The sequence below is a fragment of the Pseudomonas sp. Pseusp49 genome (assembly GCF_059491875.1).
In genome coordinates this window covers 4,139,809-4,196,936 of sequence record NZ_CP168514.1, presented here as the reverse complement: position 1 = coordinate 4,196,936, position 57,128 = coordinate 4,139,809, and the positions used below count along the sequence as shown (strand labels likewise).

Sequence of the window (57,128 nt, the reverse complement as noted above, 5' to 3'; positions counted from 1 at the left end):
AATGGCAAAAAAAGCTGGTGCAACTCGCCGCCCCGGCCGACATGATGCTCGACCTGCACACCGATGACGAGGCCCTGCCGTACCTCTACGTGCACCGCAGTTTCTGGCCCTGCGGTCGCGAACTGGCGGCGGCGATGAAGATGGACGTGGCGATCATCTGGGATGACGGCGGCGACGGTTCCTTCGAAGAAACCATCATCGCCCCGTGGCTGCGCGACGGCGTCACAGCAGGGCGCATGGCCGCGACCCTCGAGCTGCGCGGGCAGGGCGACGTCAACGACCGATTCGCCGAGTCGGATGCCGAAGGGCTGTACCACTGGCTGTGCGCGTTCGGCGTCATCGATGAGTCCGTGGCGCCTGCAGACTGGCCCGTCGAAGCCGTGGAAATGGGCCACATGGAAACCATCATCGCCCCGCAACCCGGCGTGCTGATCTTCGAAAAAGAGCTGGGAGATTTCGTCGAAGAAGGGCAGCGCTTTGCCCGAATCCTCAGGACCCCGGGCGACCCGACTTCCGAAGTGGTGCTGCATGCAGAACAAGCGGGACGCCTGGTCACGCGCTATCGCGACCGACTGATCGCCCAAGGCATGGGCGTGGCGAAATTCACCGGCAGCCGGGTGTCACGTCACTGGAGCGGCGGCTTACTCGACCCGAACTAAGCCTCACACTCGAAGTAGCAGTGTCATGACATTTGTGGCGAGGGGGCTCGCCCCCGTTGGGCTGCGAAGCGGCCCCCGCTTTTCACCCGTCAAACGGTGCAATCAGGTTTTGCGACGGCTTCGCCGCCGAGCGGGGGCAAGCCCCCTCACCACAAGGGCGGTGTTAGCTACAGAGTCAGCGTCCACCAACGATTCAGTGCGATCTATGTGTTGTCGCACTATTTGAGCCTGCCAACATTTGTGGCGAGGGGGCTTGCCCCCGTTGGGCTGCGAAGCGGCCCCCGCTTTTCTCCAGTCAGATGGTGCAGTCAGGTTTTACGACGGCTTCGCCGCCGAGCGGGGCGGTGCGGCGATCCGACAAGCCCCCTCACCACAAGGGTCCGCGTTAGCCACAGATTCAGTGTCTATTCACGCGGATCAATCTGATCCAACACCCGATTCGCCGTAATCTCCGCCAGCATCACACTATTGGAAATCCCCAACAGGGCATTGCGCGACCCACCGTCCAGATGATCCACCAACTGATGCACCATCACATCGACCGAGGCCAGCGTCTCGACCAGATACACCATCAGCGTTTCGGTATCGGCTTCAGGGTCGACGGTAAACAGAGTGCCAGGCGTGCGCGGTGTGGCCTTGATGTCGGCGGTGGAGGGGACGTGGAAGGCGGATTCGGCGGCCTCGTTGGGCCTGCTTGAATCGGGTTCGCAGGGGGATGTCGGATCGGTGTCCGGCGGGTTGGGGGTGACCTTGAACATGGCAACTCTCCGTCTACGAGTTAAAGCTGCACCATTCGGTTCCAAGCGAAGGGTGGCAGCTGTACGCAGGTTGGAACCCGGGGTAAACGGAACCCGGCAGACCCGAAGGTCTCCCACGCACAGCCGCCATAACGGAGTACACGCTCAAAAGCATGCAAGCATTGTTATGAAGGGCGTCATGCGCCGTTTACTCATCAGGGTTCCAAGCCTGATCGCTGAATTGGCAGCGACGCGGGCACGATAGAACCTGGACCTAGGGCGCACAAGCCGGCGGATTCTGGCGTACCCGTAGGCAACGACGCAAGGTCTTGTAGCCCGCCGGAAATACCCTACAACCTTTTTAAACAAGCGCTCGTGGGCAATCTCGAGCGATCCCCACGCAAGCAAAAAACATCCCCAGCCAACTGAAGACCGGCTTTCGTGTATCGCTGTGTATCAGCGCACGAAATCCGACTACAACCCTACAAAACCCACTCATCACGGATACAGCCCGGATACACCACTGGGGCCAAATAGACCTGCCAAAGCGAGAAGCACAACGCAGCTCGCAACCAGGTTCATCAACCCTTGTGGTACGACCAATAGTGGTCCCGCCACGTCATTGATCCGGAGTATCAACATGTCTCGTATCCAGTCGAACAAAACCCGTATTGGCCTGATCGCTGTCGCGCTGGTCGGCGGTATCAACTTCGCGTCCTCCGCGTTTTCCGCCGAAGCCTTGCCGCAGGGCTATCAACTGGCCTCCGCCGAGAAGACCAGCGAAGGCAAGTGTGGCGAAGGCAAGTGCGGCGCCAGCGAAGCCAGCGCCAAAAAGACCCAGGCCGAAGGCAAGTGCGGTGAAGGCAAGTGCGGCGATGCGTCCTTCGCCCGCACCGACGCCGACCATGACGGACGCGTGTCGCTCAAGGAACTGCTGGCCGTAGCACCCAAGGGCACAGAGGAATTCAAGGCGATGGACGCCAACGGCGACGGCTTCCTGTCCGAGGGTGAGGTGTACAAGTTCCGCACCAACCAGTACACCTCCAACGGCAAGAAAGTACCGACCGAGTTGTTTACCAAGTTGAGCCAGGCTAAAGAGTGATCAGCCGCTAACAAAAAACCCTTCCTGCGTTGATGCGCAGGAGGGTTTTTTTGTGTGGGCAGTACTGGATTGGTCGTCAGACGGGAAATTGCACTGCACTTGACCACCCGTTTACATTTGACCTGACCAGTTATTTGTATTCGTTCTGACGATCGATTGCGTCGGATTTAACCAGCAGGCTTTGTAGCTCATGACCGGCAGAGAACGGCCCAACATGGACGATAGAGTACGGAAAATAAATCTCACCTCCTCAAGAACGCGAGGAGCTGGGTTACGCGTCCGGTTCCTTAGGCCACAGGTGTCGCGGCGCACCGACTAGGCAACCAGCGGCCGAACCATCACGGCAAATTTCGCCCGCTACCGAGACACGGACGCTAGGTAGCCATCATTCAGGTTTGGAAAGAAGCAGTCTACTCCCGCCCTCTACCGCAATTTGAATAAGCTCTGCGGAATCACGGGTTCTCGCCCCCTCGCTGTTGGCCTGAAGAAAGCCCACTGCTTGATTAAGCATGAATTGACCCGCTTCGTTTTCAGTCAGCTCTCTAGCTTCTATGCGGGCCAGCGCTTCCTTGCCGAAGACCTTTATCTGGTCGTTCGTGCACTTTCCAACCGCAGCCAGATCCTCGGGACGATCCAAGGTTGGTATGTGCAGCTTCTCTGAGCACGCCATCACAATCAGTACTTTGACACCCGCAAGATCTTCTTGAAGTCGCTGTTTGGTGGCACGTACCGCCTCCGAATCAGCAGGTAAAGGTGTCGCTTGTGAGGAGATGGGGTGGTTGGGCTCCTTCTTATCCGCTACGCAGCCTCCAAGAGATCCAACCACAACCGCAAACCCTGCCAACAAAATACGTTTCATCTACTACTCCATGTGATTTTTCCCCAGCGTACCTAATCGCCTTCATACGCCGCCACCTTACAGGTTTGACCTTACGGAAGACTCTTCCAGATAGGGTGGCGACTTATGCACGCGATTTCACCAAGGGGCTGCACCGTGACCAGAGACGAAGAATGCGGCTGGTTCCTCAGCATTTACACAATCAAGAATGGGGAAAGATTATTTCCACTACTTTGGTTGTTCGCCTCCGGGCAAAAGGAGTTCAGTCAGTTGCGTCCAGGAAATCAGGGGCGATTCAGTGACAGGGTCAAGCTCTGGTATTGGCAGAGCGATATTGCTAACGCTTGCGGCAGAGGGGCGGCGTCGGTTTGCTATGACTTACGCCCGGATGCAAAACCTGGTGGCTACGACGAAGAAATCGATCTCCACACGGATGCGTTGATCATCAAGAGAGGTGGTAAGGCCAACTTCGCTCGTGCGGACGCGGGTTTGACAGCAGGTGTCCCAATTTTTGTAACCAAGCAGTAGAGAACTTTGGTCGTTCAGACATAATGGTGAATAACGCTGGCGTCTTCACTGGCCTGAATACGATCCTGGAGGGGACCGAGACAGGAATCGAACTAGACGGTTCAACCTCAGTAAACACGGAAAGATTATTAACTAAAAAAGCTAAATAGGTACTCGTTTAGGGACTCAAAAAAACCAAAGTCCTACCGCCAGCTCATAATTGCTATAGCACATGAGCTTAGCATAGGCGCTGCGTTTGGGAACTGTTCCATCATGACGCTCAGGCTACACATGTATTCCTCATCCAGTTGATTTGGCATCTGCTCGCCATACAATGAAGCGAGCTTACTTTTCGAAACCGATATAGGCATCGCAGACCTACTTCGCTCCAGCCGAACTGAAAGTCCTCGCCGAGTGCGAACGTCAGCGGTAAAAGCCCGTAAGGATTTGCCTTGCTCGCCGCGCCACGGACGTATGAGGCGGTGGGCTGGCTAAAGCCGTGTAACTGCGGCATACAGTCATCTCCGCTGACGATCGTATCGAACGGGCAAGTTCCAAGCCGTTGACAATCTCAAGGTGAGGCCCACCTCAGAACTCTGAGTCGCCTCATAAGGATTTGATCGCGAACTTACGACGGTTGGGTTATACAGCGGCATGCAAGGGAAGTGGTGGGAGATATACCAATGAACATACCTTGGTGAACGGCAAGAGGTTCGCTCATGGGGAACGCGGCAGTTTTATCAAATGGTTGCCGTGCTCGTGAAAACCGACATCTCCCACAAGCAACACTGCTAAAATGAACCAATCAAGTCTTCGCGCTAGTGAAGCTTTTCACTATAAGGCTCGTCACTCGTACAAGTCAGGACTTGCCCAAATTATAGAAACGATGCCGCTGTCATCTAGACTGCCAATTTTTATGTCCACACCAGAAATAGAACTTATTTTACTAGCATAACTCACAGCTCGAACGAAATGATCATCATCAATAAAATCACGAAGAACATAAAAATAGTGAATTCTCGTAACCCCACCAAAATCACTATATTTAATCAAGCGCGCCTGCATCTCTCTCAAAGATATTTTAATTTTTTGCACAAAGTTGTGATAACTGTATGCTTTCACCTCAACTGCAACGGTTTCATCACCTCTGACAGCCATCAGGTCAAATTGAATCACATCCCCTCTACGCCCTAGCATAGTCACATCGTAACCCTCACTAGAATAATACTCAGCAACTGCGCTTTCAGCTGCATTATAAAACTCCATTGAAGGATGGCGCTGATAAGTATTAATAATTAACTCTCGATCCTCATCTCCCATATCAATTTCGCCAAGCTTTTCCGTTGCAGCACGAATGACCGCTTTTACCTCCTCCGCAACCCCGCAAATTCTGCCATACTCCGCTCGACTGATTGCCCGATTGTGGGCAACTTTATTTCTAAGGTCGTAGAGCACCTTCCATTTTTCTTGTAATTTATGGCCTGGAAAATCAACTAGCGAAGAGAAATATTTTTCCCAGTTCGACTTTGGAAGGTATTTCAGTATCCGTTCCTGATCTCCCTCATCAAATTTTGTCTTAAGAAGAATTCTATCTAATTCGTCAAGCGATACGTCCCGCTTCTTTTCAAACAGAACATCGCTTAAATGAATGAAATCTAATTTGTGCAGATCATTAACATAAGGCTGTTCGCCTTTGAAGTTTTCTATTTTTTGCCAGAGCGTCGGTAGCACCGCATCCTTAGCCCATTTAACTCCGACCGTAACAAGCATAAATTTCGCGATGAGGCGTCTCATGAGGTTTTCCACCTCATTTATTACTGGATAGGATTTCTCCGCAAAAACTTTTCCGGCCCCATCCCAAAGTGTGTTAACGGCTGTGTCACCAGGCCGAATCCTCTCAATTATACTCTTCAAGCGCTCACACATTTCCGCAAACTCTTCAGCAAGCTCCTCTTTCTCGCACTCAATAATAAAATGAAAATACCTTTCATTGCTTGACTTAACCTTGTCATTCGCAACTTTAAACTTAGCAGCAACTAGTGGCTTCGCCCTTGTCGCGCGCTTGTAAGTTATTTTATTCCCAAGGATAGTGAGTAATGAGTCAACTTTCAAGAACTCGACAAACGCCTTGCTGCTCCCGCAAAAATCTTCTTCGCCAGGAATTGTAACTAAAAACTCTGTTTTCAATTGACACCATGTTGACTATGATTATGGCTTTCGGCGGTCGAATAATGCAACTTCAGTAACTCATTACTCCACGCCTCTATGTTTTTTGAGGTAATGATTAAATCCGTACTGCAAAAATCTTGAAACTCAAAAACCAAAATAATTCCCTGGATAACTAGTATCGATTGCAAATATACGTTGCTTATCTGTACATACGGCGCTCAAGCTCAGTTCTGACGTCACCTCCGCAGAAAGATTTTGAAACTGAGTCAAGCAAGGAAAGCACCTGGGTTTCAATTTCGTAGAAATCTTTCTTTGGCATAAACTGCAGATTAAATCCAATCCCTTCCAAGGCCCGGATCATTTCTGCTTGGTGATCCTTGTAAATAAACGGTCCTCTCGTAGCCTTATATGAATTAAAGTTAGAGTCAGAAATAACCTTATTAACCCGATCGATAAAATCAAAGTAAGTCTCAGACAAAGACATATCCCCATCTCTTGAGTTAGAATAAATAAGGCCGTAGATCTTATGAGGGTCAAATGAAGATATTGAAAGCAAATCCCTCTTCCTGACCTCCTCAACAAAAAAGCTCTGAAATAGCGATAGATGTGATATGTGGTTTGTAAAGTGCGATGACTTTAGTGTAGATAAATAACTGAGCAATGCGACAAAAATTGCACCAACCGTAGCAACAAGGACAATAAGATCTAATGTCGACTTAGCAATAGTAAACGCTGAGCTATATTTCTCATACAGACTTACAAAGCACTTATTGGAAAAACAAAATGGCAGCAAGTAAATCTGATCAGCAAAAAAAATCGTTACGAAAACCGTCAAAAAAATACCAAACCCTATGATCGCGATCGAGGCAAGCAAAACAATTAAGTACTTAAAATATGGATGCTGATTTAAAAAGGCATCTCTCGCCCCTCTACAGGACGAAGCCATAAAACTATACATGCTTATCAATTATATCCTCACTTTCAGGTTTCAACCTTCTTAATTTAGACCTTAACTGCTTGGATGTTATGTCATATACACGATTTAAAACTATCAGTCGCTCCATAACCCTATGAAATCTTGACTTGTACCAGTGAGTATGCCTTTTCGCATCAAAGTCTTTTTCCAAGCGCGCAACCATATCTTTGGCCCTATTAACATCACGTCTTGACGGCAAAGGCTTGATTGAATTAAGCCGCGCAAGAAGCGGTTCATGTTGATTATGGCCAACCCGAAGGAGCTTATTAACCCTCCCCATACAGCGATTATAGTCATGCCTGTAGCCGTGAGAAGTTCGATAGCCGGGTTGGACTGCGAGAGACTCTAAGTTACGAACTGCGGCCCTAATCCTGCCCACCTCATCAGCAGGAAGTCGCGGCGTATTGAAGCTAACTCTCAACCCATGGACGGTCAATGGTTCCGTTGAGGTCCTGAATACTTTAGTCTTACCCTCATTTATAGGAAGATCTTTAGCAGTTAACATATCGCTAATAATTTTAAGCGCATACGTAAAATCGGTATTTAGCGATTTTGACGATACAGTAATATCATCTACCAACCTAGTGTATATAAACCCCTTCCTATTGAGTCGTTCGACAACATCCCCTTCAACATCATACAAACACAAAGAGGCAATGTAACTTGATGTCAAACCACCCTGAACAAGATGTGAATTATGGCAGCACAAGTCGGTAAGAATCCTAGATACTTCTTCGTTATATTTGAGAAACTTACTAAATATAGAAAATACTATATCCTGATGAATATTATCAAAAAAACTCGAAACATCAACTTTCAATAAGCTTTTCGCGCCGCAGTGCCTTCCCGCGCAAGAGACATAATCCTTACTGTCGTAGGCATCATTGTTTTTTTGGTTTGGCACTGAGCCATATATGAAGTGCGGCCAACGAATCACGTAGTGATTGGAGAAGATTGCAATATTTATTCTTTTTTGGAGCTTTCTTAAGAACCTGTGAGGATTATAAATCGGGCGACTTATCCCACCTGCTTTTTTAACATGTTCTTTTTTGGTGTACCGATCCTCTGGACTCAATGCCATAACAGAAGCAAGAAACTCATCTGATACCCGCAGAAGCTTGCACAAATTTTCGCGACTACTGATAGAATTTTTTGAGATTTTCAGTGGGTTCGCAAGCACGATAGCCAATCCATTGGAAATAAATGTGAGCCGTACCAACCCATAACATAGGGTAAAGAGAAAGATGTTGCGTTCATCGAAACCATCCGCTGAAAACCACCATCTTTCTCATGGTAGGCCCACCGTGAAGCACTCCAGCGGGACGCGGGGGTCGGAGACTGCCGGGGCCCTCTCCTCATCAGTTCAATACTTTCGCATTGAACGCTCATTGCTGAGCAAACCAGCGGATGTTGTGTCTCGATTGCGGCAAATAGGCGATACGCCCATGCAATTTGAAAATACACCATTTTCTTGGGTAAGCAACAGATTTGTGATCTCGAAAGGCCACCTACTGAAATGGATCCCAAGCTCAGCAGTCTCTGCCCTCCCTAGCGGTCGACTTTTGTTCGCGACTAGGAGACCTATGGATCAGGTCGTCACGGATGCAATTAGTGGCCGAGAGCTGCTGTTAGCTCATTCTGACTTGTAGCTTTACTCCTACGTTATGCGACGATTCGCTCGCACCGCAGGGTAGAGCTTTGCGGTGTCGTGTGAGTCTGTCGCAGGTGCTCTATTATCTGCGACATGAAATGCGATAGCTGTGGCTCTGAGCCGGATTGGGTGCGACTTCGATACGCTCGCCATTTCTCAGGGCTGGGATCTGCAATCGAAGTCAGTCACGCTGGCGATTTTATGCCTGCCACGAATGTCCGGACATGGCCGAGTTCTGCCGGTGGGAAAGGGCTGAAATCGGCCAAAAACAGCCATCCACGACTAACCACAATCGAGTAAAAGCTTACACAAGTGTCCAGATCAATGATTCAGAGTGGCAGCTTTTGGCCAATGTTTGGCTGAGATGACAGACCGAAATGGGTTAGCTATTTTTCGAGAATGGCCTTCTGCCATTGTTATCCTCTAAGATGACTCTTCAACGCGATTATTTAGATCGCTCAAGAGGATTCCAGGTATGGATGCCGCTGCACGGCTGGAGGGCCTTCGCGCCAGTTCCGGTTTCGCTTCGCTAGGCCGTTACACGTCAGCTTTCGATATGTTCAAAGTGATGGGGGTGAGCACCAAAGAGCTGATCCATTCGAACATTCTTGCTGCCTTCATGAATGCCAATGGGGCCCATGGTTTGGGCTCATCGTTCAGGGATGCGTACGTGGCGTCGCTCGCCAAGCTGCCATGCAGTGGACAGGCACTTCCGGTTCAGGTGCTGGATAGCCTCGAAGGAACCAAGGCAAAGGTTGCCAGGGAGCTGGCTCACATAGATGTGCTGCTCGACTTCCCAGACAAGCGACTCGTCATCGCTATCGAGAACAAGATTTGGGCGATTGATCAACGCGATCAGGTCGGGCGCTATCAGAAAGCGCTTTGCGAGCTCTACCCGCATCACGAGCACCGGGCTCTGGTCTACTTGACTCCGTCGGGTAGGCAGTCACCCACCCAGGATCTGCAATCCAGTGTGCCGGTTTATCATCAATCCTATGGTGAGCTAGCCGCGCTTTTTCGTCAGTACCAATCCCACGCCACTTCATCCGCCGCCTATTTCGTCGATCAGTTTTGTACGCACGTGGAAAAAACAATGTCAGGGAACTCCGAGTTGAACAATCTTTGCTGGGAGATTTTCCAGCAGAACGAAGACGCTTACGCTCACCTTGTGAAGCAGTACGAATACTGTAAGACGCGCAAGATGACCGAGCTGTTTGATCGCTTGCGGGAGCGTTTGGTCAACGATCGACTGTTCGAAGACATCGCTGGCGGGCTCGAGGTTAGGGCTTCTTCGAGGAAAGACAAGCAACAGTACGACTTGGATGTTCGCCAACGCAGTTGGCCCGAGGGCGTATGGATCAAAATCTACAAACACAACTGGTTTGGAGTGTTCCCATTCTTCCGAGGTGAGGATCGTGAGGCGCTGAGTGTTCGGCTACCGACGTTCACTCAGCCTGCGCACGCTGTTCCTGATTGGGCAGACCTGTACTTCGCCTCCACGCGCTTTTTGGTCAAGGAAGATCGGTGTGTGCTGGAGCAAGGAGATAGAGTGATGGACATCCATCTCGATGAAGCGCTGACTCGCGTATATGACTGCCTGGTCGAAATCAATCAAGCGCTTGATCGCCAGAGAGCGGTAGAGGCGTATGAGGGGGGCAATCTTCTGGTCACAGGTCAAGTGCCTGCTTCAAAGGCATGACCGCGTAAGCAAGCAACCGGACAAACTGTTCATTGACCTAAGATCAGGGAATTCATGGCGCTGTTTATTCAAAAACCCATTTTTTGGAATACCGATCAGTACTTGGCGCCTTCTGGAGTTCGCGCATCTAGCGGCTTCCCCGAGGCGACAGGTTATGGTCATGAAGAGTGGAACAACTCCTCAAAAATGCGCCTGTCACGCGGCAGTAACCGTTTTCGAGTGTTCCACACTGAGGGGCTTGGTGCTGCACCGACTGACGCTAATGCGGGCCAAACGTTTGTCTTTCTGACCGCGTCGCACGATGGTGTTCAGCAGTTGGTAGGGATCGCTGGGAATGCCTTTTGCTTGCATGGTGAGCATCATAAGAAGCAGCGTGAAGACATTGCGCGGGAGCTGTCACTCCATGAGCTCTGGGAAGATGCCTGGTGCGTTGCGAACGTGCAAAAACAGTACGGCGGCAATCAAAAGAAGTTTTTGAAAGAGTGGGAAAAAGACCTGCATTGGATTCCAAACTGGATCTGTCCGGAAGAGTTTTTCTGGTGGTTTGACAAGCCGATCACCCTGGATCCGCGCACCATCACCGGTAAGGAAAAGTTGCTAGGGATGTACAGCAGCTACACCGATCTGGACCTGCCAACGGCGGGTCGAATAATGGATGCCATCCCGGCTGGGAAACATAATGAAAAATGGGTTCGCTTGGTTGATGCGATTCAATGTGCGCCTTCCGAGCCATTGGCTGCTGAAGACTTATCGGATGGAAAGGAGCCAGTCACGGAAGTACTGACTACAGCGAACGCGCGGCGTGGGCAGGGAAAGTTTCGTGAGGATCTGATGGAAGTTTGGGGAAGTGCTTGCGCGGTCACGGGTTTGGCGTGCAGGGAGATTCTTCGTGCCTCTCATGTGAGGCCTTGGAAAAGGTCCAATGACAGGCAGCGCTTGGATCGCCATAACGGACTTCTTCTGTCAGCGAATTTGGATGCCTTGTTCGACAAGGGGCTGATTACGTTTAACAACAAGGGGCACATGCAGGTTTCGAAACGTCTGGATGAGCGACACAGGCAGGCTTTGGATTTGCCTCAGCCACTTCGGTTTGTTCCGAAAAAGCTGGTGGCTTATCTGAAGTATCATGAGGAAAATGTATTTCAAGACAATAAGCGCTGACTGAGTCGGTGGTTCTGGCGAGGAAGATTATTCTGGTTCGTGCCGCCTGCGGCGGACAGGCTGTCCTGATCCGGGCCAGGCGTTCCGCCTGTCACGGCCCTGAGGGCTACCATCCTTCACGCCTTCGGCTGTGCAGGTATGCGCGCGCTGATTGCGGAGGTAATCGATCAGTGCCAGGTCAGCACTGGTGTGGTGGAGGTGGAGCCAGTGGTTGGCGTCGTGTAGGTCTCGCCGTATCGACCAGGGCATTGGGTAGAAAGCTATTGAGTTGATCTCCTTCCTGTAGACATTGGAAAAGCCAGCTATCGACCCTCAGCAGACTTCGTCAAATCATTCAATCGGTGAGACACAGCCTCCGATGGGACACCGTATCAAAAAAGCTTTCGCTCCAAGCCTCAATATGAGGCCCGAGGCGGTCTCGGGATCTCGGGGCGATTCAGCTCCGCATCCTCTTGTGGAAGGCCTGACTCTCTCCCTCGGCGCAGAAAATATTTTATACCGCGGTACGGGTAAGCAGATGCAAGGATTCTTGACGGTTATTCCCTTCGGTCACCTGATGTCCGAGTAATATCGGCATGCTGCAGGACTTGGGACAATGATTCTTTTCAATTCAAGGTTCAGAAGAGAAATGGATAACTCTGGATACAGGCCTCCGACTAAGCACACCAAGGTCAATTCCGCAATAATTCGTTGCTTAAGAGACACAGGTGATGGGGATTACGTTGCCGCTCGGCTAGCTGCTAGACATCGACTCGTTCCTCAGTTTTTGTGGTCAGCGGAGCAGGCCCTAGAGAAATACCTGAAAGGCATCCTCACCCTTCACCGTGTCAGCGCTCTAACTATCGGGCACGACATATCGAAAGCCTTGACGCTAATAGAAAAAGAACTTGGGTTTGAAATTCCTCTTACTCTGCGGCAGAAGGAAGTATTTGAAGCAATCGCTGAGTGGGATTCGGATAGATATTTTCTGAATCACGTTGGCGTGATGGGCCATGAGCTGCATTATTTGGATCAGTTGGTCTGGCGGATTCGGCAGTACTGCCAGCCTTTAGATGTTATGCACTATGCAGATGAGCCGTCCCGCGTCGTGCTGGAGCAGAACGTTAAAGCGATACAGGGGCGGGAACTAACTGCTCCCCGAGAAGGCGACCTAGTTGGAGGGCGTCTGGAACAGATGCTAGTGGACAAGAACGACCCTGCCAGATCGGCTCTGGTCTGGAAAAATCTAATGTTTAGCACGAGCACTCGCAAGAAGGTAAGTCGTAGAAATCATATGCATATGAGCAATGCGCCTCTGTGGCTTGACCCTGATCTGATCGATGACGTCGCTAAGCTTTTAAAAGTGCCTAAACCACTTCAAGAGGAGTACCGGCAGCTAGCGAAAAGAAGAGCACTGGGGCAAGACTAATTCAGTGTTAACGAGAAACTCAATGGCTCCTTTTTCATGAACATACGATGATCGCTTCTGGCCGTTTCTGCCTTTCGCGACAGGCAGAAATCGGCCAGAAGCGGTCGGTCGAGAGTGAGCGCCAAGATGTATTCATGAGCGCGCTGTTGCGCATGCTCAGGGAATACTAACGGCGGCATGAAGCTCAAGATTGTTCCTGAAAGGCACCACAGCTATGATTGCTGGCTATTTGCTACGATCAGATCAAGGGGGGGGCGATGGCGGTCTGGGAGCCAATTAACGGCGTGTTTATGGCTACGACACCATTTCTTGCAAGCCTAGGATGGCTGGAAAAATGGGCTAATTCGCCGCTAAGTACGGCTATTATCGGTGGCATGATTGGCGCGGGTTTCGGGGCCTGGGCCGCAGGATGGATCGCCAAGAGGGACAAACGATACGATTCCGTTAACGAGGAAATTCGGGCTTGCAACTTAGCAATGCTGCTGGCTCAACAAGCATTCGGTCTTGCCCTATCGCTAAAGATTGATGCGGTAAAACCCATAACAGATGCCTATAACAAAGCTCGTAGTGAGTATCTGGATCCGAAGGTTGGTGCTGCGTCGGAGACGCAAAACCTACAGAAAGTCAGCCCGATAAACCCGCCGCTCGACGCGTTGCGCACCGCGGCCTTAGAACGCCTCACTCTGCCCGGCTCCGCCACTCGGGCGGTATTGCAGGTAGTCGAATCGATGAATTGCCTGAACCAGGCGCTGACAATTCGCAATGAGCTAACAGATATGTTTTTGCACAAGCAATACCCGCCAGGTATGGATTTCCACCACATGTATTTCGGGGTACCGAAGGATGGTTCCTGCCACGCCGGTTACATGGACTGTATGAAGAGCATGGCTAGGTACACTGATGAAGCGCTGTTTTTCAGCATGACGCTATGCCAGATGTTGGATGAGCAAGGGGTACAGCTGCGGAAAGAGCGTAAAAAGCTAGCTCGAGGCAAAGTGTCCATCAATCGTTTCCGTTTGGCTACCAGCATTCCTGAGGGGATCATCCCGGACGCCAAGAACTACGCGACGTGGTTTGCTGGCTATCAAGTGCAGGCCAATAGTAAAAAATGGTGGCAGTGGGGGAAAAAGTAAAACGGTCCCCGACACTCGAACACGCTGTCATTTCCCCTGCCACCAGCTTACTGAACATCTCTGCCTTATGCCGACTGCCACCCTGTGATCTAGCGAGCACGGACCTTTTTATGCGAAACACTGAATGCGTATGGTCATCGGATAGATGAATGCCGCTTAGGCGATAGTTGACCGTCAGCTTTGGTTCGTTTTCTGCCAGTCATGTCCATGAAGCGCGGTGGTCAATTCCATGCAACTGCCTGCTCATCTCGAACGCAATCGGATGAGCAAATCTAAGCAATCCCCCCATCAAGCCTTAACCCAACGCTGCCGACTCCAACTACTCAACCCATCAACCGCAAACACCAGCACCAACATCGCCAAAATCACCGTACTCGCCTGAGCCTCCTGAAACAGGCTAAGACTCACATAAAGCATCTGCCCCAACCCCCCAGCCCCGACAAACCCCAGCACGCTGGCCATGCGAATATTGTTCTCCCAGCGGTACAAAATGTACGCCAGCAGCTGCGGAAACAGGTTAGGCAGGGTGCCGTAGCAAAAGGCCCAGACCACATTACCGCCCTGCAAACGAATGGCTTCGGCGGGTTGTGGCGGGGTGTTTTCCAGTGCTTCGGCGAACAGGCGGCCGAGTACGCCGGTGGTGTGCATGGCCAGTGCGAGGGTGCCGGCGTTCGGGCCGAGGCCGGCGGCCAGTACCATCAGTGCGGCCCACACCAGTTCGGGAATGGCGCGCAGGCCATTGAGCACAAGTCGCGACGCGCTTTGCAACAGCCAGCCGAAGCGCCCGGCCGCCGGCAGCGCCAGCAGCAGGCCAAACACCGCTGCGAGCAGGGTGCCGAGGGCGGACATCGCCATGGTTTCCACGGCGCCACGGCCGATGGCTTGCAGGTGGCCGGCGCTTAGGTCGGGGCTGAGAAAGCGCAGCACGTAGGCGCCCATCTGCTTCAGGTTACCGCTGCCCGTCAGTTCGCCGAGGTCGATGCCCAGATAGCGGAACGAGGCGACGACCGCGGCGCTGATGCACAGGATCAGCAGCAGGTTGATCAGGCGATTCATGCGAACCTCCAGCGCAGCAGGCGGCTGATCTGGTCGGCGAACAGCACCAGGACGAAGAAGGTCAGCAGCATGCTCGCCACTTCACCGCCGGCGAACATGCGCAGTGACAGGTCGATCTGCTGGCCCAGTCCGCCGGCGCCGACGAAGCCCATCACCACGGACGCGCGGATCGCGCATTCCCAGCGGTACACGGTGTACGACAGCAGCTCCGCCGCGACATTGGGCAGGATGCCGTAGCAGAACGCCGCCAACCGGCCACTGCCGGCTTGCAGCAGTGAATGGGCGGGGCGCTGGTCGACCGACTCGAAGATTTCCGCGTAGACCTTGCCCAGCATGCCGCTGTAGGTGATGGCGATGGCCAGTACCCCGGCGGTCGGGCCAAGGCCGACGGCGCGCACGAACAGCAAGGCCCAGACGATTTCCGGCACGCTGCGCAGGAAGATCAGCAAGCCGCGCACCGGCCAGCGCAACAACCGGCCCAGGGCGCTCGGGCGACCACCGCGCGAGGCGGCCGACAGCGACAGGGCGCGGCTGGCGAGCAGGCTGGCGGGCACGGCCAACAGCAAGGCCAGGGCCATGCCGGCGGTGGCGATGGCCAGGGTTTGCAAGGTGGCTTGCCACAGCAGCTGGAGGAACTCTTCGCCATGGGCCGGTGGCCAGAAGGCCGCAACGAAACGGCCCATTTCACTCTGGCTGTCGGCCTTGAGTAGCACGCCCAGGTCCAGTTCGCTGAAGTGGATGCCGGGCCACAGCAGGGCCAGCGCCAGCAGGCTGAGCAACAGGCGGGGCAGGGTGGCCGGGTCTCGTGTATCGCGCGTCAGCATCGGGGAATCTGCAGGCTCAAGGGCGCCACCGGAGCGGGCGGGGATTGCAGTTGCTCGTTGGCGTAGAGCCGGTCGAGCAAGTCGTGGTCGATGTCGGCAGAGGGAAGATCGAAGAGGATCTGGCCGTCGCGCAAACCGATGATGCGCGAGAAGTTGCTCAACGCCAGATCCACCGCATGCAGGCTGGCGACCAGGGTCACCTTGTGTTCCCGGGCGTGGCGGCAGAGGATCGACAGGGTGTGCCCGGCCAGCACCGGGTCCATCGCCGACACCGGCTCATCGGCCAGCAGCACGTCGGGGGCCTGGTACAGCACGCGGGCAATGCCCACGCGCTGCAGTTGCCCACCGGACAATTGCTGGCACTGGGCGAACAGCTTGTCGCCCAGGTCGAGTTTGACCAGGGCCGCGCGTGCGCCGGGCACATCCACCGGATGCAGCAGGCTCAGCAGGCTTTTGGCAAAACCCCACTGACCCAGTTTGCCGGCCAGCACCGCCGTGACCACGCGCTGGCGCGGTGGCAGTGGCGGCGCCTGATGCACCAGGCCGATGCGCGCGCGCAGGCGTTGGCGCTGTCGGGCGCCGAGCTGCCAGGCTTGCTCGCCGAGCACTTCGACCGTGCCGCTGCCGGGGCGCAGGGCTGTGGCCAGCAGGTTCAGCAGGCTCGACTTGCCGGCGCCGGAGGGGCCGATGATCGCCACCTGCTCACCGGCGCCGATGTGCAGGTCGACCTCATGCAGCGCCCGCACGCCCGTGTCGTGGGTGAGGCTGACCCGGTTCAGATGCAAGGTCATTTCAGCAGGTCGGCAGCGCGCGCGGCTTCCTCGATGCCCTTGTAGTTCTCAGGCTTGGTCTCGATGAAGCGGCTGGCGGCCTGCAGGTCGAGGATCGCCTTTTGTTCCGGGTTGGCCGGGTCGAGCGCGAGGAAGGCGGCCTTGATTTTCTCGGCCAGGGCCGGGTCGAGGGTGCCGCGCACGGTCCAGTTGTAGTCGAAGTAGGCCGGCGTGGTGGCGAAGACCTTGACCTTGTCGGTGTCGACCTTGCCGGCCTTGACCAGTTTTTCCCAGACGCTGGCGTTGAGTACGCCGGCGTCCACTTTGCCCGCCTGAACCCAGGCGACCGTGGCGTCGTGGGCGCCGGAGTAACCGACGCGGCTGAAATAGGTTTCCGGCTTGATGCCGTCCTGCAGCATGAAATAACGCGGCATCAGGCTGCCGGACGTCGACGAGACCGAGCCGAAGGCGAACGATTTGCCCTTGAGGTCGGCCAGGGATTTGACCGCTGGATCGGCGGTGATGAATTTGCTGGTGAACTGGGCATCCTGCTCACGCTGTACCAAGGGAATGGCATTGCCGGTTTTCAAACGTGCCTGCACGAAGGTGAAACCGCCCAGCCAGGCCATGTCGATACGGTCCGTGGCCAGCGCCTCGACCACCGCCGGGTAGTCGGACACCGGTACGAACTCGACCTTCATGCCCAGTTGCTTCTCGAGGTATTCGCCCAGTGGCTTGAACTTGCGCAGCAATTCGGTGGGGGCTTCGTCGGGAATGGCGCTGACCTTGAGGGTCTCGGCAGCCTGTGCCAGCAGGGTGGAAAGGGACAGGGTCAGGCCGACGGCCAAGGCCAGGGTACGTTTGAGCATGGAAGTTCTCCGGTTCAATAGCGGAAAAATGTCGATGCGCCCCGCACAAGCTGATTGCTGCACGACGCTTCGTGAGGGTAGACGAAAACGGCGCGATTATAGGGAGTCTTGGGTGAGAGACCAAAGGTAAAAGATCGCAGCCTTCGGCAGCTCCTACAGGGGGGCGTTCCAATGAAAATGGTGCGATTGTGGGGAGGGTCAAAAGATCGCAGCCTGCGGCAGCTCCTACATGGGAATGCGTACCCTGTAGGAGCTGCCGCAGGCTGCGATCTTTTGACCTTTACATCCTTGCCAACGCCTGCGCCAGATCTGCGCGCAAGTCTTCGACATCCTCAACCCCCACCGACAACCGCACCAACCCATCGCCAATCCCCAACTCTGCCCGGGTATCGGGCGGGATGGTGGCGTGGGTCATGATCGCCGGGTGTTCGATCAGGCTTTCCACGCCGCCCAGGCTCTCGGCCAGGGCGAAGATCTGCACGTTTTCGAGGAAGCGTTTGGCGCCGGCCAGGTCGCTGTTGAGGTCGAGGGAGATCATCCCGCCGAAACCGCGCATTTGCCGCTGGGCCAGTTCGTGCTGCGGGTGCGAGGGCAGGCCGGGGTAGTAGACCCGTGAGACTTGCGGTTGACGCTCCAGCCACTGCGCCAGTTCCAGTGCGTTGCTGCAATGACGCTCCATGCGCAGGGCCAGGGTCTTCACCCCGCGCAGGGTGAGGAAGGCGTCGAACGGCCCGGCGATGGCGCCGACGGCGTTTTGCAGGAAGCCCAAACGCTCGGCCAGTTCGGCGTTCTGCCCGACCACGGCGATGCCGCCGATCACGTCGGAGTGGCCGTTGAGGTATTTGGTGGTCGAGTGCAGCACGATGTCGAAACCCAGTTCCAGCGGGCGCTGGATCCACGGGCTGGCGAAGGTGTTGTCGGCCACGCAGATGATGCCGCGCGCGCGGCAGGTGCGGGCGATGGCGGCGAGGTCGGTGAGGCGCAGCAGCGGATTGCTCGGGGTCTCGACCATGACCATGCGGGTGTCGTCCTGCAAGGACGCCTCGAACGCCGCCAGGTCGGTCAGGTCGACGAAGCTGAAGCGGTGCCCGGCGCTGCGCTGGCGCACCTTGTCGAACAGGCGGAAGGTGCCGCCGTACAGGTCGTTGCCGGAGACGACGTGCGAACCGGCGTCGAGCAGTTCGAGCACCGTGGAAATGGTCGCCAGCCCCGAGGCGAAGGCAAAGCCTCGGGTGCCGCCTTCGAGGTCGGCCACGCAGCGCTCCAGGGCCCAGCGCGTCGGGTTGTGCGAGCGCCCGTAGTCGAGCCCCTTGTGTACGCCGGGGCTCTGCTGCAGGTAGGTGGAGTTGGCGTAGATCGGCGGCATCAAGGCCCCGGTGGAAGGGTCCGGCGATTGCCCGGCATGGATCACCCGGGTGGCGAAGCCCTGAGGCGGGGCGTTTTTGTCCTGTTGACTCATGGCAGGGATCTCCGCAAATGGTTGAGCATGTCGGTTCGGGTAATCAGGCCGTGGAAACCCGAGGCATCCTGGATGATCGCCACCAGCCCACGGCCCAGCTCTGCCTCCAGTTCCGCCAGGGTGGCAGCGGGGGACAGGGTCTGCAGTTTGTCGGTCATGGCGCTGGCCACGGTTTTACGGAAGTGCGCAACGTCCTCATGCACCCCCAGCAGGATGTCGGACTCATCGATCACACCGACCAGTTGCTGACCCTTCACCAGCACCGGCAGTTGCGACACGTCCGCCAGACGCATGCGCTGGAATGCGGTGAGCAGGGTGTCGTCGGGGCCGACGCTGATCACCCGGCCATCCTCGAATCGCCGCGCGATCAGGTCGCGCAGGTCGCCGTAGTGCTTGCGTTGCAGCAGGCCCTGATCGTTCATCCACTGGTCGTTGTAGACCTTCGACAGGTAACGCGTACCGGTGTCGCAGACGAAGCTCACCACCCGTTTCGGCTGGGTCTGTTCGCGGCAGTAACGCAGCGCCGCCGCCAGCAGGGTACCGGTGGACGAGCCGCCGAGAATGCCTTCGGCGCGCAGCAACTGGCGGGCATGGTCGAAGCTTTCCTCGTCGCTGATCGAATAGGCGTGGCGCACGCTGGACAGGTCGGCAATCGACGGGATGAAGTCTTCGCCGATGCCTTCCACCGCCCAGGAACCAGGGGTGGGGAGGGTGCCACCGCGGCTGTATTCGGCCATCACCGAACCGACCGGGTCGGCCAGGACCATTTCCAGGTCCGGCTGCACGCGTTTGAAGAAACGGGTCAGCCCGGTGAGGGTGCCGGCCGATCCGACGCCGACGACGATGGCGTCCACATCATGCTGGGTTTGCGCCCAGATCTCCGGCGCGGTGCTGCATTCGTGGGCCAGCGGGTTGGCCGGGTTGTTGAACTGGTCGGCGAAGAACGCATCGGGAATTTCCGCCGCCAGCCGCGCGGCAACGTCCTGGTAGTACTCGGGATGGCCCTTGCCGACGTCGGAGCGGGTGATGTGCACCTCGGCGCCCATGGCCTTGAGGTGCAAGACCTTCTCGGTGGACATCTTGTCCGGCACCACCAGCACCACCCGGTAGCCCTTGGCGCGGCCGACCAGGGCCAGGCCCAGGCCGGTGTTGCCGGCGGTGGCTTCGACGATGGTGCCGCCGGGGCGCAGGCGACCGTCGCGTTCGGCGGTGTCGATCATGGCCAGACCAATACGGTCCTTGATCGAACCGCCGGGGTTCTGTGATTCGAGCTTGAGAAACAGCGTGCAGGGACCGGTATCGAACCGGCTGACGCGTACCAGCGGGGTATTGCCAATCAGTTCGAGTACGGCAGGACGGGAATAGTCGGGCATGTCATCACTCCTTGCGTGAATCCGCACTGGATGGACAGCAATCCGCGCCGGGTCTTCGCGCCGGTCGCGGGCAATGCATCGCTTGGACCATAGGCCGGGATCGGGTGGACCGCAACCTCGCACGGCCAGCCGGTCACCTCGACGCTTTTTCCTCGCCAGCAACCACAAAAAACATAATTTCGCTATTTCCCGGCTCCGAACAGAATGCGGCCAACACCCTGATACCGATAGCCGCAGCAGAAGAACAACAGTGATCAGAATCGAGGCGGCAGCCATGACCGACCTGAATCAAACCACCTTTCAGAAGTGCACAGCCATGACAGTTGATAAAACCGTAATTGATACGCTTGTTGTTGGCGCCGGCCAGGCCGGCGTGGCCATGAGTGAACACCTGAGCAAACTCGGTGTGCCCCACCTCGTGCTGGAGCGCAACCGTATCGCCGAAGCCTGGCGCACCGGTCGCTGGGATTCGCTGGTGGCCAACGGTCCTGCCTGGCACGACCGCTTCCCTGGCCTGGAATTCGATGGCCTGGACCCGGACGCCTTCGCCGGCAAAGAGCAGGTGGCCGAGTACTTCGAAGCCTACGCCCGCAAGTTCAACGCGCCGATCCGCACCGGTGTTGAAGTCAAGAGCGTACAACGTAATGCCGACCGTCCGGGTTTCACCGTTGAAACCTCTGACGGCGTGATCGAGGCCCGCCACGTCGTGGTCGCCACCGGCCCGTTCCAGCGTCCGGCCATTCCGCCGATTGCCCCGCCAATGGCCGGCATCAGCCAGATTCACTCCGCCCAGTACTACAACCCGCAGCAGCTGGCCGAAGGCGCGGTGCTGGTGGTGGGCGCCGGTTCTTCGGGCGTGCAGATCGCCGATGAACTGCAACGTTCCGGCAAACAGGTCTACCTCTCGGTCGGCGCCCACGACCGTCCGCCGCGCGCCTACCGCAACCGCGATTTCTGCTGGTGGCTGGGGGTGCTGGGCGAGTGGGATGCCGAGGCCATGCAACCGGGCAAGGAACACGTGACCATCGCCGTGAGCGGTGCCCGTGGCGGCCACACCGTGGACTTCCGTCGCCTGGCGCATCAGGGCATGACCCTGGTCGGCCTGACTCAATCGTTCAATGGCGCTGTGGTGAGTTTCGAAAACAACCTCGCCGACAACATCCGCCGTGGCGATGAAAACTACCTCGCGCTGCTCGACAAGGCTGACGCCTATATCGAGCGCAACGGCCTCGACCTGCCGCTGGAACCGGAAGCCCGGGCCATGCTGGCCGATCCGGATTGCGTGACAAACCCAATCCTGGAACTGGACCTGGCAAAGGCCGGCGTGACCACGATCATCTGGGCCACCGGTTACTCCACCGACTACAGCTGGCTGAAGGTCGATGCCTTCAAGGAAAACGGCAAGCCACAGCACCAGCGCGGCGTGTCGGCCGAGCCGGGGGTGTATTTCGTCGGGTTGCCGTGGCAGTCCCGTCGTGGCTCCGCGTTCATCTGGGGCGTTTGGCACGACGCCAAGCACATCGCTGATCACATCGTTAAACAGCACACCTATTTCAACTATCGGGATGCGACCCAGCGTCAAGCCGACGCCGCCCGCGCACCTGTTCAGAAAGCCAGCCTCATGGGAGTTCGTTAATGCCTACTCATACCCGCATCCGCATGTTCAACACCAAAGACACCTACCCGAATCAGACGCTGGACAACGATCTGTGCCAGGCCGTGCGCGCCGGCAATACCGTGTATGTGCGTGGTCAGGTCGGCACCGATTTCAACGGCCAACTGGTGGGCCTCGGTGATCCGCGCGCCCAGGCCGAACAGGCCATGCGCAACGTCAAGCAATTGCTGGAAGAGGCGGGCAGCGACCTGAGCCACATCGTCAAGACCACCACCTACCTGATCGACCCGCGCTATCGCGAGCCGGTGTACCAGGAGGTCGGCAAGTGGCTCAAGGGTGTGTTCCCGATTTCCACCGGGCTGGTGGTCAGTGCCCTCGGCCAGCCGCAGTGGCTGATGGAAATCGACGTGATTGCCGTTATCCCTGAATAAGGAATTCGCCATGACTTTTTCCATCGTGGGTCGCTGCGCCGAGACCGGCCAGCTGGGCATTGCCATCAGTTCTTCGAGCATCGCCGTCGGCGCGCGCTGCCCCTGGCTGCGGGCCGGGGTCGGTGCGGTGTCGAGCCAGAACATCACGCTGCCGGCCCTCGGCCCGCAGATCCTCGATGAACTGGCCAACGGCTCGGCGCCGCCCCAGGCGCTGGACCACTCGTTGACCCGTAACGGCTACAGCCAGTACCGCCAGGTGGCGGTGGTGGATGCCCACGGTCGTACGGCGGTGTTCAGCGGCAATCATGCGCTGGGCATCAACAACGCGGTGGCCGGTGACCAATGCGTGGCGGCCGGCAATCTGCTGGCCAACAGTGGGGTGATCGAGGCGATGGTCGCGGCCTTCGAAAACAGCGAAGGCTGCCTCGCCACCCGCCTGATGAACGCCTTGCAGGCCGGGCAGGACGCCGGCGGCGAAGCGGGCGCGGTGCACTCGGCGGCGTTGTCGGTGGTCGGTGACCTGACCTGGCCGATTGTCGACCTGCGGGTGGATTGGGCCGATGAAAACCCGATTGGCGAGCTGGGCAAACTGTGGACGGCCTACGAGCCGCAATTGCAGGACTACCTGACCCGCGCCCTCAATCCGACCCTGGCCCCCGCGTATGGAGTGCCCGGCGATGAGTGAGTTGCGCAGCCGCGCCATGCTCGCGCGGTTGATCGGGTTCGCCACGGTCAGCCGCGATTCGAACCTCGAGCTGATCGAGTTCGTGCGTGACTACCTGCACGAGCTGGGCGTGGATTGCGAACTGATCTACAACGCCGAGCGGACCAAGGCCAATCTGTTGGCCACGGTCGGCCCGAGCGTGGCCGGCGGCATCGTGCTGTCCGGTCACACCGATGTGGTGCCGGTGGACGGCCAGGCCTGGACGGTCGAACCGTTCAGCCTGAGCGAGGCGGGCGGCAAGCTGTACGGTCGCGGCACCGCGGACATGAAAGGCTATCTGGCCTCGGTGCTGGCCGCCGTGCCGGTGTTTCTCGCCAGCCCTTTGAAGCGCCCGGTGCATTTGGCGTTTTCCTATGACGAAGAGGTCGGCTGCCTTGGCGTGCGCGGTTTGCTGGAGGTGTTGCCCCAACGCATTCCGGCTCCGGCGTTGTGTTTGATCGGTGAGCCGACCGAGCTCAAGCCGGTGCTTGGCCACAAGGGCAAGCTGGCGATGCGTTGCCACGTACGTGGTGCGGCCTGTCATTCGGCCTACGCGCCTTATGGGGTCAATGCCATCGAGCAGGCCGCGCGCCTGATCGGTCGGCTGGGCGACATCGGCGCCACCCTGGCCCGGCCGCCGTTGCACGACAAGCGCTTCGACCCGGCGTTCTCGACCGTGCAGGTCGGCGTGATCCAGGGCGGTACGGCGCTGAACATCGTGCCAGCGGACTGCCGTTTCGATTTCGAGATCCGCGCCTTGCCGGACTTCGCTCCGCAAGTGGTGGTCGATGAGCTGCAGGACTACGCCGAGCAGACGTTGCTGCCGGCCATGCAGGCCGTGGACAGCGATACCGCGATCCGCTTTGAAAAAATCTCGGCCTATCCGGGCCTGGCGACACCCGCCGACAGCGCCGCCGCCCGGCTGATTGCCGAGCTGTGCGGCAGCGATGATTTCGGCACCGTGGCCTTCGGCACCGAAGGCGGGCTGTTCAATCAGGCCGGGATTGCGACCGTGGTTTGCGGTCCCGGCAGCATGGACCAGGGGCACAAGCCCGATGAATTTGTCAGCGTCGACCAGATGGCGGCCTGTGACCGCCTGATGGATCGCCTGGCGGCTTATCTGAGTGAGCAATAACAACAATGGGTCAACAGGGCTGATTCCGGTCAATCACCTGTAGGAGCCGGCTTGCCGGCGATAGCGATTTGGCAGGCGACATCGGTTTTGACCGATCCGCCGCCATCGCCGGCAAGCCGGCTCCTACAGGTGACGAATCGGCATTGGTCAGTGTGCGAACCCATACTTTCGAGGAAGCGATCCATGTCCAGATCCTTGCGTTGCAGTGTTCCGTTTGCCCTGGCGTTGTTGAGTGCCAGTGTGTGGGCGGCCCCCCAGGACCTCACCGTGATTTCCTTCGGTGGTGCTACCAAACAGGCCCAGGATAAAGCCTACTTCCAGCCGTTCAATGCCAGCGGCGCGGGCAACATCATCGCCGGTGAGTACAACGGCGAGCTGTCGAAGATCAAGGCCATGGTCTCGGCCGGTCACACCAGCTGGGACGTGGTGGAAGTCGAAAGCCCCGAGTTGTTGCGCGGTTGCGAGGAGGGCCTGTTCGAGAAGCTCGACGCCGGGCGCTTCGGTGATTCGGCGAACTTCGTGCCCGGTGCGCTGACCGAATGCGGGGTGGCCACTTACGTCTGGTCGATGGTCATGGCCTATGACCAGAGCAAGCAGGCCAAGGCGCCGCAATCCTGGGCGGACTTCTGGAACGTCGCCGACTTCCCGGGCAAGCGCGGCCTGCGCAAGAGCGCCAAGTACACCCTGGAAATCGCCTTGCTGGCCGACGGCGTCAAGGCGGATGACATTTACAAGGTCTTGAAAACCCCGCAAGGCGTGACCCGGGCCTTCGCCAAGCTCGACCAGATCAAGCAAAACATCCAGTGGTGGGAGGCGGGTGCGCAACCGGCACAATGGCTGGTGGCCGGCGACGTGGTGATGAGCGCGGCCTACAACGGCCGGATCGCCTCGGCGCAAAAGGAGGGCATGAAGCTGAGCATCGTCTGGCCGCAAAGCCTGTACGACCCGGAATACTGGGCGGTGGTCAAAGGCACGCCGAACAAGGCATTGGCGGAAAACTTCATCGCGTTCGCCAGCCAGCCGCAGACACAAAAAGTCTTCTCGGAAAACATCCCCTACGGGCCGGTGCATCGCCAGACCCTGCCGTTGCTGCCCAAGGATGTGCAGGAACAACTGCCGACCGCCGAGGCCAACCTGGCCGGCGCACGGGCGGTGGACGCAGAGTTCTGGGTCGACCATGGCGAAGAGCTGGAACAGCGCTTCAACGCCTGGGCTGCGCGCTAATTCAGGCACCGCATAACCCCCTGTGGGAGCGGGCTTGCTCGCGAAAGCGGTATGTCAGCCACATCGATGCTGGATGTGCCGCCGCCTTCGCGAGCAAGCCCGCTCCCACTAAAAACAGTGCGATACCTCAGGTTCAAGCTTTGCCGCCTTCGCGCAGTGGTGATGACAGTCAGTTAAAACGCAGAACCCTGTGGGAGCGGGCTTGCTCGCGAAAGCGGTATGTCAGCCACATCGATGCTGGATGTGCCGCCGCCTTCGCGAGCAAGCTCGCTCCCACAAAAAACAGTGCGATACCTCAGGTTCAAGCTTTGCCGCCTTCGCGCAGTGGTGATGACAGTCAGTTAAAACGCAGAACCCTGTGGGAGCGGGCTTGCCCGCGATGGCGGTATGTCAGCCACATCGATGCTGGATGTGCCGCCGCCTTCGCGAGCAAGCCCGCTCCCACAAAAAACAGTGCGATACCTCGGGTTCAAGCTTTGCCGCCTTCGCGCAGTGGTGATGACAGTCAGTTAAAACGCAGAACCCTGTGGGAGCGGGCTTGCCCGCGAAAGCGGTATGTCAGCCACATCGATGCTGGATGTGCCGCCGCCTTCGCGAGCAAGCCCGCTCCCACAAAAAACCAGTGCAATACCTCGGGTTCAAGCTTTGCCGGGTTTGCGCAGTGGTGATGGTAGTCAGTTGAAACGCAGAACCCTGTGGGAGCGGGCTTGCCCGCGAAAGCGGTATGTCAGCCACATGGATGCTGGATGTGCCGCCTTCGCGAGCAAGCCCGCTCCCACAAAAAACAGTGCGATACCTCGGGTTCAAGCTTTGCCGCCTTCGCGCAGTGGTGATGACAGTCAGTTGAAACGCAGGACCCTGTGGGAGCGGGCTTGCTCGCGAAAGCGGTATGTCAGTCACATTGATGTCGGATGTGCCACCGCCTTCGCGAGCAAGCCCGCTCCCACAGGGATTTTGTTGTTCTGATTATTATTGGTTTTTCCTGCTGATAAATGGCCATTACTGCGCAATCTTTTTTAAGGTTTAAAGGCACAAATTAACTAATTTTCCTCTCCTCGCTCTTTGTCCATGATCGTCTCCAACAAGAAATGCGCCGTCCCGTTTGCGCACACCGAAGTACGAACACGTACTCATCCTTGCCTTGGAGTTCGTCATGTCCACCACCGCTTCATCCGCCCCGCTCATCGAGAAACACACGATCGGGTACGTCCCTCCTGAGGATCGCCACGGAAAGGTCAAAGATCTGTTCACCCTGTGGTTCGGCGGCAATATCGCGCCGTTGCCCATCGTCACCGGTGCGCTCGGCGTGCAGTTGTTCCACCTGAACCTGGTCTGGGGCATTGTCGCGATCATCGTCGGCCACCTGGTCGGTGGTGTGCTGATGGCGCTGCACTCGGCGCAAGGCCCGCAGATGGGCATTCCGCAGATGATCCAGAGTCGCGCGCAGTTCGGTTCCCTGGGCGCGTTGCTGGTGGTGGTGATAGCCGGCGTGATGTACATCGGCTTCTTCGCCTCCAACATCGTCCTGGCCGGCAAGTCGCTGCATGGCGTGGTCGAAAGTGTGCCGGTATCGGTGGGCATCGTCCTCGGCGGCCTCGGTTCGGGGATCATCGGCATCATTGGCTACCGCTTCATCCACGTGCTCAATCGCATCGGCACCTGGGTGCTGGGCCTGGGCATCGTGCTGGGCTTCGGCTACATCCTGACCCACGTGCAGACCGATGACTTCCTGACCCGCGGCAGTTTCAACATCTCCGGCTGGCTGGCCACGGTGTCGCTGGCAGCGCTCTGGCAGATCGCGTTCGCGCCGTACGTGTCCGATTACTCGCGCTACTTGCCGAAGGACGTCAAGGTCAGCTCGACCTTCTGGGCGACCTACCTGGGTTCGTCGCTGGGCTCGATCCTGTCCTTCGTGTTCGGCGCCGTCGCCGTGCTGGCCACGCCCGTGGGCATGGACACCATGGACGCGGTGAAACTCGCCACCGGTGCCATCGGCCCCTTGATGCTGGTGCTGTTCCTGCTCAGCGTGATCAGCCATAACGCCCTGAACCTGTACGGCGCGGTGCTCTCGGTGATCACCTTGCTGCAAACCTTCGCCCATCGCTGGATTCCGACCGCGCAGAGCCGGGCGGTGCTGTCGCTGATCATCCTCGCCGGTTGCTGCGTGGCGGCCATCGGCGCCTCGGCGGATTTCATCGGGCATTTCGTCGACCTGGTGCTGGCGTTGCTGGTGGTGCTGGTGCCGTGGACCGCGATCAACCTCATCGACTTCTACGCGATCCACAAGGGTGACTACGACATCGCCTCGATCTTCCGCGTCGACGGCGGTATCTATGGGCGCTTCAACCCGCAGGCGCTGCTGGCCTACGCCATCGGCATCGTGGTGCAGATTCCGTTCATGAACACGCCGATCTACACCGGCCCCGTGGCAGTGCATATCGATGGCGCGGATCTGTCGTGGCTGGTGGGCTTGATCGTCACGACGCCGCTGTACTACTGGCTGGCGAACCGCGATACCGCTTACCGTCGCCGGCAGAACGTGGCGAGTCTGATGTCGGGCAACATGTAAAGGACGCTGGAACAGGCGTACCGGGTTGAAATGAGGCTGTAATTCGGGATAGCCGTTTGTCGGGCGTATGGTTATGCTCAGCGAGCCTGCCAATCGCCAATGATAAACAACCACAGTGAAGCCATGAGCCAATCCGACACGCGTGCGACTGTTCTAGCGCTGTATCCAGAAGATTCCCGTGAGGCTGCGGCGTTGCTCAAGCAGGCAGTGCCGCTGATGGTTCGTCACAACATTCCGCCCAACCCGGTGCACTACGCGCTCTGGTACACCTACAGCAAGGGCCAGGAGCCGGAACTCAACCGGCACCTGGACCGGGTGGTCAACGATTTCGACGCTTTCCCGCCGGAGTCGGCGACCAGGCTGTTTCGCGAGTACATCATCCGCGACGAACTGGCGGACGCCCGTTCCGGGCAGCAGGAAGCGATTAACCTGGTCGACGACATGGAGCGCGATGTCTCGCGCAGCGTGAAGGGTAACCAGAACTTCCAGGCCAGCCTTGGCCAGTACCTGCAAATGCTCGAAGAGCCGGCCAGCGAGCGCTTGCCGAGCATCCTGATCCAGTTGCAACAAAGCACCCGGCTGATGCAGGGGCAGCAGGAACACTTCCTCGCCCAGTTGCAGTCGGCGCAACACGAGATCAAAAGCCTGCGCGACAAGCTGGAGCGCGCCCAACTGGCCGCGACCCTCGATGGCCTGACCGAATTGCTCAACCGCACCACCTTCAACCGCAAGCTTGAACAGGCGATGAATGACGCGGCTTCCGGCGTGGCGCTGGTGATGCTGGATATCGACCACTTCAAGCAATTCAACGATCAGTACGGCCATCCGTTGGGGGACCGTGTTCTCCAGCATGTTGCCCGGGTGTTGCGTGACTCGCTGTCAGGCGAAGCCTTCGCGGCGCGTTACGGCGGTGAGGAGTTCTGCGTGGTGCTCAAGGATTGCCCGGATCTGGCGGCGGCGGGTGCGTTTGCCGAGCGTCTGCGTCTGAAAATCCAGTCGCTGCGGGTCAAGGCCCGGGGCACCGATACCGTGCTGGACACCATCACCGCGTCGTTCGGCGTGGCCCATGCACAACCCGGCGACACGCCGGAAAGCCTGCTGACCCGCGCCGACGACGCGCTGTACCAGGCCAAGCGCAATGGGCGCAATCTGGTACGGCAGTAAACCCTTGAAGGACGAACCCCAGCACCTGTGGCGAGGGAGCTTGCTCCCGCTGGGTCGCGCAGCGGCCCCAAAACCTGAGCACTCAGGTATCACCGGGTAAACAGGGTTTGCGACTGCTGCGCAGCCGAACGGGAGCAAGCTCCCTCGCCACAGGTGTTTTGTTGCTCCTTCTATCCGCCGGTTAGCCGAGGATGAAGTAGACCTTGCGCACCGGGGTGAGGTTTTCCCAGGTGCCCTGGAATCCGCTGGCGACCACGAAGGAATCGCCGGGGCCGAACGTGCGCGCGACGCCTTCGGCATCGGTCAGGCGCACCGTGCCCTCGAGAATGTGGCACAGCTCATCGTAATCGCACTGGCAACGCTCCCGGTGCGGTCCCGCCTCCCAGATGCCGGCCACGGCGTTTTTCCCGGGCGCCACAAAGTGCCGCCAACTCTTGCTGCGATAAGGCGCGTCGACCACGGCCGGGTCGTCGATTTCGGTTTCACGGGGGGCAAGCTCACTGGCGAAGTCGATGACGTGCCGGGGCAGGGCTGTGGACATGGTGGTCTCCGGATCAGGAATCGAAGCCGATGCCAAAGGCATCGAAGGTCTTGAGCAGCAGGTCGCGGTGACCGTCGCGGTCCTCCCGCGCCAGAGAGCGCTGGGCCAGTTTCACGCCGACATAACGCAACGGCTCGGGCGGAAAGCGGAACGGCGCCTTGGAGGTCATCAGCAGCTCGGTGCGTTCGGTGCGTTCCCCGGCCAACAGGTCGAGCATGTTCAGCGCAGCGAAGCGACTGGCCGATACCCCTTGCCCGGTGAAGCCCAAGGCATAGGCAACGCGGCCCTGATTTTCGCAACCGGTGAACATCGTGGTGCGTGCCGAGGTGTCGATGATGCCGCCCCAGGCATGGCTGAAACGCACATCGCCGAGGGCCGGGAAGGTCTGGTGAAACTGTTCGGCCAGGCGCTGGAAGCTTTGTGGGCGCTGGGTCAGGGCTTCGTCGCGGCGCCCGCCGAAATGGTAGATGGCATCAAAGCCGGCCCAGAGAATGCGGTTGTCGGCGGTTTTGCGCAGGTAGTGGAACTGATTGCCGGAATCGGCGATGCCGTATCGGTCGGTCCAGCCGATGGCGGCCAGTTGTTCATCGCGCAGTGGCTCCGTGACCAGCGAGTAGTCGTAGACCGGGATCACGCTCGAGGCCAGATGGCCGAGCAGCGGTGGAGCGATGTTGGTGGCGAGGGCGATCTGCCCGGCGATGATTTCGCCATCGGCCGTGCGCAGGCGCAGGCTGTCGTTGCGCGCATCCAGTTGCAGCACCGGGCTGTTTTCGAACAGCGCGATCCCTTGTTCAAGGCATACGCGGCGCAATTCGGCAGCCATTTTCGCCGGATTGAGCAGGGCGTAGTTGGGTTCGAACAGGCCCGCCACGTACGCCGGGGAGTCGAGTTTCTGTGCCAGTTGAGGGCCTTCCAGCCACTGGCAGTCAATGCCGAACCGCGCGTAGTTGCGTTGCATGGCACGCAGTCCGTCGACCTGCCACGGCTGGTAGGCGACGTTGAGTTTGCCTTGGCGTTCGAACTCGACCTGCATGCCGAAGCGATCCACATCGGCCGCCAGCTCATCGAGGTTCTGCCGGCCCAGGCGGATCAGTTGCTGCGCTTCATCCGGCCAACGCTTGAGGGCGTTGGACACGCCATGGGAAATGCTCGGTGCACAAAAACCGCCATTGCGCCCGCTGGCCTCACCGCCACAACGACGGGCCTCGATGATCGCGATGCTCAGCTTGGGGTTGCGCTGGCGTGCCAGTAGCGCCGTCCACAATCCGGTAAATCCGCCACCGACCACCGCCAGGTCGCATTGCACGGTTGCGCTGACGGAAGGTGCGGCGGGCGGTGGGGTGACGGTGTCCTGCCAGAAGGGATGGGGCAGGACGTGGTCGAGCGCATCGAGACGCGGTGGGGCATTCATGCTGAAACTCCGGCGGTGTGTCGGGCAGCGACGATTGCGTTCGGTTGCCCGACGGTTTTTGTTGTTATGGCTAGAGGTCTAGGATCGCTCGGGCGGCAATGTCGGTGCCGCGGGTCGCCTGCATGCGCAAGCTGAACGAGGCGAGGCGTTGCTTCATCGGTTGGTCGGTCAACAGTTGTTCGAGGGCGCCGGGCAGGGCGGCCAGGGGATCGGCGAAGCGCGGCAGGTAGCGGCCGACGCCGACTTCCTCGGCGCGGGCGGCGTTGTCGTGACCGTCCCAGCAATAGGGAATGATCAGCGACGGCAAGCCGAAGTACAGCGCCTCGCAGAAGCTGTTGTTGCCGCCGTGATGGATGAACACATCGCATTCCTTGAGCACGGCGGGCTGGGCAAACCAGCTGTCGAGGTACACGTTGTCCGGCACGGTGGTGTACATGTCGCGGTAGGCGCCGACGTTGACCAGGAAGCGGTACGGCAAGGTCTCGATCGTGCTGATCAGGCGTTTCATCATCCCGGTGTCGGCGGCGCCGAGGCTGCCGAAGCTGAGGTAGATCAGCGGCGCGTCGTTGTGCCGTGGAAAGTCCGGGACGATGTACGGCGCTTCGCGGCGTACGCAGCCGTCGAGGTAGACGTAGCGCTGCGGATCGAGCGGCTGCCGGCGTTCATAGCGCACAGGCGTCGGCGACAGCAGCAGGTTGAGCCAGGGTGAATCGGTGAGGAACTGCCCTGCCGGACAGGGCGCCGTATGGTTGCCCAGGAGAAACTGTGAAAAGCGTTCATGGGCCGGTGCGACCGCTTTGAGGTAGTGCTCGGAGTAACGCTCGCAGGCCTCGGTGTCACTGGCCAGGCAGCCGGAGAGGTACGGCGGAACGGCGGCATCCGGCAGTTCGGTCTCGGCGCAGGACACCACCCGCACCCACGGGCAGCCGGCGTTGGCGATGGCCGGGAACATCACCACGTTGTCGAGCACGATCACGTCGGGCTTGAGGCGGCCGAGCAACTGCTGCAAGGGTTTTTCCGCTTCGATCGCGGTGTCGATGATGGCTTCCCAGGCGGGCGCCACGTAGCTGTCGATCTGCGCCAGCGGGGTCTGGTCGAAGTAGGGAATGCTGCGCTCGATGAAGCGTTCCCAGTAGTGCTGGTGTTCCGCCGCCGACAAGGGGCTCACTTGCGGAATCGGATACTCGTCGAAGCCGTACTCGGCGAACAGCCCCTGGAAATGCTCGTGGCAGATGAACACCGGTCTGGCGCCCAGCTCGCGCAACGACTGAGCGATACCAATGCAGTTCAAGGCCGCGCCGAAACTGGCTTCCGGAAACAGGGCGATCAGTTTTTGTTTTTGCATGGCGAGGACTGTCCATGGCGGGTCAGACCCGCCGCTCCTGAAGGTGTTTTTGATGCTGTCTTATTTTCAAAAAAAAATCATCATGTTTTTGCGTGGCGCTTAACGACGCCCGAACAGATGACTTTGCGGAATGCCCCGGTTAGCGGTTTGCGGGCGTTGTGCGGCGCTCAGGCGCAGGTGCAGGCGCAGCAGGTCGGCGGCGATCTCCATCTGCCCGCGTTCGATCTGCGCGATGATTTGCAGGTGTTCGCGCAGGGCCTCTTGCAGGCGGTGCACGCTGACCGATGGCAGCAGGTTCGGCAGCCGGCGCAAGCCCTGATGCTGGAGCAGGGCGTCGCTGATGAAGCGGTTGCCACAGCTCTGGGCCAGCAGTTCGTGGAAGCTGATGTCCAGCTCGCGAAACTGCTGCAGATCGAAGTCTTCCACGGGGCGGGCGAGCAGGCTTTGCATGGCGCTGCGCAACAGCGCAAGGCGTTGCGGGTCGGCGTTGAAGCTCGGGCTGAGCAAGGCTTCGGGCTCGAGGATCAGACGGAATTTCAGGCTTTCTTCGAGGGCGGCCAGGCTGTTCAGCGACGGGCGAAACAGCCAGGACTGGCCGGGGCCGCGCTCGATGGCCTGGCTCTCGCTCAGTTGCTGCAAAGCCTTTTGCGCCGCCGGCCGGCCGATGTCGTAGCGGCGCATCAGTTCGCTGATGCTGATGCTGTCGCCCAGGCGCCCGGCCATGCGGTCACGCAGCACCGAGGCGGCCAGTTCTTCTTCCTCGGCCTGGGGCAGGGCGGCGTTGAAGGCCTGGCCCGCCGGCGATGCCAGCAAGCGGTAGCCCTTGCCGGCTTCGTGGCTCAGCAGGTTTTCTTCCAGCAGCACTTTCAGCGCACCTCGAATCAGCGTGCGCGACACCTGGAACGTGCGGGCCAGGGCCTGTTCGGCCACCGGGTCGCCGGCCACCAGGCCGCTTTCCTGGGTGTGCTCCAGAATTCGCCGGGCGAGTTCCAGGTGATTGGTACGGGGCTTTTTCTCGGCTGTCGTGCTCAAGCGTCTTATCTCGGTTCGGTCGCTGGCGAATCAGGTGCTCATCTTATGCCATGCGCCGCTCAATGGTCCTGTGCTAACGCGCATTCCTCTGTAGGAGCTGCCGCAGGCTGCGATCTTAAAGATCAAGATCAAAAGATCGCAGCCTGCGGCAGCTCCTACAGGGTGAGGAATCGGAAAAAGGCGTTGACATCTTTTGATACTGGTCCTAATTACTAAAAAAAAACACCAGCAATCGTTTCTCGTTTTGCCGTACTGCCTTCGAACACAACAATAAACAATCGTCGGGTGAGTATTTATGAGCAAGCTGAATGATCTTCTGTGCGCGGGATTGGCCGTTTCCCTGGCGATCGCCTCACAGGCTGCAAGTGCGAAAGACATGGTGATTTCCATCTGGGATGGCTACATGGCCCCGGATGCGCTGGAGAAGTTCAAGGCGGCCAGCGGTGTGGACGTCGACAAGGCGCTGCACGCCACCAACGAAGAAATCATGGGCAAGCTGATGGCGTCTGGTGGTGAAGGCTATGACGTGGTGTTCGTCTCCTCGCCCTTCGCCGAAGTCCTGCACAAGCAGGGGCTGCTGGCGGACATCGATCCGGTCAAAGTCCCCAACCTGAAAAACCTCTACCCCGAAGCCACTCACCTGGAATATGACCAGGGCAACCAGTTCTCCGTGCCTTACACCTGGGGCACCACGGGCATCTGCTATCGCTCCGACAAGGTGACGCCAGCACCGCAAAGCTGGAACGAGCTGCTTAACCCGAGCGATGCCCTCAAAGGCAAGGTGACGATGCTCGCCACCGACCGCTGGATGCTTGGCGCCGGTTTCCTCGCCAAGGGTTGGTCGGTCAACGACAGCGACCCGGCACAGATCGCCGCGGTTCGCGACCAGTTGATCGCCACCAAAAAACGCATTCTGTCCTTCGACGACACCACTTTCTATTCCAAGCTCGCTTCCGGCGAATCGCTGATGGCCCACGCCTGGGACGGCTGGTGCAACTACGGCACCCAGGCCAACGCGGCGATCAAGTTCGTGGTGCCCAAGGAAGGTTCCGACCTGTGGGTGGACACCATGGTGGTGCTCAAGAGTTCGAAGCACCAGGACCAGGCCTTCAAGTTCATCAACTTCATGCTGGCCAAGGAAAACCACGCCTGGGTCGCTGAAAACATCCTCTACAAAGTCCCCAACCAGGCGGCCATGGCCGGGTTGTCCGCGGACCTGCTCAAGCAATACCCCAACCTGACCATCGCCCCCGCCGAGCTGCTGAAAATGGAGCAATTGCGCGACCTGGGCGGCACCACGCAAAAGGCCTACACCCGCGCCGTCACCGAAATCATGGCAGCGCAGAACTAACGCCACGTCGATCCGAGGCATGCCCGGCATGCCTCGCCACGCTCGCAAGCCGCCTCTGTCCTGAGGCGGGAGGATAGGGTTAATGAGTGCTTTGCATGCTGACAGGCGTCTGTCGGCCTGGCTTCTTGCGCCCGGCTTTGGCTGGCTGCTGATGTTCCTGGTGATTCCGTGCCTGCTGGTGCTGGTCTACAGCTTCGTCGAACGCGGTGCCTACGGTGGCATCGACTGGTTGTTCACCTGGGAAAACTACCAGCGCGCGTTCGATCCGCTGTACCTGGGCATCCTGCTCAAGTCGGCGAAAATCGCCGGGCTGGCCACGGTGTTCGCGGTGTTGATCGGCTACCCGGCGGCCTATGCGATTGCCCGCGCACCACGGCGGCGCCAGGCGGTGTACCTGTTCCTGGTGATGCTGCCGTTCTGGAGCAACTACCTGATCCGCACCTACGCCTGGATCGTCCTGCTCAACCGCGAAGGCCTGATCAACCGCCTGCTGCAAGTGTTCGGCTACAGCGGCGAACCCATCAGCCTGCTGTACACCGAGTCGTCCGTGGTGTTGGGGCTGGTCTACAACTACATCCCCTTTGTGATCCTGGCGATCTTCTCGTCGCTGTCGCGGATCAACAACGAACTCTGGGACGCCTCGAAAGACCTCGGCGCCTCGGGCTGGATGACCTTTCGCCGGATCATCCTGCCGCTGAGCGTGCCGGGTATCGCCGCCGGTGCGGTGTTTGTCTTCGTGCTGAGCATCGGCAACTTCATCACCGCCGACCTGCTGGGCGGCAAGCAGGTGCAGATGGTCGGCAACCTGATCTATGCGCAATTCCTCACGGCGCGGGACTGGCCGTTCGGTGCGGCGCTGAGCTTCTTCCTGATCGCGATCATGCTGATCCTGTTGTTCATCCAGGCCCTGGTGGCCCGTCGTGCAGAAGGGGCGCGTTCATGAGTCAGCCACGTTCTGTCGGCGCCACCGTGCTGGGTTCGCACCTGGGGCTGGTGTACGCCTTCCTTTATATACCGATCCTGGTGTTGATCCTGCTGTCGTTCAACAAGTCCGGGTTGCCCACCGCCTGGGGCGGCGTGTCGTTGAAGTGGTACGCGGCACTGGCGCACAACACGGCGATCCTGTCGGCGGCGCTCAACACCCTGATCGTCGCCTTGTCGGCCACCTTCATTGCCTGCGTGCTCGGCACGTTCCTCGCGCTGGGCATCGAGTTGCGCCGCAAGGGCAATGACAAGGGCCAGGTGGTCGACACCTTGCTGATGGCGCCGATGATCATTCCGGACATCGTGCTGGCGATTGCGCTGCTGAGCTTCTTCAACCTGCTCAAGGTTGGCCTGGGGCTGCACTCGATCATCATCAGCCACGCGGTGTTCAACATCGCCTTCGTCTGCGCGGTGGTGCGCACGCGGCTCAAGCACTTCGACTATTCGATACTCGAGGCCTCGATCGACCTCGGCGCGAGCTGGTTCACCACCTTGCGCCGGGTGCTGTTGCCGGTGATTTTCCCCGGCGTGCTGGCCGGTGGATTGCTCTCGTTCACCCTGTCGGTGGACGAATTCATCATCGCCTTTTTCAACTCCGGCTCCGGCCAGGCTTCGACCACGTTGCCCATGCAGATCTACGCCATGATCCGCTTCGGCGTCACCCCGGAAATCAACGCTCTGGCGACGCTGGTGATGCTGGTCAGCATCACCGCGCTGCTGGCTTCGCAGCGTCTCAACAAGGCTCCTCGCACCCATGAATAATTCTTCCGCGGTACTGATCCTGGACAAGGTCAGCAAGTCTTATGGCAACGGCCTGGCGGTCAACGAGGTGTCGCTGAGCATCCGCGAGAACGAGTTCTTCGCGCTGCTCGGGCCGTCCGGCTGCGGCAAGACCACGCTGCTGCGCATGCTCGCCGGTTTCGAGACCCCCAGCGGTGGCTGCATCTACCTGGACGGCAATGACATCTCGCCGCTGCCGGCCAACAAGCGTCCGCTGAACCTGATGTTCCAGTCCTATGCGCTGTTCCCCAACATGACCGTGCGCAAGAACATCGCCTACGGCCTGGAAATGGAGCGTCTGCCCGAAAGCGAAATTCGCCGCCGGGTCGATGAAGTGCTGAGCACTGCGCAGCTGGGTGAGCTGGCCGAGCGCAAGCCCGATCAGCTTTCCGGTGGCCAGCGTCAGCGCGTGGCACTGGCGCGGGCATTGGTCAAACGCCCACGGGTTTTATTGCTCGACGAGCCCTTGGGCGCTCTCGACAAAAAGCTGCGGGAAAAGATGCAGCTGGAACTCAAGCGCCTGCAACACGAGAGCGGCATCACTTTCATCATCGTCACCCACGACCAGGAAGAAGCGCTGGTGATGTCCGACCGCATGGCGGTGCTCGACGGCGGCAAGGTGTGCCAGTGCGGCAGTCCGTCGGAGCTGTACGAGAACCCCAACAGCCGGTTTGTCGCCAACTTCATCGGCGTCAGCAACCTGCTCGAAGGCGTGCGCTCGGGCCAGCATTCGGTGCGCGTGAATGGCCAGGAGTTGAGCGTGGAAACCGACGCACCGCTGGTGTCCGGCCAGTCCGTCGCCGTGGTGGTGCGCCCCGAACGCCTGCAGGTGCTGGCGGAGCAGGGCAGCGATTGCCCGAATCAGGTCAGCGGCAAAATCGTCGAGGTCGCCTACCACGGCCTCGACACCAACCTGCACGTGCAGACAGCCCTCAGCGACAAACCGCTGATCGTGCGCGTGCCGTCCTCACAGTTTGAATTCGCCCATTTTGCAATCGACACGACCATCCGGCTGGGCTGGCAGGCCCGGCATGCCCGCGTATTGACACGCTGAACAATAAAAAGACCAGGCAGGAGCAGCACTCGATGAAACAGAAAGTGATCGCATTCTTCCCCGAAGCCGCCTACGGCCCGGCGCTGAACTCAGTCGGTATCGCCCAGGCCTGTGAAGCCCTGGGCCATAAGGCGGTGTTCCTCACCGACCCGGGCATGAGCGGTGTCTACGCCGGGTATGGTTTCGAGGAGCACATGGTCAACATGTCGGCGCCGATGCCGGCCGAAGAGATGGCCCGCTACTGGGTCGACTTCATCAACGGCCACATCCCGAACTTCCGCAAGTCGCCACTGGAGCAGATCGACAACTACGTCAAGGAATGCTGGGCGGCCATCGTCGAAACCGCCAAGTGGGCGCAAAAGGACCTGCCGGCGGTGCTGGACAAGGTCAAGCCCGACCTGATCTGCGTCGACAACGTGATCCTGTTCCCGGCGATCAAGCAATACGGCAAGCCGTGGGTGCGGATCATTTCCTGCTCGGAAAACGAGATCGAAGACCCGGACATCCCGCCGCACCTGTCGGGCATGAGCATCGACGACAAGGCCGGCCACGCGCAATTTCGTCAGCGCTTCGAGGAAGTGGTCGGGCCGATCCACGAGGACTTCAACCGGTTCCTCCAGGCCCACGGTGAAGCGCCTTATCCGCTGGGCACCTTCTTTGAAGCCTCACCCTTCATGAACCTGCTGCTGTACCCGGACGCGGTCAAGTTCGACCGCCGCCATCCGCTGCCGGCCGAGCGTTTCCATTACCTGCAAGGTTGCGTGCGCCACGACACGCCGTACGAGATTCCACCGTTCCGCGCCCACAACGACAAGCCGCTGCTGTACGCCAGCTTCGGCAGCCTCGGTTCCGGCGATGTCGAGTTGCTCAAGCGCCTGATCGAGGTGGTGGGCAAGCTGCCTTACCGGGCGTTGTTCAACGTTGGCGAGCACCTCGACGAATACACCGACCTGCCGGACAACGTGCAGATATCCAACTGGTTCCCGCAGCCGTCGGTGATCGCCCAGGTCGATGCGGTGATCCACCACGGCGGCAACAACAGCTTCACCGAATGCCTGTTCTTCGGCAAACCGGCGATCGTCATGTCCTACGTCTGGGACGGCCACGACAACGCCATGCGCGCCGAAGAAAGCGGTCACGGTTTCAAGCTCGACCGCTACGAATGGAGCGAAGAACAGCTCGCAGAAAAACTCCACGGCTGCCTCAACGACGAGGCCATGCGCCAACGCCTGCAGCGCACCAGCGCGCAGATGCAATCCCGCAAGGGGCCGCAAGACGCGGCCGCGATTCTCGACAAGGTGCTCAACGATGCCTGATTCATCCACCACGGCGGGTATCACGCCGTACCTCGAAGCCGTCAGCAGCCGCACCGACCTGGTGGACTGGGGCGTGCAGAGCGACGCCGTCGAAGGTGTCTCGCATTCCAGCGGCCGCTTGCTGTTCAAGGGCCCGAACAACAGCCCGGAAACCGGGTTGTGGGTGTGCACCCCCGGGCGCTGGCGGCTGTCGATTCCCCGGGACGAGTTGTGCCACTTCATCGCCGGGCGCGCCACTTACCGTAACGACAATGGTGAGGTGATCGAAGTGCGGCCCAACACCCTGGTGCTGTTCCCGGCCGGTTGGACCGGTGAATGCGACGTCCGGGAAACCTTGCGCAATGTGTACATGCTCGCTTGAGCGAGAGCTTTGAGCGGCAAGCTTCAAGCTGCAAGTTAGAAGCAGCGCGATGTGGGCTTTGAGCTTTGAGCTTTGAGCTTTGAGCTTGGGGCTTGCAGCTTGCAGCTAAAAAACCCTTTTTTTGGAGACCAATAATGACTATGTCGCCTACCCCGTTTCTGTACGACCCCCTGAGCATCACCGACGTCAAGGATTGGGGCGTGATCCCGACCATGCTCGAAGGTGAATCCCGTGTCTCCGGCGTGGTGCTGCACAAAGGCCCCGAAGGCCAGTCCGAATGCGGCATCTGGATCTGCACCCCGGGCAAGTGGTTTTGCCATGTCACCAGCGACGAGTTCTGCCACTTCCTCGAAGGCCGCTGCACCTACGTCCACGAGTCCGGCGAAGTGATCGAGATCAAGCCCGACACCGCCGCCTTCTTCGGCAAGGACTGGAAGGGTGTGTGCACCGTCCACGAGACCATCAAAAAGGTCTACATGATCCGGTGACTGCCATGACTGATGCACTGGCGTCATCGCCAACCCGTGAAGACCAGCGCGCCGCCTTCCTGGCCCGCGCCGGTTTCGCCGGGGCCCCGCTGGTGGCCTTGCCGGCGGATGCTTCGACCCGGCGTTATTTCCGCCTGGACGGCGCCGGCCTGTTGCTGATGGATTCGCCGCCCCAGAGCGAACCCATCGGCCCGTTTGTGCGCATCGCCCGGCAGTTGCAAGGGCTGGGGCTGTCCGCGCCGGCCTTGCTGGAAGTAGATGAAGTGGCGGGGCTGGCGCTGATCGAGGATTTCGGTCACGACACCTACACCCGGCTGCTGCTGGCCGGGCATTCGGAGTCGGCGTTGTATCACCTGGCGGTCGATACGCTGGTGGCCTTGCACCGCGCAGCGCCGGCTGCGGAACTGGCGCCTTACGACGCGCAGCGACTGGCGGACGAGTGCGCGCTGTTCATCGACTGGTACGTGCCTTTAATCGTTGGCAAAGAGGCGGCACAGGACCTGCGCCATGAGTATCTGGCGCTGTTCGCCGAGGCTTGTGGTGACGTTGCCCAGCGCCGCGAAGCCCTGGTGCTGCGCGACTTTCACGTCGACAACCTGATGCTGCTGCAAGGCCGCGAAGGTGTCGCCGCCTGCGGCTTGCTGGATTTCCAGGATGCCTTGGCCGGAGCGGCGGCCTATGACCTGATGTCGCTGCTCGAAGACGCCCGGCGCGATGTGCCCGAAGCGTTGCGTGAGGCACTGATCAGCCATTACCTGTCGCAGCGCCCGGAGCTGGACGCGCGGCGTTTTCTCGAAGACTACCGGCGCCTGGCCGCCCAGCGTCACGCCAAGGTGCTGGGGATTTTCGTGCGCCTGGCCGGCCGTGACGGCAAGCACGCTTACCTGGCGCACCTGCCGCGCACCCTGTGTCTGTTTGTCCGTGCGCTGGACGCCGAGGCCTTTGCGCCCCTGCGCCAGTGGCTCGACCGGCATGTGCCGGGCTGGCGAGAAGAGCTGCCCGCCACGACCCTGGCGACATTGCGTCAAACCCCTTATCGATTGGTTCAAGGATCATCCCATGGCCACCTTTAACAGTGATACTGCCTTGCGTTTCATCAACCCCGAGTTCCTGCCGTTGAGCGATGGCCGCGTGCGCCAGGTGCTCGATCCGGCGACCCTGCAACCGGTCGGGCAAGTCGGCGTGTGTGGCGAAGCCGATGTGCAAGCCGCCATCGATGCCGCCACCGCCGCGCAAAAGCAATGGCGCCTGGTCGACGCGAAAAGCCGCGCCGCGCGCCTGCATCAACTGGCCAATGCCATCGAACAGAACCTGGCGTGCAACCGTGAAGTCGCGCGCCTGATGACCCTGGAGATGGGCAAGCCGTTTCCCGAGGCCATGGGCGAACTGGCCAACTGCGCGCCGATCTTTCGCTACTACGCGGAAATGGCCCGGGACGATGCCGGCAAGGTCGCCGGCACCACGCAGATCGGTTCCTTCCAGCATGTGCGCTACGAGCCCTATGGCGTCAGCGTACACATCATGCCGTTCAACTTTCCGATCCTGCTGATGTGCTGGACGGTCGCCGCGTCGCTGGCGGCGGGCAATGCCTGCCTCATCAAGCCGGCGGAAGCCACGACCCTGTGTACCCTCAAGTTCATGGAACATTTCAGCGCGTTGTTGCCGGGGCTGGTGTCCTGTGTGCCGGGCGATGCGGTGACTGCGCAGCTGCTGGTGCAGTCGGCGCAGACCCACGCGGTGGCCTTCACCGGGAGTGTCGCGGCGGGCAAGGCGGTGGCCGTGGCCTGTGCCGAGCGGATGAAACCTTGCGTCATCGAGGCCGGTGGCAGCGATCCGTTGATCATCTCCAGACATGCGCCGCTGGACGTGGCAGCGGCGGGTGCAGTGACGGCTGCGTTCCATCTCAGTGGGCAGATCTGTACCTCGGCTGAGCGCTTGTATGTCGTGGACGAGGTGCATGACGAATTTGTCGCGAAGTTCGCTGAACGCACCCGCGCCCTGCGCATCGGCCATGGCCTGGAACGTTCGGAGATCGGGCCGATGGTCAGCGAAGCGGCCCGCAGCAAAGTCATGCGCCTGGTCGATGACGCCGTGGCCAAGGGCGCGAAAGTGGTGTGTGGCGGGCGGATTCCACCCCGGCAGACGGTCGGCTGGTTCTATGAGCCGACCATCCTCACCGGCGTGACCGCTGACATGGCGATTCTTCAGGAAGAGTGCTTTGGCCCGGTGGCGGCGATCTGCCGGGTCAGCGATTTCGATGAGGCGGTGCGGCTGGCCAACGACTCGCCATTCGGCCTTGGGGCCTCGCTGTTTTCCACGGACCTGGCCGAAGCCATGGAGGCGGCCGAGCGCCTGGAAGCGGGGATGGTCTGGGTCAACAACCCGTTGATCGACAACGATGCGCTGCCGTTCGGTGGCTGGAAGATGTCCGGCCTTGGGCGCGAGCTCGGGCGTCAGGGGCTGGAAGCGTTCCGCCGCTCGAAAATGGTCATCATCGATCACCAGCCGAAGATTCAGGACTGGTGGTATCCCTATGCCGACGATGTGTTCTATCGCGATCCGGCCTGAAGCCCGGATGCACACAGGAGGATCGTGATGAGCGACAACATGGGCGGGTCGACGCTGGCGGTGATTCTCGCGGCCGGGCAGGGCAAGCGGATGCAGTCGCCGCTGCCCAAGGTGCTGCACCCGGTGGGCAACCGACCGCTGCTCGGCCATGTGCTGGCGGCGGTGGAGGCGGCCGGTATCGAGCAACGGGCGGTGGTGGTGGGCGCGGGCGGCGAGCAGGTGGCTGAATACCTGCGGCAGGTCGCACCGACGGCACAGGTGTTTACCCAGCATGAACAACGGGGCACGGCCCACGCGGTACTCGCCGCCCGACTGGCCTTGCAGGTCCAGCAGCAGGGCTATGTGTTGGTGCTGTTTGGCGACTCCCCGCTGATCACCCCGCAGACTTTGAATCGCTTGCGCAGGGCGTTGATGGACGGCGCGGCGGTGGCGGTGGCGGGTTTTCACACCCAGCGGCCGGGACCCTACGGGCGGCTGCTGGTGGAGCAGGGGCGTTTGCGGGCGATCCGCGAAGCCAGGGATGCGAGCCCGCAGGAGCTGGACATCAACTTCTGCAATGGCGGCGTCATGGGCCTGCGGGCCGATACCTGCCTGTGGTTGCTGGAGCGGATCGGCAACCGCAATGCCCAGGGCGAGTACTACCTCACCGATGCGGTGGCGGTGGCCAACGAGGCGGGGCTGATGGTGACTGCCGTGGAAGTGGAGGAAACCGACGTGCTCGGGGTCAATGACCGCGAGCAATTGCAGGTCGCCGAACAGCTGTACCAGCAGCGTCGGCAGCGCAGGATCAAGGAGTGTGCCATGGGTGACTATCAACGGTTGTACATCGGCGGAGAGTGGGTTGCCCCGGTTCAACGCGGTGTTTTCGATACGCTCGATCCGAGTGACGAATCGGTGCTGGCGCGGGTCGCTTCTGCCACGTTCGAGGACGTCGACCGGGCGGTGGCGGCCGCGCGTTCGGCGTTTGATGAGGGTGACTGGCCACGCTGGTCCGGCGCGCAACGGGCCGAGGTCCTGCGCCGTATCGCCGAGGGCATTCGCCACCGTCAGGACGAACTGGCCGCCATCGAAGTGCGCGACAACGGCAAGCCATTGCCGGAAGCATTGTGGGACATCGCCGACACCGCTGGTTGTTTCGACTTCTATGCCGGGTTGGCCGAACAGTCGGATCAACAGGGTGAACAGTCGATCGATGTGCCGGATGCGCGCTTCACGTCATCGGTGATCAAGGAGCCGGTCGGTGTGGTCGCGGCGATCATCCCGTGGAATTTCCCGATGTTGATGGCCTCGTGGAAAGTGGCCCCGGCGCTGGCGGCAGGTTGCACCGTCGTGCTCAAGCAATCGGAACTGACCCCATTGACCGCCCTCGAACTGGCGGGTATCGCCGACAAGGCAGGGTTGCCGGCGGGGGTGCTGAACGTGATCACGGGCCTGGGACGCGAGGCGGGCGCGCCGCTGGCCAAACACCCGTATGTCGACAAAGTCGCCTTCACCGGCAGCGTACCGACCGGGCGCAAGATCATGCAGGCGGCTGCCAACGATATCAAAAACATCAGCCTGGAACTGGGCGGCAAATCACCCTTCGTGATCTTCGCCGACAGCGACATCGACGCCGCCGTGGAGTGGATTCTGTTCGGGATCTTCTGGAACCAGGGCCAGGTCTGTTCAGCCACTTCGCGGGTGCTGGTGGAGCGCGGATTGTACCCGGCGTTGCTCGAACGCCTGATTGCCGCGACCGAGCAGATTCAGATCGGCCAGGGTTTCGAAGAGGGGGTGAAACTCGGGCCACTGGTCAGTCAGGGGCAATTGGACAAGGTGCTGGCGGCCATTGCAGCGGGTCAGCAGGAGGGTGCGCGGCTGGTGTCGGGCGGTGGGCGGCCGGGCAATCTGGAAAAGGGTTACTACCTGACGCCGGCGATTTTCGCCGATGTCCCCGAGGACAGCTCGGTGTGGCGTGAGGAAATCTTCGGCCCGGTGGTGTGCCTGCGCGCCTTCGACACGGAAGCCGAAGCGATCCGATTGGCCAATGACTCGCCGTTCGGCCTGGCGGCCGCGGTGATGTCCCGGGATATCTCGCGCTGCGAACGGGTCGCTCGCGGATTTCGCGCCGGCATTGTCTGGGTCAACTGCTCGCAGCCGACCTTCGTCGAAGCGCCGTGGGGCGGCTACAAGCAGAGCGGCATCGGCCGCGAACTGGGGGAGTGGGGCTACAACAACTACCTGGAAACCAAGCAGATCACCCGCTACAACGGCGAACCCTGGGGGTGGTACCTGAAGTGAAGTGAACGCCGGTTGGCAGGTGCCCTGCAGGTAGGAGCGAGCTCGCTCGCGATGGTCGTCAACGATAACGCGGGCTGGCAGGTGCCCCGCGGCGCTCTCGGGTTTATCGCGAGCAGGCTCGCTCCTACAGTTTTGGCATGGGCACGGTCCCCTGTGGGAGCTGGCTTGCCAGCGATGGTCGTCAACGATGACGCGGGCTGGCAGGTGCCCCGCGGCGCTCTCGGGTTTATCGCGAGCAGGCTCGCTCCTACAGTTTTGGCGTGGGCACGGTCCCCTTGTGGGAGCTGGCTTGCCAGCGATGGTCGTCAACGATAACGCGGGTTGGCGGGTACCCCGCGGCGCTCTGGGGTTTATCGCGAGCAGGCTCGCTCCTACAGTTTTGGCGTGGGCACGGTCCCCTTGTGGGAGCTGGCTTGCCAGCGATGGTCGTCAACGATAACGCGGGTTGGCGGGTACCCCGTGGCGCTCTCGGGTTTATCGCGAGCAGGCTCGCTCCTACAGTTTTGGCGTGGGCACGGTCCCCTGTGGGAGCTGGCTTGCCAGCGATGGTCGTCAACGATAACGCGGGCTGGCAGGTGCCTCGCGGCGCTCTCGGGTTTATCGCGAGCAGACTCGCTCCTACAGTTTTGGCGTGGGCACGGTCCCCTTGTGGGAGCTGGCTTGCCAGCGATGGTCGTCAACGATGACGCGGGCTGGCAGGTGCCCCGCGGCGCTCTCGGGTTTATCGCGAGCAGGCTCGCTCCTACAGTTTTGGCGTGGGCACGGTCCCCTTGTGGGAGCTGGCTTGCCAGCGATGGTCGTCAACGATAACGCGGGTTGGCGGGTACCCCGCGGCGCTCTCGGGTTTATCGCGAGCAAGCTCGCTCCTACAGTTTTGGCGTGGGCACGGTCCCCTGTGGGAGCTGGCTTGCCAGCGATGGTCGTCAACGATAACGCGGGCTGGCAGGTGCCCCGCGGTGCTCTGGGGTTTATCGCGAGCAGGCTCGCTCCTACAGTTTTGGCGTGGGCACGGTCCCCTTGTGGGAGCTGGCTTGCCAGCGATGGTCGTCAACGATAACGCGGGCTGGCAGGTACCCCGCGGCGCTCTGGGGTTTATCGCGAGCAGGCTCGCTCCTACAGTTTTGGCGTGGGCACGGTCCCCTGTGGGAGCTGGCTTGCCAGCGATGGTCGTCAACGATAACGCGGGCTGGCAGGTGCCCCGCGGTGCTCTCGGGTTTATCGCGAGCAGGCTCGCTCCTACAGTTTTGGCGTGGGCACGGTCCCCTTGTGGGAGCTGGCTTGCCAGCGATGGTCGTCAACGATAACGCGGGTTGGCGGGTACCCCGTGGCGCTCTCGGGTTTATCGCGAGCAAGCTCGCTCCTACAGTTTTGGCGTGGGCACGGTCCCCTGTGGGAGCTGGCTTGCCAGCGATGGTCGTCAACGATGACGCGGGCTGGCAGGTGCCCCGCGGCGCTCTCGGGTTTATCGCGAGCAGGCTCGCTCCTACAGTTTTGGCGTGGGCACGGTCCCCTGTGGGAGCTGGCTTGCCAGCGATGGTCGTTAACGATAATGCGGGTTGGCGGGTACCCCGTGGCGCTCTGGGGTTTATCGCGAGCAGGCTCGCTCCTACAGTTTTGGCGTGGGCACGGTCCCCTTGTGGGAGCTGGCTTGCCAGCGATGGTCGTCAACGATGACGCGGGCTGGCAGGTGCCCCGCGGCGCTCTCGGGTTTATCGCGAGCAAGCTCGCTCCTACAGTTTTGGCGTGGGCACGGTCCCCTTGTGGGAGCTGGCTTGCCAGCGATGGTCGTCAACGATGACGCGGGCTGGCAGGTGCCCCGCGGCGCTCTCGGGTTTATCGCGAGCAGGCTCGCTCCTACAAAAGCGCTCGGTGAACCAGGGTCGCGGCTATCCCCACACATGGGTTATTACACCCACCTGACCGGGCCTTTTTCACCAAACTTGCGTCTCGCCTGGCACACCGTCAAACAGCTCGTTCATTAATCTGGACTTTTTCCTGGCCCTGTAGTGATGGCTCATTCGTTGCTTAACCCCTTGGTACCCGCAACAGTTTTCGTCCCATGACGCGAGGGGTGAAAAAATGAAGCCAGCGACGCCAGCAGGCAACGCCATCGCCTTACTGCTCAGGTCAAGCCCGCCCTGCACGATGCTCCTTCCCGGAACACGTCACGGGCTGACAACGCGCTTTCACCCAGCGTGCAGTCATCTTTCAGATCGCCACCGACGGCCAGCCCGGCCAATTGTTCACGAGAGCTATTACATGTGCGGCGGGAAAGGGAGAACGGGTGATGGCTTCCACGACTAAATCCATTGATCTGATCACGAAAAGACCGACCCACCTTTACAAGCAGCTCGCTCAGTTGAGTCTGATGGTTGTTGCGTTGCTGATGATGCTGGCGTTGTCCGCCGTACTGGCGATGGCGTTGACTCTTTGAGCGCTCTGAGCTGCCGACGCCGGTGACGGGTCGGGTCGAATGCAAACGGGTGAGCAAGCCCGTGAATTACCCAGCCAATGGAACTGCACACCATTGTGGCGATCAAATCCTTTACGGGTGAGACGCGCGTCGTAATGGTTACGCATTCGCATTGAACGCCCAGTCAGGCTGTAAAGCCGGGAGGGCAGCATGGGCAACAGCGCGATGGTCAAGTTCTTTGCGGGCTACCTGTTCGTGTGCGCACTGCTGGCATGGGCGGTGACCCAGGCCTCTCCCTGGATTGCCTCGCAGCTGCTGCTCCACTGGATTCTCTAGCGCCGCACCCCTTCATTGCCACGCCCGATATTTCAAGCTCCGCGGGGGTGCAAGCCACGGTTTGAGCCTCTTCCTCTCCTGCGGTCCTGCCGCAACCTGTTTTCCCTCACGCATTCCAGTGGCAGACGAACGGTCATTTGCATTGCACTGTGATGGTGCGTCTCTATATAGTGGCATAACAATATCACCCTTGGTCAGCGGAGCTGCATTCACATCGTTGGGCGCTCTGGCTGACGCCTTGCCCAATAGAGAATGTGCATGCCAAACCGCTCTTTACACTTCAAGTTGTTCTGGACGGCCCTGACTGGAACAGTGGTCGTCATGGCGCTGCTCCTGGGTTCCATTGCCTGGATCGCTTATGGCACGTCGGTAAAGGATACCTCTGCGCTGGTCGAGACCGTCGTCAAGGCCAATGCCAAGGAAGTCGAAGTTGAACTGGGGGCCGGTTTTACCGTGGCCGAGTCGCTGGCCAGTGTCGCCACGGCGATGCAGCAACAGCAGGTCGAGCGCCGGGCCGCCGATGCCATGACGCGCCAGTTGCTCGAGGCCAATCCGAACCTGTTGGGCCTGGGGCAATACTGGGAAGCCAATGCGTTCGACGGCAAGGACAGTGACTTCGTCAACCAGCCGAACCACGACGCCACGGGCCGTTACCTGACGTACTGGAATCGCGCGAACGGCACGGTGAAGTCCGAGCCGTTGAGCGGTTATGCCCCGGAGAATGCCGATAACCAGTACTACTACCGGCCGCTGCACACCCGCCAGTCATGGGCGACCGAACCCTATGTCTACAGCACGGGCAACGGCCAGAAGGTGATGCTGGTGTCGATCATGGCGCCACTGTTGCAGGGCGGCAAAGCGCTGGGGGTGGCCGGTGTCGACATTCCGTTGGAAAACATCAACCGGCAGTTGGCGAAAATCGATGCCTATAAAGGCTACGGTGCGCTGGTCTCCAGCGACGGGCTGTACGCCAGTCATCCCGATGCCAAGCGCCTGGCACAACCGGCCGATGATTTGCCGGCTGAAGCCAAAAGCGCCATCAAGGCCGGCCAGCCCTATCATTTCGAGCGCGATGGCTGGGGCTATGTGCTGCAACCGGTGCGCATTGGCAAGGCGCCGAACAGTTGGGCGTTGATGGTGGCCTATCCACTGGCCGAAGCCATGGCCGGCATCAATCACTTCCTCTATACCGCGGTGGTCATCGGCCTGGTGGCGCTGTTGGCGCTGGCCATTGTGCTCTGGCATTTGCTGGCATGGCAGATTCGTCCGCTGTCGGGCCTGACAGTAGGTATCCAGGCCTGGGGCGGCGAACTGGGCCTGCGTTTCGAACAACGCAGCGGCGATGAAACCGGCAAGCTGGCCGGGGCCTTCAACCAGTTCATCCAGCGCCTGGGGGACCTGGTGGGGTCGATCCGCCACAGCAGCGCGACGCTGATGCAGATATCCACGCACTTGGGCGACACCACCCAGGCGGTGGCCGAGCGCGCCACCTCGCAACACACGGCCACCGAGGAAATGGCCAGCGGCGTCACGGCGCTGGCGCACTCGGTGACGGAAATGTCCCAGCAGGCCGAGGACGTGGAACAACTGGCGCGCAATACCGAGATGCTGACCACGCATATCTCCGGGGACATGAGCCAGACCCTCGCCGGCATCACCCACATCGACCAGACCATGGATGTGGTGGCCGGCGCCGTGGGCGACCTGGAAAAACGTTCGCAGCAGATCGCCGGCATCATTGCGGTGATCCGCAGCATCGCCGACCAGACCAATTTGCTCGCGCTCAACGCGGCGATTGAAGCGGCGCGGGCAGGGGAGCAGGGGCGCGGGTTTGCCGTGGTGGCCGATGAAGTGCGGCAACTGGCCGAGCGCACCAGCCGTTCGACCGGGGAAATCGGCGAGATGATCGGGGCCATCGGTTCGGACGTGCGCAACACCGTCGCCAACGTGCAGCAGGTCGGTGAGGCGGTGCGTCAGGGTGTCGTGCAACTGACCACGTCGGCGCAGGGGGTGGACCAGATCCGCCAGCATGCCCAGGACATTCTGACGCGCATCAGCGAAGTGGCGCGCCAGACCCAGAGCCAGGCCGCGACGGGGGAGCAATTGTCCGTCGCGATCCAGGGTGTGAGTCGGATTTCCGAGCAGAACGATCACGCGATCCGCAGCCTGCTCGATCAGTCGTTGCAACTGCGCGACCAGGCCGGTTCGCTGAGCCGGCAACTGACTCAATTCAAGGATTGAGCCCGTTGCCGACGCTAGCGGGTTAGTGGAACGGAAAGATGTAGTTCATCCAGGCAGCCATGCGCAGGAGGATCTTGCGCATCATCGCGATGTGATGGAAATGCTGGCTGTACAACGCCGCCTGGCCGTAGGCACCGCCGGGCATCAGGTCGGCATACTGGGCATAGTCGGGATCGGTGATTTCAATGATCACCGGTACCCGGCCGGCCGGTGGCGAACCGGTGAAACCGATCAGCGTGCCCGACGGCTGGATCTGGCCTTCGGCGATGACCGACACCACGGTCTTGACCTTGCCTTCGAACACCTTCCCGGGAATGCCGTCAAAAGCGACTTCGGCCTCATCGCCCTCGGTCAGGCGCAACAGGCTGTTCTGGCGCATCCATGCCGAGAAGTAATGACCTTCGGCGGGAATGAACACCATCGAGGGGCGCAGCGGCAGTTTGGTCGCCATCATGCCTGGACGCAGCGAAACATGGGTGACGAAGCCTTTGCTGGGCGCACGCACCGTGGTGTTGTCGAGTTCGTACTGTGCGTTGTCCAGTTGTGCCTTCAGGTCGTCGGTCCGGGCGACCACCATATCCAGTTCCCGTTGAGTGCTGAAATTACGCTTGATCAACTCGGTGATCCGCACACGATCGGCCTGGGCGGCAATCAGTTGTGCCTTGAGGGATTTGACCCGGTAGTCGAAAGGCGCCGGGTCGATGCGAAACAGCACATCGCCTTTTTCCAGGGGCTGGTTGGTCTTGACCGGCACGTCGATCACCTGGCCACTGACCACGGGAATCACCGGAACCGATACGAAATAGGAACGCGCCACCTCGGAGTAGGGGTGGTTGTAGTTCATCGTGAAAATCAGCGCGCCGATAATCACGATCCCGCCCAGCACCGCCGTGGGCACCGTCCATTTGTTCAGCGGGATGCGGAAGATCTTGAAGATGGCAACGCAGAGTGCCGCATACGTCAGTATGAGTAAGAGATCCATGGCTCAAATGCCCTCGCCGAGATTGTCCGTTGGCCGCCTGCTCTGCGTCGTGCCCGTCGCCGTCTCGAGGCGCTCGATGCGGCCTTGCAGTTCGGCGACCTGTTGTTCGAGGTGAACCACATGGCTCTTGGCTGAGTGTCCGTCACTGAAACCCCAGCCCCGGTCTTCCCGATAGGCCATCGCCCAGATCCACAGGAACGGCCAGAGCGCGTGCAGGGTGAACAGGCTGACCCAGCCGGTGGCGTGGATCGCATCCTGGTGAGGGTGGTTGCGGTGGACGGCAATTTCATAGGGGATGTCGTGAAGCAGGATGATCCCGTAGAACAAAACGAGCCCGACAAAGATCAGCAGGCCCAGCGCGAAGTAATCAAGCATGAATCACTCCTATTGAAGCAGGTAACGTGTGCGCATGAGTGTAGTCGTTCAATCTACACTTGACTGGGATGCGGATATCCAGCCCGGGCAACCGGTGCCTGGCCGATGCGTCGACCGGTATCGTGCAGTTAGCCCAAGGGGAGGTGTACTCATGCCAGGCAATGGTCAATTCGAAAGGGCGCCTGTACTTGACCCTGTCGAGCGTATTACCGAGGTGATCTTCGGCCTGTTGATGGCCATGACGTTCACCGGCACCATCAGCGTGGCCACGGCAGACCAGGCCGCCGAGCGCACGATGATGCTGGCCGCGCTCGGTTGCAATCTCGCCTGGGGACTGGCCGATGCGGTCATGTACCTGTTGCGCGCACTGGTCGAGCGCACGCGCCGGATCAAACTGTACCTGGCCCTGCGCAATGGCGCGGACGCCGCGGCGGGCCAGGCGCTCATTGCGCAAGTACTGCCGTTGCAATTCGCCACGGCGGCCGGCAGCGAGGGCCTGGAACTGTTGCGCCGACGGCTGCTCGAGCAGCCGCCCTTGCCGATCAGGGCCGGCCTCGGCTGGAACGATTTCAGGGGGGCGTTCGGTGTTTTCCTGTTGGTGGTGTGCTCGACCTTTCCGCTGGTGGTGCCGTTCATACTGCTCGACCAGACGGCACTCGCCATTCGCTTGTCCAACCTGATCGGACTGGTGGTGCTGTTCATCGCTGGCTGGATGCTCGCCAGATACGCTGGCGCCACGCAGTGGCAGGGTGGGGTGATCATGGCCACTACGGGAGGTGTGCTGATCCTTGCGATCATTGCGCTGGGTGGCTGACAACTGGACATAATTCAACACACTAAAGACTCATTCTCATTTACAATTGCCCTTCCATTTACGTCGGGCAGCCCGGTATGGATGTTCTTGCCGCAATCCATCTTTATTTATCCCAGTGGGTGATCGAGCCGGTCACCCGGCAGTTCCTGGGCATTTTCGACTTCAACGGCAGACTCGGTCTATCCTTTCTCTGCATGTCTTACAGCGTCGCTTATTGCCTGTTCCGGCACCGCAAATCCCGGGGTTTGACCGACGCGCGCTCGTTCGTTGAGTTCATCGGTGGCAGCCGGGTTTACCTGCACCGCTCGGCGCTGCTCGACTACCGCTATTACTTCGTACTGGCCATCCTCAAGGTTGTCCTGGTGCTGCCCATGGTCGCTCTGGTCGACCCGTACGTGTTGCGCTCGGCGGACTACATCGCCTTCTTCACCCGACTGTGGGGCGCGCGCACGCAAGTGGAGGAGCACCTGGCGCTGACCCTGCTCTATGGACTGGGGGTATTCCTGGTCAAGGATTTCAGCCATTACTGGGGCCATCGCGCGTTTCATTCGCGGTATCTGTGGGCCTTCCACAAAGTCCATCATTCGGCACCCGTGCTGGTGCCGGCGACGGCCAGCCGCGTGCACTTTCTGGAAGAGGTGGTCGAAAAGCTCACGGACATCATCTGTGTCGGCGCCTTTGCCGGTGTCTTCTGGTACGCCTGCGGGGGAGAGATCAGCCGCTACACCTTGTTTGGCGTGACCTACATGGTGTTCATCTTCAACAGCCTGGCGGCCAACCTGCGTCACAGCCATGTCTGGTTGTCCTTCGGACCGGTGCTCGAACGGGTGCTGAGCAGCCCGGCGCAACACCAGATTCATCACAGCGATGCGCCACGACACTTCAACAAGAACTTCGGCATCAACCTGTCGCTGTGGGACTGGATGTTCGGCACGCTGTACGTCACCCGGCCCACACCCGAGGTCATCGCCTTCGGCACCGGGGAACAGGATCACGAGCGTTACCTGACGATGAAGGGTTTGATCGTCACGCCTTTTGTGGACGTTGCCGGCAAACTCCTCTGTGCCATACGCCCGAAAGCACAGCCTCAAAGCGCATCTGATCCGTATTTTTCAGTGCAATCTGCCTCTGTAACGGATACAGCCGCCAGCCCACAATAAATCTCCGGTACGGCCGCATTCGGCGCTCGCTGTACCGCCAATTCATAGTGTGGGAGGCCGCATGGCCAAGATGACGATTTTTCTCGGCGGTTTTCTGGTATTGACCATCCTGATCGGTGTGCTGGCGACGATTCCTCCGGCGTGATCACTGCGGCCGGTTTTCGTCGACGGCCAGGCGCAGCTCGCGGTACGCCGCGACCAGTTGCTCAAGGCTGAACGCACGATTTCTGCCGCTGGGGTTCGGCAGGACCCAGACCGCAGCGTTGCCGAACGTTTTCGCTTGAAGGCCCCAGGCAACCTCGCGCTGACCGGACAGCGCGCAATACGCCGCCTTGCCCAGGAATGCCACGAAACGCGGCGCATGGCGGGCGATTTTCTGTTCGAAGCCCGCTGCGGCGGCGCTGAACTCGTGCAAGGACAATTGATCGGCGCTGGCCGTCGGCCGCTCGACCACCGCGGTCAAGCCGCATTGATAGCGCAAGAGCGTCCGGTCGTTTTCCGGTTGCACCTGCTCAGGCGTAAACCCGGCGAGATGGAGCGTGCGCCAGAAGCGATTGCCGCGCCCGGCAAAATGGTGCCCTTGGGCGGCGGCAGTCATGCCGGGATTGATGCCGCAAAAGATCACGGCAAGCTCCTCGGCAAGAATATCCTCGAGTCTTTCACTCACCGCAGATCACTCTGATCGCCTGGCGTGCGAGCCCTGTCAGCTCGTCTCGGGATTTACCGGCCCGGGCACGGATCGAAATGCTGTGCAGCAGGGACGAGGCGAGCACGGCAAGGGCGGCCGGGTCGGCATCGTCTTTCAACTCGCCGGCATTTTTCGCCGCTTGCAGGCGTACTTCCAGATCGGCATCCAGCCGGCTCAAACGGTCGGACAGCACTTCGCGAATCTGCGGGTCCTCGACGGCTTCGGTGGTTGCCGTGCCGATGGCGAAGCAACCGCGAGGCTGGCCATCGCCTGAGAAGTAAATCGATAACTGCCCCTCGTAGAAACGCTGCAAGGCCTCGGCCAGCGGCAGGTTCAGGTCCGTCAGCGCCTCCTGCATGGCCGCCGCGGCAAATTCCCAATATTGCTCCAGCGCTTTGATGTAGAGCGCGTGCTTGTCGCCGAACGCGGCATAGAGGCTGGGGCGGTTCATGCCGGCGGCGGTGGCGATGCTGTCCAGGGACGCACCGGAATAACCGGTGTTCCAGAACACACCCAGTGCCTGCTGCAACGCGGTCTGCGGGTCGTAGGCCCGAGGGCGGCCGCGGCCTTTGCCCTCTGTCGATTTATTTTGTGCCATGTAGTACAAAATCCTTGTGGGGTGATGGGTCGAGGGATATTCTTACACCATCGCACAAAATTAAGGAATCAGAAATTCCTTGATCCAGGGTTTGTTGTAGCCGGGCTCGAACCGAGTGCTGCGGCGACGAAACCGACGCGCTGGGAGCGATCCTCCCGACCGCGCACGGGCTTGCTTCTTTTCAGCATTTATTGACCTGCGGGCCACCGGCACTTGTTGCCGATGCTGGCCCGATTACCCGGCTAAAGGTGAACTCGATCATGACCAAAGCGTTCGATATCCCGGCTTCACAGACCTTCGGGCAGCCTGGCCCCAACCCGGCCGGCGCGCCCACCCGAAAACCCCTGAGACAGACCTTGCGTCCCTGGCTGATGGTGGGTGTTCCACTCCTGTTCGCGGCGCTGGGCTATGCCCACCATGTGTCGGGCCAGGCCTATGTATCGACCGACAACGCTTACGCCCGCGTGGCCAAGGCGTCGATCAATGCGCGGATCTCCGGGCAAGTGGTCGAGATTGCCGTCGAGGACAATCAGCAGGTCAGCAAGGGCCAGGTGCTGTTCCGGATCGATCCGAAACCCTTCCAGATCGCCGTCGACCGTGCGCAAGCGCAACTGAGCGTGGCGCGGCTGCGGATCGACGGACTCAAGGCCAGCTATCGCCAGCAACAGGCGGAACTGCAAGCGGCGAAAGAGTCGGCTGACTTCGACCAGAAGGATTTTGCCCGCAAGAAAGCACTGGTCGCGACCGAGTTCGTTTCGAAGTCGATCTACGAACGGGCCGACACCGACGTGAAGGTGGCGCGGCAACGGATCGCGTCCATCGAGCAACAGATCGCCAGCACCGTGGTGGCCCTGAACGGCAATCCGAACATCGAGGCCGATAGCCACCCGACGGTGCGCGAGGCCCGGGCGCAGCTCGACGAGGCGCAGTTGTACCTCTCGTACACCACGGTATACGCGCCGCAGGACGGCATCGTGGCCAAGGTCGACGACCTGCAGGTGGGCAACTACCTGAACAACGGCGCGCCGGCCTTTGCCTTGCTGTCCGGGCACGAGATCTGGATCGAGGCCAATTTCCGCGAAACGGATGTGACCCACATGCGCCCTGGCCAGCAAGCCACCATCCGCATCGATACCTACCCGGATCGCGTGTTCAAGGCCCACGTCACCAGCATGAGCCCGGGGGCCGGGTCGGATTTCGCCCTGCTGCCGCCGGAGAACGCGACCGGCAATTGGGTCAAGGTGACGCAGCGGGTGCCGGTACGGCTTGAGCTCGACGAAGTGGACCCGGCGCTGCCGCTGTTCTCCGGGACCAGCGCCACGGTGAGGATCGACACCCGGTTTCGCAGCCCCTGGTGGCATCCGCTCAAGGCGTTGCTGACCGCAGGTAACTTCTGATGAACGCCCAATCGATAGTAAACCCCGGCGGGGAGGGTGCGCGCTCGCTCAGGTTCGCCGCCTTGCTGGCGACCTACATGCAGTCGGCCAACCTGCCGTTGCCGAACGCGGCACTCAGGTTGATTCAGGGCAGCCTGTCGATGACCGACGATCAGGCGGGCTGGATTTTCACCTCGTACCTGGCCGCGAGTGCGATCAGCATGCCGCTGGCCCAGTGGCTGGCCGCACGCTTTGGCTTGAAGTGGGTGTATCAGTCGGCGCTGGCGTTGTTTGTCCTGGGCTTGCTGCTCGCCACGGTGGCGACGACGCCGCTGGAATTCGTCGGCGCGCGCATCGTTCAAGGCATTGCCAGCGGCGTACTGGCGCCGCTGTCGATGGCGATCGCCCTGGAAACCTTGCCGCCGGAAAAGCGTGCGAAGTTCGGCGTGAGCTGGACCGCCATCGTACTGTTCGGCATCGTCAGCGGCCCGAGTATCGGTGGCTGGATCGCCGAACATTTCGGCTGGCGCCCGATGTTCTACCTCAGCGTGCCACTGTCGCTGTTTATCTTCCTGGTGGCGGCGCTGTTGTTGACCGAGAAGAAAGCCGAAAAACCTCCGGCGTTCGATTTCTTCGGTTTCGGCACCTTCACCCTCGGCCTGATCAGCCTGCAGATGCTGCTCGACCGGGGTGAGCGACTGGACTGGTTCGCCTCGCCCGAGATCTGGCTCGAAGCTGTGGCGTCGGCGCTGGGGCTCTATCTGTTCGTGGTGCATGTGCTGACTTCGAACGTGCATTTCCTCAACAAGCGCCTGCTCAAGGACCGCAACTTCGTGCTGTCGACGGTGATCTTTTTCGCCCTCGGTTTCGTGCTGTTGTCGACCATGGCCCTGACCTCGCCGATGCTCGACGAGATTCTCGGCTACCCGCCGGACACCACGGGCGCCTTGACGATCCCGCGTGGCATGGGCCTGGTCGGCGCCTTCCTGCTGATGGGGCGGCTGCCCGCGCGCTTCGACCGTCGCCTCTTTGTGGCAGCCGGAATCGCCATCGTGGTCTATGCCAACTGGCTGATGCTCGCCTATTCGCCGCTGATGGACGAGTGGCCCGTGGCGGTCGCCGGCGCGATCCAGGGCGCGGGCCTGGGCATCCTGATGCCGGCGGTGAGCAACGTCGCGTTCAGTACCCTCGACCCCGCGCTGCGGGTCGAAGGCACCGGCCTGTTCAATCTGGCCCGGGTCTACGGCAGCACGCTGGGGGTGGCGATCGTGCAGCTGTTTTTCTTCAACAACACCCAGGCCATGCACACGGCGCTGGTCAGCAACCTCACGCCGTACCGCGCCGCTGCGCATTCGCTGACCTCGGCGCCGTTGCAGGTGCTGGAGGGGCTCAACGAAATGAT

Annotated in this window: 51 protein-coding genes and 1 pseudogene (2 of these 52 only partly in view); 32 read left to right on the top strand and 20 right to left on the bottom strand. The window is 60.0% G+C overall.

Features of this window, described 5'->3' with window-relative positions; translation table 11 throughout:
* A protein-coding gene (locus ACEN83_RS18745) for a M14 family metallopeptidase (protein WP_495578032.1) crosses the window boundary here: on the top strand, positions 1–659 show its 3' portion. The gene continues 358 nt to the left of window position 1, outside the view; only the last 659 of its 1,017 coding nucleotides appear in the window; its start codon lies off the left edge, out of view; it ends in the stop codon at positions 657–659.
* Positions 660–1,063: 404 nt separating this feature from the next.
* On the opposite strand, the gene ACEN83_RS18740 is transcribed toward ACEN83_RS18745, so the two are convergent.
* Entirely contained in the window at positions 1,064–1,417 is a 354-nt protein-coding gene (locus tag ACEN83_RS18740; RefSeq protein WP_495578031.1) for a DUF6124 family protein, read from the bottom strand.
* A 619-nt stretch (positions 1,418–2,036) separates the two neighbouring features.
* Here ACEN83_RS18740 and ACEN83_RS18735 point away from each other — a divergent pair.
* Positions 2,037–2,498 (top strand): HvfA family oxazolone/thioamide-modified RiPP metallophore, encoded by a 462-nt coding sequence (locus ACEN83_RS18735; protein ID WP_495578030.1) that lies wholly within the window; start codon positions 2,037–2,039, stop codon positions 2,496–2,498.
* A 385-nt stretch (positions 2,499–2,883) separates the two neighbouring features.
* Here ACEN83_RS18735 and ACEN83_RS18730 read toward each other — a convergent pair whose 3' ends face one another.
* Positions 2,884–3,357 (bottom strand): hypothetical protein, encoded by a 474-nt coding sequence (locus tag ACEN83_RS18730; protein ID WP_102702240.1) that lies wholly within the window; start codon positions 3,355–3,357, stop codon positions 2,884–2,886.
* 135 nt (positions 3,358–3,492) lie between these two features.
* Between ACEN83_RS18730 and ACEN83_RS18725 the strand changes: the two genes are divergently transcribed.
* A complete protein-coding gene (locus tag ACEN83_RS18725; RefSeq protein WP_495578029.1) occupies positions 3,493–3,864 on the top strand; it encodes a hypothetical protein in 372 nt (123 codons plus the stop codon).
* A gap of 825 nt (positions 3,865–4,689) precedes the next feature.
* On the opposite strand, the gene ACEN83_RS18720 is transcribed toward ACEN83_RS18725, so the two are convergent.
* The 3 genes from ACEN83_RS18720 to ACEN83_RS18710 form a co-directional block, all read right to left on the bottom strand.
* Positions 4,690–6,030, bottom strand: a complete 1,341-nt coding sequence (locus tag ACEN83_RS18720; RefSeq protein WP_495578028.1) for a PDDEXK family nuclease — start codon at positions 6,028–6,030, stop codon at positions 4,690–4,692.
* Positions 6,031–6,211: 181 nt separating this feature from the next.
* Positions 6,212–6,958 carry a retron Ec48 family effector membrane protein gene (locus tag ACEN83_RS18715; protein ID WP_146025416.1) on the bottom strand — a complete coding sequence of 249 codons (747 nt, stop codon included), beginning with the start codon at positions 6,956–6,958 and terminating at the stop codon, positions 6,212–6,214.
* 4 nt (positions 6,959–6,962) lie between these two features.
* Complete coding sequence (locus tag ACEN83_RS18710) at positions 6,963–8,168, bottom strand: reverse transcriptase family protein (RefSeq protein WP_495578027.1); 1,206 nt, start codon at positions 8,166–8,168, stop codon at positions 6,963–6,965.
* A gap of 946 nt (positions 8,169–9,114) precedes the next feature.
* On the opposite strand from ACEN83_RS18710, the gene ACEN83_RS18705 reads away from it, so the two are divergent.
* The 4 genes from ACEN83_RS18705 (at position 9,115) to ACEN83_RS18690 (ending at position 14,040) form a co-directional block, all read left to right on the top strand.
* Entirely contained in the window at positions 9,115–10,338 is a 1,224-nt protein-coding gene (locus tag ACEN83_RS18705; RefSeq protein WP_495578026.1) for a PDDEXK-like family protein, read from the top strand.
* 54 nt (positions 10,339–10,392) lie between these two features.
* Positions 10,393–11,499, top strand: a complete 1,107-nt coding sequence (locus tag ACEN83_RS18700) for an HNH endonuclease (protein ID WP_495578025.1) — start codon at positions 10,393–10,395, stop codon at positions 11,497–11,499.
* Between the two features lie 595 nt (positions 11,500–12,094).
* Positions 12,095–12,907, top strand: a complete 813-nt coding sequence (locus ACEN83_RS18695) for a HEPN domain-containing protein (protein WP_495578024.1) — start codon at positions 12,095–12,097, stop codon at positions 12,905–12,907.
* A gap of 257 nt (positions 12,908–13,164) precedes the next feature.
* Positions 13,165–14,040, top strand: coding sequence for a hypothetical protein (locus tag ACEN83_RS18690; RefSeq protein ID WP_495578023.1), 876 nt, complete (start codon positions 13,165–13,167; stop codon positions 14,038–14,040).
* Between the two features lie 288 nt (positions 14,041–14,328).
* On the opposite strand, the gene phnE is transcribed toward ACEN83_RS18690, so the two are convergent.
* From phnE to ACEN83_RS18660, 6 genes are all read right to left on the bottom strand, one after another.
* Positions 14,329–15,096, bottom strand: a complete 768-nt coding sequence (phnE, locus tag ACEN83_RS18685; RefSeq protein ID WP_495578022.1) for a phosphonate ABC transporter, permease protein PhnE — start codon at positions 15,094–15,096, stop codon at positions 14,329–14,331.
* Positions 15,093–15,920 carry a PhnE/PtxC family ABC transporter permease gene (locus ACEN83_RS18680; protein WP_495578021.1) on the bottom strand — a complete coding sequence of 276 codons (828 nt, stop codon included), beginning with the start codon at positions 15,918–15,920 and terminating at the stop codon, positions 15,093–15,095. Before ACEN83_RS18680 ends, phnE begins: the two co-directional genes overlap by 4 nt.
* The gene (locus ACEN83_RS18675; RefSeq protein ID WP_495578020.1) at positions 15,914–16,711 is read right to left on the bottom strand and encodes a phosphonate ABC transporter ATP-binding protein; all 798 of its coding nucleotides are present in this window, start codon (positions 16,709–16,711) and stop codon (positions 15,914–15,916) included. The genes ACEN83_RS18680 and ACEN83_RS18675 overlap by 7 nt, the downstream gene beginning before the upstream one ends.
* Complete coding sequence (locus tag ACEN83_RS18670) at positions 16,708–17,559, bottom strand: putative selenate ABC transporter substrate-binding protein (RefSeq protein WP_007977824.1); 852 nt, start codon at positions 17,557–17,559, stop codon at positions 16,708–16,710. Before ACEN83_RS18670 ends, ACEN83_RS18675 begins: the two co-directional genes overlap by 4 nt.
* A gap of 280 nt (positions 17,560–17,839) precedes the next feature.
* A complete protein-coding gene (locus ACEN83_RS18665; RefSeq protein WP_218486175.1) occupies positions 17,840–19,018 on the bottom strand; it encodes a trans-sulfuration enzyme family protein in 1,179 nt (392 codons plus the stop codon).
* Entirely contained in the window at positions 19,015–20,391 is a 1,377-nt protein-coding gene (locus tag ACEN83_RS18660; RefSeq protein ID WP_007976080.1) for a pyridoxal-phosphate dependent enzyme, read from the bottom strand. The genes ACEN83_RS18665 and ACEN83_RS18660 overlap by 4 nt, the downstream gene beginning before the upstream one ends.
* A 274-nt stretch (positions 20,392–20,665) precedes the next feature.
* Here ACEN83_RS18660 and ACEN83_RS18655 point away from each other — a divergent pair, with 274 nt between their 5' ends.
* The 4 genes from ACEN83_RS18655 to argE are packed head-to-tail and all read left to right on the top strand — an operon-like array spanning position 20,666 to position 24,275.
* Entirely contained in the window at positions 20,666–22,027 is a 1,362-nt protein-coding gene (locus tag ACEN83_RS18655; RefSeq protein WP_495578019.1) for a flavin-containing monooxygenase, read from the top strand.
* Positions 22,027–22,437 carry a RidA family protein gene (locus ACEN83_RS18650; RefSeq protein ID WP_003201555.1) on the top strand — a complete coding sequence of 137 codons (411 nt, stop codon included), beginning with the start codon at positions 22,027–22,029 and terminating at the stop codon, positions 22,435–22,437. Before ACEN83_RS18655 ends, ACEN83_RS18650 begins: the two co-directional genes overlap by 1 nt.
* Before the next feature lie 10 nt (positions 22,438–22,447).
* Positions 22,448–23,122: a DUF1028 domain-containing protein gene (locus ACEN83_RS18645; protein WP_007976091.1), complete on the top strand. Its 675-nt coding sequence runs from the start codon at positions 22,448–22,450 to the stop codon at positions 23,120–23,122.
* Positions 23,115–24,275 (top strand): acetylornithine deacetylase, encoded by a 1,161-nt coding sequence (gene argE, locus ACEN83_RS18640; RefSeq protein ID WP_495578018.1) that lies wholly within the window; start codon positions 23,115–23,117, stop codon positions 24,273–24,275. Before ACEN83_RS18645 ends, argE begins: the two co-directional genes overlap by 8 nt.
* 29 nt (positions 24,276–24,304) lie before the next feature.
* Here the strand turns inward: argE and ACEN83_RS18635 are convergent, their stop codons facing one another.
* Positions 24,305–24,460 carry a hypothetical protein gene (locus ACEN83_RS18635; RefSeq protein WP_157222277.1) on the bottom strand — a complete coding sequence of 52 codons (156 nt, stop codon included), beginning with the start codon at positions 24,458–24,460 and terminating at the stop codon, positions 24,305–24,307.
* On the opposite strand from ACEN83_RS18635, the gene ACEN83_RS18630 reads away from it, so the two are divergent.
* The 3 genes from ACEN83_RS18630 to ACEN83_RS18620 all read left to right on the top strand — a co-directional run bounded on the left by ACEN83_RS18630 (position 24,459) and on the right by ACEN83_RS18620 (position 29,232).
* On the top strand, positions 24,459–25,499 hold the full coding sequence (locus ACEN83_RS18630; RefSeq protein ID WP_495578017.1) for an ABC transporter substrate-binding protein: 1,041 nt from the start codon (positions 24,459–24,461) through the stop codon (positions 25,497–25,499). The two genes, ACEN83_RS18635 and ACEN83_RS18630, sit on opposite strands and share 2 nt — an antisense overlap.
* A 1,153-nt stretch (positions 25,500–26,652) precedes the next feature.
* Entirely contained in the window at positions 26,653–28,068 is a 1,416-nt protein-coding gene (locus ACEN83_RS18625) for a purine-cytosine permease family protein (protein WP_116583309.1), read from the top strand.
* A gap of 123 nt (positions 28,069–28,191) precedes the next feature.
* Positions 28,192–29,232: a GGDEF domain-containing protein gene (locus ACEN83_RS18620; RefSeq protein WP_495578016.1), complete on the top strand. Its 1,041-nt coding sequence runs from the start codon at positions 28,192–28,194 to the stop codon at positions 29,230–29,232.
* Positions 29,233–29,413: 181 nt separating this feature from the next.
* Here the strand turns inward: ACEN83_RS18620 and ACEN83_RS18615 are convergent, their stop codons facing one another.
* The 4 genes from ACEN83_RS18615 to ACEN83_RS18600 all read right to left on the bottom strand — a co-directional run bounded on the left by ACEN83_RS18615 (position 29,414) and on the right by ACEN83_RS18600 (position 33,561).
* The gene (locus ACEN83_RS18615; protein WP_015095627.1) at positions 29,414–29,773 is read right to left on the bottom strand and encodes a cupin domain-containing protein; all 360 of its coding nucleotides are present in this window, start codon (positions 29,771–29,773) and stop codon (positions 29,414–29,416) included.
* 13 nt (positions 29,774–29,786) lie between these two features.
* Complete coding sequence (locus ACEN83_RS18610) at positions 29,787–31,184, bottom strand: NAD(P)/FAD-dependent oxidoreductase (protein WP_495578015.1); 1,398 nt, start codon at positions 31,182–31,184, stop codon at positions 29,787–29,789.
* 70 nt (positions 31,185–31,254) lie between these two features.
* The gene (locus tag ACEN83_RS18605; RefSeq protein ID WP_495578014.1) at positions 31,255–32,529 is read right to left on the bottom strand and encodes a nucleotide disphospho-sugar-binding domain-containing protein; all 1,275 of its coding nucleotides are present in this window, start codon (positions 32,527–32,529) and stop codon (positions 31,255–31,257) included.
* Positions 32,530–32,628: 99 nt separating this feature from the next.
* Positions 32,629–33,561: a GntR family transcriptional regulator gene (locus ACEN83_RS18600; protein WP_015095624.1), complete on the bottom strand. Its 933-nt coding sequence runs from the start codon at positions 33,559–33,561 to the stop codon at positions 32,629–32,631.
* A gap of 295 nt (positions 33,562–33,856) precedes the next feature.
* On the opposite strand from ACEN83_RS18600, the gene ACEN83_RS18595 reads away from it, so the two are divergent.
* From ACEN83_RS18595 to ACEN83_RS18530, 14 genes and pseudogenes are all read left to right on the top strand, one after another.
* A complete protein-coding gene (locus ACEN83_RS18595; RefSeq protein ID WP_007976110.1) occupies positions 33,857–34,912 on the top strand; it encodes a polyamine ABC transporter substrate-binding protein in 1,056 nt (351 codons plus the stop codon).
* Positions 34,913–34,994: 82 nt separating this feature from the next.
* Positions 34,995–35,855 (top strand): ABC transporter permease, encoded by an 861-nt coding sequence (locus ACEN83_RS18590; RefSeq protein WP_015095622.1) that lies wholly within the window; start codon positions 34,995–34,997, stop codon positions 35,853–35,855.
* On the top strand, positions 35,852–36,658 hold the full coding sequence (locus tag ACEN83_RS18585; protein WP_495578013.1) for an ABC transporter permease: 807 nt from the start codon (positions 35,852–35,854) through the stop codon (positions 36,656–36,658). The genes ACEN83_RS18590 and ACEN83_RS18585 overlap by 4 nt, the downstream gene beginning before the upstream one ends.
* Positions 36,651–37,730 carry an ABC transporter ATP-binding protein gene (locus tag ACEN83_RS18580; protein ID WP_116583314.1) on the top strand — a complete coding sequence of 360 codons (1,080 nt, stop codon included), beginning with the start codon at positions 36,651–36,653 and terminating at the stop codon, positions 37,728–37,730. The genes ACEN83_RS18585 and ACEN83_RS18580 overlap by 8 nt, the downstream gene beginning before the upstream one ends.
* 32 nt (positions 37,731–37,762) lie before the next feature.
* Positions 37,763–39,046 carry a nucleotide disphospho-sugar-binding domain-containing protein gene (locus ACEN83_RS18575; protein ID WP_495578012.1) on the top strand — a complete coding sequence of 428 codons (1,284 nt, stop codon included), beginning with the start codon at positions 37,763–37,765 and terminating at the stop codon, positions 39,044–39,046.
* On the top strand, positions 39,039–39,407 hold the full coding sequence (locus ACEN83_RS18570; RefSeq protein ID WP_495578011.1) for a cupin domain-containing protein: 369 nt from the start codon (positions 39,039–39,041) through the stop codon (positions 39,405–39,407). Before ACEN83_RS18575 ends, ACEN83_RS18570 begins: the two co-directional genes overlap by 8 nt.
* A gap of 134 nt (positions 39,408–39,541) precedes the next feature.
* Positions 39,542–39,895: a cupin domain-containing protein gene (locus tag ACEN83_RS18565; protein WP_495578010.1), complete on the top strand. Its 354-nt coding sequence runs from the start codon at positions 39,542–39,544 to the stop codon at positions 39,893–39,895.
* A gap of 5 nt (positions 39,896–39,900) precedes the next feature.
* On the top strand, positions 39,901–40,968 hold the full coding sequence (locus ACEN83_RS18560; RefSeq protein ID WP_495578009.1) for an aminoglycoside phosphotransferase family protein: 1,068 nt from the start codon (positions 39,901–39,903) through the stop codon (positions 40,966–40,968).
* Positions 40,955–42,463, top strand: coding sequence for an aldehyde dehydrogenase family protein (locus ACEN83_RS18555; RefSeq protein WP_495578008.1), 1,509 nt, complete (start codon positions 40,955–40,957; stop codon positions 42,461–42,463). The genes ACEN83_RS18560 and ACEN83_RS18555 overlap by 14 nt, the downstream gene beginning before the upstream one ends.
* 27 nt (positions 42,464–42,490) lie before the next feature.
* Positions 42,491–42,970: pseudogene (locus ACEN83_RS18550) on the top strand (NTP transferase domain-containing protein); the annotation flags it as partial.
* A 294-nt stretch (positions 42,971–43,264) separates the two neighbouring features.
* Positions 43,265–44,743 (top strand): aldehyde dehydrogenase family protein, encoded by a 1,479-nt coding sequence (locus ACEN83_RS18545; protein WP_495580889.1) that lies wholly within the window; start codon positions 43,265–43,267, stop codon positions 44,741–44,743.
* A 2,287-nt stretch (positions 44,744–47,030) separates the two neighbouring features.
* Positions 47,031–47,177 (top strand): hypothetical protein, encoded by a 147-nt coding sequence (locus ACEN83_RS18540; protein WP_007976132.1) that lies wholly within the window; start codon positions 47,031–47,033, stop codon positions 47,175–47,177.
* 189 nt (positions 47,178–47,366) lie between these two features.
* Positions 47,367–47,492, top strand: a complete 126-nt coding sequence (locus ACEN83_RS18535) for a hypothetical protein (RefSeq protein ID WP_007976134.1) — start codon at positions 47,367–47,369, stop codon at positions 47,490–47,492.
* 258 nt (positions 47,493–47,750) lie between these two features.
* Positions 47,751–49,733, top strand: a complete 1,983-nt coding sequence (locus ACEN83_RS18530) for a methyl-accepting chemotaxis protein (RefSeq protein WP_495578007.1) — start codon at positions 47,751–47,753, stop codon at positions 49,731–49,733.
* Between the two features lie 22 nt (positions 49,734–49,755).
* Here the strand turns inward: ACEN83_RS18530 and ACEN83_RS18525 are convergent, their stop codons facing one another.
* Positions 49,756–50,715 carry an HlyD family secretion protein gene (locus ACEN83_RS18525; protein ID WP_495578006.1) on the bottom strand — a complete coding sequence of 320 codons (960 nt, stop codon included), beginning with the start codon at positions 50,713–50,715 and terminating at the stop codon, positions 49,756–49,758.
* A gap of 3 nt (positions 50,716–50,718) precedes the next feature.
* Positions 50,719–51,090 (bottom strand): DUF3302 domain-containing protein, encoded by a 372-nt coding sequence (locus ACEN83_RS18520; protein ID WP_007976137.1) that lies wholly within the window; start codon positions 51,088–51,090, stop codon positions 50,719–50,721.
* A gap of 151 nt (positions 51,091–51,241) precedes the next feature.
* On the opposite strand from ACEN83_RS18520, the gene ACEN83_RS18515 reads away from it, so the two are divergent.
* Together ACEN83_RS18515 and ACEN83_RS18510 are read left to right on the top strand one after the other, a co-directional pair.
* Positions 51,242–51,904, top strand: coding sequence for a hypothetical protein (locus tag ACEN83_RS18515; RefSeq protein WP_258681462.1), 663 nt, complete (start codon positions 51,242–51,244; stop codon positions 51,902–51,904).
* A 77-nt stretch (positions 51,905–51,981) separates the two neighbouring features.
* Positions 51,982–53,064, top strand: coding sequence for a sterol desaturase family protein (locus tag ACEN83_RS18510; protein WP_495578005.1), 1,083 nt, complete (start codon positions 51,982–51,984; stop codon positions 53,062–53,064).
* A gap of 145 nt (positions 53,065–53,209) precedes the next feature.
* On the opposite strand, the gene mug is transcribed toward ACEN83_RS18510, so the two are convergent.
* Both mug and ACEN83_RS18500 read right to left on the bottom strand, forming a co-directional pair.
* On the bottom strand, positions 53,210–53,731 hold the full coding sequence (mug, locus tag ACEN83_RS18505; protein WP_495578004.1) for a G/U mismatch-specific DNA glycosylase: 522 nt from the start codon (positions 53,729–53,731) through the stop codon (positions 53,210–53,212).
* Complete coding sequence (locus tag ACEN83_RS18500) at positions 53,724–54,350, bottom strand: TetR/AcrR family transcriptional regulator (RefSeq protein ID WP_495578003.1); 627 nt, start codon at positions 54,348–54,350, stop codon at positions 53,724–53,726. Before ACEN83_RS18500 ends, mug begins: the two co-directional genes overlap by 8 nt.
* 260 nt (positions 54,351–54,610) lie before the next feature.
* On the opposite strand from ACEN83_RS18500, the gene ACEN83_RS18495 reads away from it, so the two are divergent.
* Together ACEN83_RS18495 and ACEN83_RS18490 are read left to right on the top strand one after the other, a co-directional pair.
* Entirely contained in the window at positions 54,611–55,747 is a 1,137-nt protein-coding gene (locus ACEN83_RS18495; RefSeq protein ID WP_495578002.1) for an HlyD family secretion protein, read from the top strand.
* Positions 55,747–57,128, top strand: partial view of a DHA2 family efflux MFS transporter permease subunit gene (locus ACEN83_RS18490; protein ID WP_495578001.1) — the 5' portion only. 115 nt of this gene lie beyond the right edge of the window; 1,382 of the gene's 1,497 nt are visible here — the first part of the coding sequence; the start codon lies at positions 55,747–55,749; its stop codon lies off the right edge, out of view. Before ACEN83_RS18495 ends, ACEN83_RS18490 begins: the two co-directional genes overlap by 1 nt.

Coding starts and splice junctions, on each gene's coding strand:
- ACEN83_RS18560 (WP_495578009.1), top strand. CDS start 39,901: ATGACTGATGCACTGGCGTCATCGCCAACCCGTGAAGACCAGCGCGCC.
- ACEN83_RS18545 (WP_495580889.1), top strand. CDS start 43,265: ATGGGTGACTATCAACGGTTGTACATCGGCGGAGAGTGGGTTGCCCCG.
- ACEN83_RS18610 (WP_495578015.1), bottom strand. CDS start 31,184: ATGAATGCCCCACCGCGTCTCGATGCGCTCGACCACGTCCTGCCCCAT.
- ACEN83_RS18525 (WP_495578006.1), bottom strand. CDS start 50,715: ATGGATCTCTTACTCATACTGACGTATGCGGCACTCTGCGTTGCCATC.
- ACEN83_RS18625 (WP_116583309.1), top strand. CDS start 26,653: ATGTCCACCACCGCTTCATCCGCCCCGCTCATCGAGAAACACACGATC.
- ACEN83_RS18590 (WP_015095622.1), top strand. CDS start 34,995: ATGAGTGCTTTGCATGCTGACAGGCGTCTGTCGGCCTGGCTTCTTGCG.
- ACEN83_RS18540 (WP_007976132.1), top strand. CDS start 47,031: ATGGCTTCCACGACTAAATCCATTGATCTGATCACGAAAAGACCGACC.
- ACEN83_RS18680 (WP_495578021.1), bottom strand. CDS start 15,920: ATGCTGACGCGCGATACACGAGACCCGGCCACCCTGCCCCGCCTGTTG.
- ACEN83_RS18510 (WP_495578005.1), top strand. CDS start 51,982: ATGGATGTTCTTGCCGCAATCCATCTTTATTTATCCCAGTGGGTGATC.
- ACEN83_RS18705 (WP_495578026.1), top strand. CDS start 9,115: ATGGATGCCGCTGCACGGCTGGAGGGCCTTCGCGCCAGTTCCGGTTTC.
- ACEN83_RS18565 (WP_495578010.1), top strand. CDS start 39,542: ATGACTATGTCGCCTACCCCGTTTCTGTACGACCCCCTGAGCATCACC.
- ACEN83_RS18730 (WP_102702240.1), bottom strand. CDS start 3,357: ATGAAACGTATTTTGTTGGCAGGGTTTGCGGTTGTGGTTGGATCTCTT.
- ACEN83_RS18670 (WP_007977824.1), bottom strand. CDS start 17,559: ATGCTCAAACGTACCCTGGCCTTGGCCGTCGGCCTGACCCTGTCCCTT.
- ACEN83_RS18740 (WP_495578031.1), bottom strand. CDS start 1,417: ATGTTCAAGGTCACCCCCAACCCGCCGGACACCGATCCGACATCCCCC.
- ACEN83_RS18635 (WP_157222277.1), bottom strand. CDS start 24,460: ATGGATCGCTTCCTCGAAAGTATGGGTTCGCACACTGACCAATGCCGA.
- ACEN83_RS18515 (WP_258681462.1), top strand. CDS start 51,242: ATGCCAGGCAATGGTCAATTCGAAAGGGCGCCTGTACTTGACCCTGTC.
- ACEN83_RS18535 (WP_007976134.1), top strand. CDS start 47,367: ATGGGCAACAGCGCGATGGTCAAGTTCTTTGCGGGCTACCTGTTCGTG.
- ACEN83_RS18585 (WP_495578013.1), top strand. CDS start 35,852: ATGAGTCAGCCACGTTCTGTCGGCGCCACCGTGCTGGGTTCGCACCTG.
- ACEN83_RS18520 (WP_007976137.1), bottom strand. CDS start 51,090: ATGCTTGATTACTTCGCGCTGGGCCTGCTGATCTTTGTCGGGCTCGTT.
- ACEN83_RS18675 (WP_495578020.1), bottom strand. CDS start 16,711: ATGACCTTGCATCTGAACCGGGTCAGCCTCACCCACGACACGGGCGTG.
- phnE (WP_495578022.1), bottom strand. CDS start 15,096: ATGAATCGCCTGATCAACCTGCTGCTGATCCTGTGCATCAGCGCCGCG.
- ACEN83_RS18570 (WP_495578011.1), top strand. CDS start 39,039: ATGCCTGATTCATCCACCACGGCGGGTATCACGCCGTACCTCGAAGCC.
- argE (WP_495578018.1), top strand. CDS start 23,115: ATGAGTGAGTTGCGCAGCCGCGCCATGCTCGCGCGGTTGATCGGGTTC.
- ACEN83_RS18630 (WP_495578017.1), top strand. CDS start 24,459: ATGTCCAGATCCTTGCGTTGCAGTGTTCCGTTTGCCCTGGCGTTGTTG.
- ACEN83_RS18735 (WP_495578030.1), top strand. CDS start 2,037: ATGTCTCGTATCCAGTCGAACAAAACCCGTATTGGCCTGATCGCTGTC.
- ACEN83_RS18660 (WP_007976080.1), bottom strand. CDS start 20,391: ATGCCCGACTATTCCCGTCCTGCCGTACTCGAACTGATTGGCAATACC.
- ACEN83_RS18580 (WP_116583314.1), top strand. CDS start 36,651: ATGAATAATTCTTCCGCGGTACTGATCCTGGACAAGGTCAGCAAGTCT.
- ACEN83_RS18555 (WP_495578008.1), top strand. CDS start 40,955: ATGGCCACCTTTAACAGTGATACTGCCTTGCGTTTCATCAACCCCGAG.
- ACEN83_RS18620 (WP_495578016.1), top strand. CDS start 28,192: ATGAGCCAATCCGACACGCGTGCGACTGTTCTAGCGCTGTATCCAGAA.
- ACEN83_RS18615 (WP_015095627.1), bottom strand. CDS start 29,773: ATGTCCACAGCCCTGCCCCGGCACGTCATCGACTTCGCCAGTGAGCTT.
- ACEN83_RS18665 (WP_218486175.1), bottom strand. CDS start 19,018: ATGAGTCAACAGGACAAAAACGCCCCGCCTCAGGGCTTCGCCACCCGG.
- ACEN83_RS18700 (WP_495578025.1), top strand. CDS start 10,393: ATGGCGCTGTTTATTCAAAAACCCATTTTTTGGAATACCGATCAGTAC.
- ACEN83_RS18715 (WP_146025416.1), bottom strand. CDS start 6,958: ATGGCTTCGTCCTGTAGAGGGGCGAGAGATGCCTTTTTAAATCAGCAT.
- ACEN83_RS18650 (WP_003201555.1), top strand. CDS start 22,027: ATGCCTACTCATACCCGCATCCGCATGTTCAACACCAAAGACACCTAC.
- ACEN83_RS18595 (WP_007976110.1), top strand. CDS start 33,857: ATGAGCAAGCTGAATGATCTTCTGTGCGCGGGATTGGCCGTTTCCCTG.
- ACEN83_RS18500 (WP_495578003.1), bottom strand. CDS start 54,350: ATGGCACAAAATAAATCGACAGAGGGCAAAGGCCGCGGCCGCCCTCGG.
- ACEN83_RS18690 (WP_495578023.1), top strand. CDS start 13,165: ATGGCGGTCTGGGAGCCAATTAACGGCGTGTTTATGGCTACGACACCA.
- ACEN83_RS18530 (WP_495578007.1), top strand. CDS start 47,751: ATGCCAAACCGCTCTTTACACTTCAAGTTGTTCTGGACGGCCCTGACT.
- ACEN83_RS18605 (WP_495578014.1), bottom strand. CDS start 32,529: ATGCAAAAACAAAAACTGATCGCCCTGTTTCCGGAAGCCAGTTTCGGC.
- ACEN83_RS18655 (WP_495578019.1), top strand. CDS start 20,666: ATGACCGACCTGAATCAAACCACCTTTCAGAAGTGCACAGCCATGACA.
- ACEN83_RS18575 (WP_495578012.1), top strand. CDS start 37,763: ATGAAACAGAAAGTGATCGCATTCTTCCCCGAAGCCGCCTACGGCCCG.
- ACEN83_RS18645 (WP_007976091.1), top strand. CDS start 22,448: ATGACTTTTTCCATCGTGGGTCGCTGCGCCGAGACCGGCCAGCTGGGC.
- ACEN83_RS18695 (WP_495578024.1), top strand. CDS start 12,095: ATGATTCTTTTCAATTCAAGGTTCAGAAGAGAAATGGATAACTCTGGA.
- ACEN83_RS18495 (WP_495578002.1), top strand. CDS start 54,611: ATGACCAAAGCGTTCGATATCCCGGCTTCACAGACCTTCGGGCAGCCT.